Annotated in this window: 54 protein-coding genes (1 of these 54 running past the window's edge); 21 read left to right on the top strand and 33 right to left on the bottom strand. The window is 59.9% G+C overall.

Annotated features, from left to right (window positions below):
* Nucleotides 1–1,080, bottom strand: partial view of an ABC transporter ATP-binding protein gene (locus tag B5G40_RS07770; protein WP_242959322.1) — the 5' portion only. Its footprint begins 432 nt before the window's first position; 1,080 of the gene's 1,512 nt are visible here — the first part of the coding sequence; it begins with the start codon at nt 1,078–1,080; the stop codon falls past the left edge of the window.
* Entirely contained in the window at nt 1,077–1,544 is a 468-nt protein-coding gene (locus B5G40_RS07765) for a MarR family winged helix-turn-helix transcriptional regulator (RefSeq protein WP_087399257.1), read from the bottom strand. The genes B5G40_RS07770 and B5G40_RS07765 overlap by 4 nt, the downstream gene beginning before the upstream one ends.
* Before the next feature lie 153 nt (nt 1,545–1,697).
* On the opposite strand from B5G40_RS07765, the gene B5G40_RS07760 reads away from it, so the two are divergent.
* Nucleotides 1,698–2,603 carry a LysR family transcriptional regulator gene (locus B5G40_RS07760; protein WP_275533059.1) on the top strand — a complete coding sequence of 302 codons (906 nt, stop codon included), beginning with the start codon at nt 1,698–1,700 and terminating at the stop codon, nt 2,601–2,603.
* 193 nt (nt 2,604–2,796) lie between these two features.
* On the opposite strand, the gene B5G40_RS07755 is transcribed toward B5G40_RS07760, so the two are convergent.
* Both B5G40_RS07755 and B5G40_RS07750 read right to left on the bottom strand, forming a co-directional pair.
* On the bottom strand, nt 2,797–3,171 hold the full coding sequence (locus B5G40_RS07755) for a hypothetical protein (RefSeq protein WP_143383385.1): 375 nt from the start codon (nt 3,169–3,171) through the stop codon (nt 2,797–2,799).
* Nucleotides 3,172–3,179: 8 nt separating this feature from the next.
* Nucleotides 3,180–3,695, bottom strand: a complete 516-nt coding sequence (locus B5G40_RS07750; protein ID WP_087399255.1) for a YcxB family protein — start codon at nt 3,693–3,695, stop codon at nt 3,180–3,182.
* Nucleotides 3,696–3,876: 181 nt separating this feature from the next.
* Here B5G40_RS07750 and B5G40_RS07745 point away from each other — a divergent pair, with 181 nt between their 5' ends.
* Together B5G40_RS07745 and B5G40_RS07740 are read left to right on the top strand one after the other, a co-directional pair.
* On the top strand, nt 3,877–4,449 hold the full coding sequence (locus B5G40_RS07745; protein WP_087399254.1) for a TetR/AcrR family transcriptional regulator C-terminal domain-containing protein: 573 nt from the start codon (nt 3,877–3,879) through the stop codon (nt 4,447–4,449).
* A gap of 136 nt (nt 4,450–4,585) precedes the next feature.
* Entirely contained in the window at nt 4,586–4,822 is a 237-nt protein-coding gene (locus B5G40_RS07740) for a hypothetical protein (protein ID WP_087327324.1), read from the top strand.
* Between the two features lie 140 nt (nt 4,823–4,962).
* On the opposite strand, the gene B5G40_RS07735 is transcribed toward B5G40_RS07740, so the two are convergent.
* Together B5G40_RS07735 and B5G40_RS07730 are read right to left on the bottom strand one after the other, a co-directional pair.
* Nucleotides 4,963–5,631, bottom strand: a complete 669-nt coding sequence (locus tag B5G40_RS07735) for a response regulator (protein ID WP_087327321.1) — start codon at nt 5,629–5,631, stop codon at nt 4,963–4,965.
* 6 nt (nt 5,632–5,637) lie between these two features.
* A complete protein-coding gene (locus tag B5G40_RS07730; protein WP_087327318.1) occupies nt 5,638–7,254 on the bottom strand; it encodes an ATP-binding protein in 1,617 nt (538 codons plus the stop codon).
* Nucleotides 7,255–7,541: 287 nt separating this feature from the next.
* On the opposite strand from B5G40_RS07730, the gene B5G40_RS07725 reads away from it, so the two are divergent.
* The 8 genes from B5G40_RS07725 to atpC are packed head-to-tail and all read left to right on the top strand — an operon-like array spanning nt 7,542 to nt 13,745.
* Nucleotides 7,542–8,243: a F0F1 ATP synthase subunit A gene (locus B5G40_RS07725; protein WP_191434088.1), complete on the top strand. Its 702-nt coding sequence runs from the start codon at nt 7,542–7,544 to the stop codon at nt 8,241–8,243.
* Nucleotides 8,244–8,288: 45 nt separating this feature from the next.
* On the top strand, nt 8,289–8,507 hold the full coding sequence (atpE, locus tag B5G40_RS07720; protein ID WP_207752835.1) for an ATP synthase F0 subunit C: 219 nt from the start codon (nt 8,289–8,291) through the stop codon (nt 8,505–8,507).
* Between the two features lie 14 nt (nt 8,508–8,521).
* On the top strand, nt 8,522–9,010 hold the full coding sequence (gene atpF, locus B5G40_RS07715) for a F0F1 ATP synthase subunit B (RefSeq protein ID WP_087327315.1): 489 nt from the start codon (nt 8,522–8,524) through the stop codon (nt 9,008–9,010).
* A complete protein-coding gene (atpH, locus tag B5G40_RS07710; protein ID WP_087188618.1) occupies nt 9,007–9,531 on the top strand; it encodes an ATP synthase F1 subunit delta in 525 nt (174 codons plus the stop codon). Before atpF ends, atpH begins: the two co-directional genes overlap by 4 nt.
* Nucleotides 9,528–11,048: a F0F1 ATP synthase subunit alpha gene (atpA, locus tag B5G40_RS07705; RefSeq protein ID WP_087327312.1), complete on the top strand. Its 1,521-nt coding sequence runs from the start codon at nt 9,528–9,530 to the stop codon at nt 11,046–11,048. Before atpH ends, atpA begins: the two co-directional genes overlap by 4 nt.
* A complete protein-coding gene (gene atpG / locus B5G40_RS07700; protein ID WP_087327309.1) occupies nt 11,036–11,917 on the top strand; it encodes an ATP synthase F1 subunit gamma in 882 nt (293 codons plus the stop codon). The genes atpA and atpG overlap by 13 nt, the downstream gene beginning before the upstream one ends.
* A gap of 22 nt (nt 11,918–11,939) precedes the next feature.
* A complete protein-coding gene (gene atpD / locus B5G40_RS07695; RefSeq protein WP_087268044.1) occupies nt 11,940–13,340 on the top strand; it encodes a F0F1 ATP synthase subunit beta in 1,401 nt (466 codons plus the stop codon).
* The gene (gene atpC, locus B5G40_RS07690) at nt 13,341–13,745 is read left to right on the top strand and encodes an ATP synthase F1 subunit epsilon (protein ID WP_087188614.1); all 405 of its coding nucleotides are present in this window, start codon (nt 13,341–13,343) and stop codon (nt 13,743–13,745) included.
* A 56-nt stretch (nt 13,746–13,801) separates the two neighbouring features.
* Here the strand turns inward: atpC and B5G40_RS07685 are convergent, their stop codons facing one another.
* From B5G40_RS07685 to B5G40_RS07640, 10 genes are all read right to left on the bottom strand, one after another.
* Nucleotides 13,802–15,004: a YibE/F family protein gene (locus tag B5G40_RS07685; RefSeq protein WP_087399253.1), complete on the bottom strand. Its 1,203-nt coding sequence runs from the start codon at nt 15,002–15,004 to the stop codon at nt 13,802–13,804.
* 76 nt (nt 15,005–15,080) lie between these two features.
* Nucleotides 15,081–21,284 (bottom strand): S-layer homology domain-containing protein, encoded by a 6,204-nt coding sequence (locus B5G40_RS07680; protein WP_143383383.1) that lies wholly within the window; start codon nt 21,282–21,284, stop codon nt 15,081–15,083.
* Between the two features lie 462 nt (nt 21,285–21,746).
* A complete protein-coding gene (gene xylB / locus B5G40_RS07675) occupies nt 21,747–23,273 on the bottom strand; it encodes a xylulokinase (RefSeq protein WP_087399251.1) in 1,527 nt (508 codons plus the stop codon).
* Nucleotides 23,274–23,339: 66 nt separating this feature from the next.
* Nucleotides 23,340–24,650, bottom strand: a complete 1,311-nt coding sequence (xylA, locus tag B5G40_RS07670; protein ID WP_087399250.1) for a xylose isomerase — start codon at nt 24,648–24,650, stop codon at nt 23,340–23,342.
* 27 nt (nt 24,651–24,677) lie between these two features.
* Nucleotides 24,678–25,685 carry an ABC transporter permease gene (locus tag B5G40_RS07665; protein WP_087399249.1) on the bottom strand — a complete coding sequence of 336 codons (1,008 nt, stop codon included), beginning with the start codon at nt 25,683–25,685 and terminating at the stop codon, nt 24,678–24,680.
* 4 nt (nt 25,686–25,689) lie between these two features.
* Nucleotides 25,690–27,201, bottom strand: coding sequence for a sugar ABC transporter ATP-binding protein (locus tag B5G40_RS07660; protein WP_087399248.1), 1,512 nt, complete (start codon nt 27,199–27,201; stop codon nt 25,690–25,692).
* A 76-nt stretch (nt 27,202–27,277) separates the two neighbouring features.
* The gene (locus tag B5G40_RS07655; protein WP_158099494.1) at nt 27,278–28,369 is read right to left on the bottom strand and encodes a substrate-binding domain-containing protein; all 1,092 of its coding nucleotides are present in this window, start codon (nt 28,367–28,369) and stop codon (nt 27,278–27,280) included.
* Between the two features lie 64 nt (nt 28,370–28,433).
* Nucleotides 28,434–29,576: a Gfo/Idh/MocA family protein gene (locus B5G40_RS07650; RefSeq protein WP_087399246.1), complete on the bottom strand. Its 1,143-nt coding sequence runs from the start codon at nt 29,574–29,576 to the stop codon at nt 28,434–28,436.
* A 20-nt stretch (nt 29,577–29,596) separates the two neighbouring features.
* Nucleotides 29,597–30,592: a sugar phosphate isomerase/epimerase family protein gene (locus B5G40_RS07645; RefSeq protein WP_087268092.1), complete on the bottom strand. Its 996-nt coding sequence runs from the start codon at nt 30,590–30,592 to the stop codon at nt 29,597–29,599.
* Nucleotides 30,593–30,820: 228 nt separating this feature from the next.
* Nucleotides 30,821–31,948, bottom strand: coding sequence for an ROK family transcriptional regulator (locus B5G40_RS07640; protein ID WP_087268095.1), 1,128 nt, complete (start codon nt 31,946–31,948; stop codon nt 30,821–30,823).
* 227 nt (nt 31,949–32,175) lie between these two features.
* Here B5G40_RS07640 and B5G40_RS07635 point away from each other — a divergent pair, with 227 nt between their 5' ends.
* Both B5G40_RS07635 and B5G40_RS07630 read left to right on the top strand, forming a co-directional pair.
* Nucleotides 32,176–32,553: a BlaI/MecI/CopY family transcriptional regulator gene (locus B5G40_RS07635; RefSeq protein ID WP_087399245.1), complete on the top strand. Its 378-nt coding sequence runs from the start codon at nt 32,176–32,178 to the stop codon at nt 32,551–32,553.
* A complete protein-coding gene (locus B5G40_RS07630) occupies nt 32,550–33,014 on the top strand; it encodes a M56 family metallopeptidase (protein ID WP_087399244.1) in 465 nt (154 codons plus the stop codon). The genes B5G40_RS07635 and B5G40_RS07630 overlap by 4 nt, the downstream gene beginning before the upstream one ends.
* Before the next feature lie 74 nt (nt 33,015–33,088).
* Here the strand turns inward: B5G40_RS07630 and groL are convergent, their stop codons facing one another.
* The 6 genes from groL to B5G40_RS07600 all read right to left on the bottom strand — a co-directional run bounded on the left by groL (nt 33,089) and on the right by B5G40_RS07600 (nt 39,019).
* Nucleotides 33,089–34,714 carry a chaperonin GroEL gene (groL, locus tag B5G40_RS07625; protein WP_087327248.1) on the bottom strand — a complete coding sequence of 542 codons (1,626 nt, stop codon included), beginning with the start codon at nt 34,712–34,714 and terminating at the stop codon, nt 33,089–33,091.
* Between the two features lie 215 nt (nt 34,715–34,929).
* The gene (locus tag B5G40_RS07620; protein ID WP_087188593.1) at nt 34,930–35,214 is read right to left on the bottom strand and encodes a co-chaperone GroES; all 285 of its coding nucleotides are present in this window, start codon (nt 35,212–35,214) and stop codon (nt 34,930–34,932) included.
* Nucleotides 35,215–35,416: 202 nt separating this feature from the next.
* Complete coding sequence (locus tag B5G40_RS07615; protein WP_087327245.1) at nt 35,417–35,686, bottom strand: hypothetical protein; 270 nt, start codon at nt 35,684–35,686, stop codon at nt 35,417–35,419.
* A gap of 42 nt (nt 35,687–35,728) precedes the next feature.
* Nucleotides 35,729–36,676, bottom strand: a complete 948-nt coding sequence (locus tag B5G40_RS07610) for a diacylglycerol/lipid kinase family protein (protein ID WP_242958759.1) — start codon at nt 36,674–36,676, stop codon at nt 35,729–35,731.
* Nucleotides 36,677–36,712: 36 nt separating this feature from the next.
* Nucleotides 36,713–37,885: a WG repeat-containing protein gene (locus B5G40_RS07605; protein ID WP_087399243.1), complete on the bottom strand. Its 1,173-nt coding sequence runs from the start codon at nt 37,883–37,885 to the stop codon at nt 36,713–36,715.
* Nucleotides 37,886–37,888: 3 nt separating this feature from the next.
* Nucleotides 37,889–39,019 carry a THUMP domain-containing class I SAM-dependent RNA methyltransferase gene (locus B5G40_RS07600; protein ID WP_087399242.1) on the bottom strand — a complete coding sequence of 377 codons (1,131 nt, stop codon included), beginning with the start codon at nt 39,017–39,019 and terminating at the stop codon, nt 37,889–37,891.
* A gap of 133 nt (nt 39,020–39,152) precedes the next feature.
* Between B5G40_RS07600 and B5G40_RS07595 the strand changes: the two genes are divergently transcribed.
* The 4 genes from B5G40_RS07595 (at nt 39,153) to B5G40_RS07580 (ending at nt 41,690) form a co-directional block, all read left to right on the top strand.
* Nucleotides 39,153–39,605, top strand: a complete 453-nt coding sequence (locus B5G40_RS07595) for an NfeD family protein (protein WP_087399241.1) — start codon at nt 39,153–39,155, stop codon at nt 39,603–39,605.
* A gap of 19 nt (nt 39,606–39,624) precedes the next feature.
* Nucleotides 39,625–40,554, top strand: coding sequence for an SPFH domain-containing protein (locus B5G40_RS07590; protein ID WP_206407224.1), 930 nt, complete (start codon nt 39,625–39,627; stop codon nt 40,552–40,554).
* A 178-nt stretch (nt 40,555–40,732) separates the two neighbouring features.
* Nucleotides 40,733–40,948 (top strand): helix-turn-helix transcriptional regulator, encoded by a 216-nt coding sequence (locus tag B5G40_RS07585; protein WP_087330934.1) that lies wholly within the window; start codon nt 40,733–40,735, stop codon nt 40,946–40,948.
* The gene (locus B5G40_RS07580; protein WP_158099493.1) at nt 40,941–41,690 is read left to right on the top strand and encodes a DUF3169 family protein; all 750 of its coding nucleotides are present in this window, start codon (nt 40,941–40,943) and stop codon (nt 41,688–41,690) included. The genes B5G40_RS07585 and B5G40_RS07580 overlap by 8 nt, the downstream gene beginning before the upstream one ends.
* Nucleotides 41,691–41,728: 38 nt before the next feature.
* Here the strand turns inward: B5G40_RS07580 and B5G40_RS07575 are convergent, their stop codons facing one another.
* Nucleotides 41,729–42,277, bottom strand: a complete 549-nt coding sequence (locus tag B5G40_RS07575; protein ID WP_087399240.1) for a nitroreductase family protein — start codon at nt 42,275–42,277, stop codon at nt 41,729–41,731.
* A gap of 120 nt (nt 42,278–42,397) precedes the next feature.
* Here B5G40_RS07575 and B5G40_RS07570 point away from each other — a divergent pair, with 120 nt between their 5' ends.
* Nucleotides 42,398–42,715, top strand: coding sequence for a winged helix-turn-helix transcriptional regulator (locus tag B5G40_RS07570; protein WP_087268161.1), 318 nt, complete (start codon nt 42,398–42,400; stop codon nt 42,713–42,715).
* A 61-nt stretch (nt 42,716–42,776) separates the two neighbouring features.
* On the opposite strand, the gene B5G40_RS07565 is transcribed toward B5G40_RS07570, so the two are convergent.
* From B5G40_RS07565 to rimP, 10 genes are all read right to left on the bottom strand, one after another.
* A complete protein-coding gene (locus B5G40_RS07565) occupies nt 42,777–44,093 on the bottom strand; it encodes a DUF1576 domain-containing protein (protein WP_087399239.1) in 1,317 nt (438 codons plus the stop codon).
* A gap of 29 nt (nt 44,094–44,122) precedes the next feature.
* Nucleotides 44,123–45,034, bottom strand: coding sequence for a riboflavin biosynthesis protein RibF (gene ribF / locus B5G40_RS07560; RefSeq protein WP_087188582.1), 912 nt, complete (start codon nt 45,032–45,034; stop codon nt 44,123–44,125).
* Between the two features lie 4 nt (nt 45,035–45,038).
* The gene (gene truB, locus B5G40_RS07555; RefSeq protein WP_087399238.1) at nt 45,039–45,923 is read right to left on the bottom strand and encodes a tRNA pseudouridine(55) synthase TruB; all 885 of its coding nucleotides are present in this window, start codon (nt 45,921–45,923) and stop codon (nt 45,039–45,041) included.
* A complete protein-coding gene (locus B5G40_RS07550; protein ID WP_087399237.1) occupies nt 45,916–46,866 on the bottom strand; it encodes a DHH family phosphoesterase in 951 nt (316 codons plus the stop codon). The genes truB and B5G40_RS07550 overlap by 8 nt, the downstream gene beginning before the upstream one ends.
* A 5-nt stretch (nt 46,867–46,871) precedes the next feature.
* Nucleotides 46,872–47,261 carry a 30S ribosome-binding factor RbfA gene (gene rbfA, locus B5G40_RS07545; protein ID WP_087188579.1) on the bottom strand — a complete coding sequence of 130 codons (390 nt, stop codon included), beginning with the start codon at nt 47,259–47,261 and terminating at the stop codon, nt 46,872–46,874.
* 214 nt (nt 47,262–47,475) lie between these two features.
* The gene (infB, locus tag B5G40_RS07540) at nt 47,476–49,854 is read right to left on the bottom strand and encodes a translation initiation factor IF-2 (RefSeq protein WP_164496945.1); all 2,379 of its coding nucleotides are present in this window, start codon (nt 49,852–49,854) and stop codon (nt 47,476–47,478) included.
* A 117-nt stretch (nt 49,855–49,971) separates the two neighbouring features.
* Nucleotides 49,972–50,508 (bottom strand): L7Ae/L30e/S12e/Gadd45 family ribosomal protein, encoded by a 537-nt coding sequence (locus B5G40_RS07535; RefSeq protein WP_087399235.1) that lies wholly within the window; start codon nt 50,506–50,508, stop codon nt 49,972–49,974.
* Nucleotides 50,501–50,776, bottom strand: a complete 276-nt coding sequence (locus B5G40_RS07530) for an RNase P modulator RnpM (protein ID WP_087188576.1) — start codon at nt 50,774–50,776, stop codon at nt 50,501–50,503. The genes B5G40_RS07535 and B5G40_RS07530 overlap by 8 nt, the downstream gene beginning before the upstream one ends.
* Nucleotides 50,777–50,815: 39 nt before the next feature.
* Nucleotides 50,816–51,973, bottom strand: coding sequence for a transcription termination factor NusA (gene nusA, locus B5G40_RS07525; protein ID WP_087330955.1), 1,158 nt, complete (start codon nt 51,971–51,973; stop codon nt 50,816–50,818).
* Nucleotides 51,974–52,024: 51 nt separating this feature from the next.
* Complete coding sequence (gene rimP / locus B5G40_RS07520; protein ID WP_087188574.1) at nt 52,025–52,480, bottom strand: ribosome maturation factor RimP; 456 nt, start codon at nt 52,478–52,480, stop codon at nt 52,025–52,027.
* 248 nt (nt 52,481–52,728) lie between these two features.
* On the opposite strand from rimP, the gene B5G40_RS07515 reads away from it, so the two are divergent.
* The 3 genes from B5G40_RS07515 to B5G40_RS07505 all read left to right on the top strand — a co-directional run.
* Nucleotides 52,729–53,661, top strand: a complete 933-nt coding sequence (locus B5G40_RS07515) for an AAA family ATPase (RefSeq protein ID WP_087399234.1) — start codon at nt 52,729–52,731, stop codon at nt 53,659–53,661.
* A gap of 4 nt (nt 53,662–53,665) precedes the next feature.
* On the top strand, nt 53,666–54,664 hold the full coding sequence (locus B5G40_RS07510; RefSeq protein ID WP_087399233.1) for a DUF58 domain-containing protein: 999 nt from the start codon (nt 53,666–53,668) through the stop codon (nt 54,662–54,664).
* The coding region (locus B5G40_RS07505) for a transglutaminase-like domain-containing protein (RefSeq protein ID WP_143383382.1) at nt 54,661–56,621 on the top strand (1,961 nt) is incomplete at its 3' end. The genes B5G40_RS07510 and B5G40_RS07505, both read left to right, overlap by 4 nt.

The raw sequence follows: 56,621 nt of genomic DNA, 5'->3' as shown, positions 1-56,621 counted from the left end.
CTCGCCGGAGGCGATGTGCAGGTCGATGTCGGAGAGGGCGTTCTTTCCGCTGCCGTGCTTGTAGGAAAAGCTGACATGATCGAAGTCAATGGAGCCGTCGGCCACCTGAGTGACAGGGTTCTCCGGGTCCTTCAGATCGGGAGTCTCACTGAGGACCTCACTGATCCGGCGGATGCTGGCCATGGACATGGAGATCATGACCACCACCATAGAGAGCATCATCAGGCTCATCAGCAGAGACATGATGTAACTAAAGAGGCTGGTCAGATCGCCGGTGGACAGGGTGCCGTCCACGATAAACTGGGCGCCCAGCCAGGAGGCGGTGATGATGCAGAAGTAGACCGCCAGCATCATGGCTGGGCTGTTGAAGGCCAGCAGTCCCTCGGCCTTGACAAACAGCTTGTACAGATTGGCGGAGGCTTTGGAAAACTTCCGGTTCTCATAGTCCTCCCGCACGAAGGCCTTTACCACCCGGATGGCAGATACATTCTCCTGGACACTGGCGTTCAGATCGTCGTACTTGCGGAGCACCTGACCAAAGATCTTCAGGGTGACCACCATGATGGCCCCCAGCACCACAATGAGGAATGCCACCGCAATCAGGAACATCAGGCTCATTCTGGGACTGATGATCAGACACATGATGTAGCTGAATATCAGCATCAGGGGAGCCCGCACCGCGATACGGATCACCATCATAAAGGCGTTTTGTACGTTGGTGATATCGGTGGTCATCCGGGTCACCAGACCGGGGACACTGAACTTATCGATGTTGGAAAAGGAAAAGGTCTGAATGTTGTTGTAAATGGCCTGGCGCAGATTGGCCGACAGCCCGGCGGAAGCGCTGGCGGCGCATTTTCCCGCCAGGGAGCCAAACACCAGACTGAGCAGTGCCATGACCACCATCAGTATGCCGTAGCGGTACACCAGGTTCAGATTGGCGGCCTCCAGTCCCTGATCGATGATCAGAGCTGTGATAAAGGGCATCAGGATCTCCATCAGGATCTCCAGCGCCGCCATGATAATGCACAGGATGGTATCTTTGCGGTACCTCCCCAGCTGCTGCAATACTTTTTTCACGTTGCCGATGCCTCCTTGTGGCTTTGTGTCTGGAACATTATTAAATTCTGCAGCATACGTTTCTGCAGCTGATCCAGGGTGGACAGTTCTTCCGCAGACAATCCCCGGTAGAGGGAATTCTCCACCTCCCGGATGGATGCAGCCAAAAGCGCTTGTATGCGCCGTCCTTTCTCCGTGCTGAACAGCAGCCTGCGCCGGTCATCCTCCTCACAGGCTTCCACCCTTATATATCCTTTCTCCCGCAGCCGCTTGACCAGATTGGATATGGTGGCCTTGGAATAACCGCTGATCTGATGCAGATCTGTCACCGACACTCCAGTCTCCGAATGCCGCAAAATATACAGCAGCATCTGGGCCTGTACGCCGGTCACATCAGACGCAGCCAAATAATAATTTGCCATTCGCTCCATCTGAATGCAGATTTGTCTGTTGTCCCGGGCCAAACGGCTCCGATCCACTGCCATAGCTGTATCCCTCCTTTTATATCCAAGTTAATTGTTAGATATCTTACTATTTATAGCACGATAACCCTTGTATGTGAAATACAAATCTGCTATTATCAATAAAAGAGTTTTATTGTTTTTACGCGTTGTACAAAAGCAGAATTACGGTACGGGGTGATTTGGTTGAATACAACACAATTAGAATGTTTCATGGCTGTAGCGGACTTTTTGAACTTCTCCCGGGCGGCGGAACATCTTCGAATCACCCAGCCCGCAGTCAGTCACCAGGTCAAAACACTGGAGGACGAACTTGGGGTCCAGCTCTTCAGCCGCACCAGCAAATCCGTTCGGCTGACCCAGGCAGGACATATGTTTTTGCAGTATGCAGGCCAAATGCTCAAGCTGGCCCGGATCTCTCAGGTCCAGGTCAAACGCTGCCAGGCTGCCCAGCCCACACGGCTGGAGATTGGCTGCCGCAGCGCCGCCGATCTCCAGCTGATACGTCCCGCTCTGGATCGCCTGCGGCAGGAGGCCCCGGACATCCTTCCCCTGCTTCGCCTCTACCCCTTCAGCGCGCTGGATAACCTGATGGCGGATGGCGAAATTCAGCTGCTGTTTGCCTTTCAGGAAAACGCCCCCAAAAACAGCGTCTACCGGGAACTGGTGCGCTGTCCGGTGGTATGTGTATGTCGGGAAGATCACCCGCTGGCCCAGCAGGAGGAGCTCACCCTGGAGCATCTGAAACAGGCCGGACGGATCGCTGCCATTCACCCTCCCGCCTGCCCCTCCTCCCTGTTCGCCATCCAGGGACAGATTGTCACCGCCAACGATCCGGACCAGGTCATCTTCTGCGATACCCAGGAGACCCTTCTTACCATGGTGGAAACCGGCTATGCTTTTGCGGTTATGGCTGTCTTTCCCCAACTGCGGCGCCCCGGGTTGCGTTACCTCCCCCTGCGGGAGTTTTCTCCTCTTTCCTATGGTGCCGCCTGGCCCAGCGGTGGGCGGAATCAGGCCCTTCGCACCTTCCTTCATCTGCTGGAGGATACCCTGCACCTGCCAGAACCTGAAAACGCATAGCATATCAGTTTTCAAAGCGACCTGACACAACTGCAGGCGACCACTTCGACCACTATCCGTCCCGGAGGCGGGCAAGCCCAACCGGGAGAAATACTGGGAATCCGGGCCAAAAGAGAAACGAGGCCCTGCCCGGCGAAATGCCGGGCAGGGCCTCGTTCTCACTTATACGTTTTTGGAGCTCCGCCCAAAGGACTCAGTCCGCCCCCTGAAAAGAGACCGTCAGTTCCTCTTTGGGCTGCTCTAAGTACTGTCTGGATTCCTCCAGCCGCTCCTCCATCCTGGCAACTTCCGCCTGGATGTCCTCCCGGCTTTTTCTGCGGTTCCAGCGCAGGAACATATGGTAGCGCTGCTGAAGCGACTCCATCTTGGGCGGAAACCGGATCTCTTCACCATTGATCCAGTTGCCCTCCAACTCATTGCGGCAGATCTCGTCGTCCATCACCGCCATATAGAGCGCGTATCGGGTATATTCTTCCAGCGGAAAACGTCTCCTCCGCCGACGGCAAACCGCGCCTGCCACGCAGGCGCCCAAAATGCCAAGTCCTGCCGCTGTTTTCAGCTTATTCATCGTCGTATTTATCCCCCAACGAATTTGATCTGCTTTCCGGTCCGTTCCTCCAAAAACCGGCGGAACTCCGCCACACTTCCACCCTCCAGCCCCTCTTTTTCAAAGGCACTGGCATGGTTTTTCCCCATAATAAAAAAGATGTATGCTCCGCTCTCTGCCAGCACAGTGACCTTGTCATACTTCCACTGTGTCACCGCTCCGGCGATTTTGGTCTCAAAGCAATCCTGATGAAACGTGGTACTGCTGAACTCCGTGCCGGGCAGCGCCCGCCGCCGGGCAATATAGCCGTTCAGCCAATCCTGCTTCCACTGTACTGCCAGCAGAAAAACGATCACCACTCCGTTGGTACCCACATACCAGGGATCCTCCCAGGACGCATAGATGGACAGCAGGCAAATACCAATCAGGACGGCACAGACCACCTTGAGCCACAGATTGGTCCTGGCCCGGACGGTTTTTCGCAGGGCTCTGGCCATGGCGGTCAGGGTCTTTTGAGAATATCGGGTGCTGCATACAAACTCCATAACAGCCCTCCTCCATCCTGCAATTCTGATGTAAGCAGTATATCAGATGGCAGGCAGGGATACAGAAAGGTTTTCTGAAGGCCGTCTTAACAATCCTAAAGGTTGCCCCTCCTGTGCCGTTCCCCATTCTTGCACCGCTGTAGAAACTATGGTATCATACCATTTCACAGGAGGGATCGCCATGCCAGACTCCACCATCACCAAAAAAGCGCTGGCTCAGGCGCTGAAGGAGCTCACGCGGGAAATGCCCATTGAAAAAATCAATGTGGCCTTTATCTGCCAGCGGTGCGGCATGAAACGGCAGAGCTTCTATTACCATTTCCGGGATAAATACCACCTTATTAACTGGATCTTTGATTCTGAGATAGGCGCGGTACTACAGGACAGTCCTGACGCCGCTCAGGAAGATCCCTGGGATAAGTTCCAACAGCTATGCGACTATTTCTATGAAAACCGGGTCTTTTATCGCTCCGCGCTGCAAGTGAAGGGGCAGGCCTCCTTTCTCGTTCATTTTCAACGAAGCGTCTTTTCCATCTTCAAACACTACTTCTCCTTCCTGCCGGCAGACGGAAAATGTGACGAATTTACCGCCAACTTTTTTGCTGACGCTATTGTCTGCTGCATTGCACGGTGGATCCTGTCAAGAAACGGGATGCTACCCGAAGAATTCACCCGAAACGTAAAGCAGCTGGGCGCCGTGATTCGCTTCGCGGAACAGCGTTCCTCATTTCCAGCCGAATCTTTTGACTTGTAATGTTTATAGAGAAACTGCAACAAAATCGGGATATGTCAAAATTTTTGACATATCCCGATTTTGTCTCATGACAGTCTCTGCCGGTTCCCGTTATAATGGCAGAAAACTGTGATGCAGTACGGAAAGGATGAATTATATGAGCAATCCCGTAAAAGACGCCATGCAGCGGTTTGCCATCAATCAGGTCCTTCGTTATCTGGACGGCAATCCGGAGGAAAACATCCCCAAGCTCATGGAGCTGTTTGACAAATATACCCCGTCCGACTGGTACCGGCCTCAGCGGGATGCCTTCCGCAAGGCTACCAAAGTCCGGAAAGCCCGGAGCATCTGTGCGAAAAGACGATTCCTTATGCCCAACGGTGGAAACCGGTAGCCGATGCGCTCTGGCAGGAATCTCATTCCCAACAGCCTTCATAATCCATATCCAGCCCTTCTCTCCAAAACGATCCCCCCAGCGCGTCTGCAAACAGCCGCGCTGGGGGGGATCTCCGCGTTACGTGGTAACCGTGCCCCTCACTCTTTTGCCCAATACAGGCGGCAGGGGCGGCCGCCTGTATCGTAATTGATGGTGCTAAAGGCCTCTCCACGCTCCACCAGGTAGTTGGCATAACGGCGCACCGTCACCACCGACAAATTGGTCTGTTTGGAGAGGGCCTCGCTGGGCAGGCCCTGGGGTGGCGCGGCCCGGAGACAGGATCGGATGAGCTGCAGGGTGCTCTCCTGGAGGCCCTTGGGGGCGCTGTGCTCCCCGGACTCCGGCGGGGCAAACAGTTTATCCAGCTCTCCCTGGGTCACTTCCTCCCCCATGACCGCCTCCCGGTGGCGGCAAAAGGTATCCAGCGCCTGCTGGAATCTCTCGTATGTAAAGGGCTTGACCAGATAGTCCACCACTCCCATTTTAAGCAGCTGGTCCACGGTGGCGGCATCGTTGGCGGCAGTGACCATGATAGCGTCTACAGGGATGGCCCTCTCCCGGAGGGCGTGAAGGAGCTCCACCCCGGTAAACAGCGGCATATAGACATCCAGCACCACCAGATCCGCCGGATTCTGAGCCAACCACTCCAGGGCGGCCCGTCCGTCCTGAAAGGTCTGGATCACCCGAAACCGTGGGTCTTTCTCTGTAAAGGTCCGGTCCAGCAGCGAAACCATGGGATCATCTTCCACAATCACAACGCGATACATCCAAACTCACTCTCCGTCCTCCGGGACCTCCTCCCGGCAAAAGCTCACAAAAAACGATGTGCCCACTCCCGGCTCCGATTCCACCCGGATCTGCCCGTGATAGGCCTCCACCACCTCCTGGACCAATGCCAGGCCGGTGCCCCGGCTGCGGCCCTTGGTGGATACCCCCCGCTGAAACATGGTCTGACGCAGGGCCGGGGAGATGCCGGGCCCGGTATCCTCCACGCACAGCAGCAGGCTGTCCTCGCTCTCCCGGATGCTCACCGACACCTCTTTGATGGCGCGGCGGGACTGGTTGAGCACCTCGATGGCGTTTTCGATCAGATTGCCCAGAATGGTCACATAGGCCTCCGGCGGCAGCCAGAGGCTCTCCTCACTGAGGGTGCTCTCCCGGTCCAACCGCAGATGGATACCCAGTTCGTTGGCCCGGCTGGTCTTACCTACCAGCAGCGCCCCCACCGAGGGCTGGCGGATCTGGTTCATAATGCGGCTCACCGCCACCCGCTGGGTCCGGGTGGTATCCATAATGTACTCCTGGGCCTTTTCCGGCTCTCCGATCTGGAGCAGGCCTAGGATCACATGGAGCTTATTCATAAATTCATGGGTATAGGCCCGCATAGCCTCCACCATATGCTGCACGCCCGTCAGATCATCCGCCATACGGGTCAGCTCGGTGCGGTTGCGGAAGATGCTCACCGCACCGGCTAGCGTTCCATTCTCATACAGCGGCATCCGGTCAGCCAGCACCCGGATCTCCTTCAGGGAGCTCATACTCACGTTGTACTCCGACTGGCCGGTGCGGAGGATGCGGTCCAGCGTGGAACGGGGATAGACCTCATGGAGGGACCGGCCTACGGCAGTCTGCCGGTCAATGGAGAGCATCTCCGCCGCCGCCTTGTTGAGAAAAATCACCTTCTGCTCTGCATCGATGGCCAGGATGCCCTCCTCAAGCGCGTCCAGAATATCCTCCCGCTGGTGGAACCGGCGGGCAAAGGCGTCCGGCTCATAACCCATCAGGGACTGCTTGATGCTGCGGGACAGGCGCATGGCCAGCAGAGAACCCAGCACTGCGGCCACCACACCCACCGCCAGCAGGCGAAGCACCGTGTGCAGACCCACCAGAGCCATGCTGCGGAAGTAGACTCCTACAATGACGAAGCCGATCACTTCCCCCGCCTCGTCCCGCACAGGGGCATAGGCGGAGTGGTCCGAGCCCATGGGCCCGGTCTCATTGGAGGTGTAGGGGGCCTCACCGGCCAGCGCCGCCTGCTGGGCCGTCCCCACATAGGAGGTGCCGATCAGGGTGCTGTCCGGCACATAGAGCAATTTGGACTGGGTGTCCCCCACCAGGATCAAGTCAATATCGGAAGTACGGCTGGTGGTTTCGTCCAGATAATCGGACAGCTCCTCTATAGTACGCTCCCCCTGCAGGGCCTCCTGGATCATAGGTACCCGGGACAGAATGGACGCGGAATTGAGCAGATTGTTGTCAAGAGCCGTCTGTTCACTGCGCAGGGTAAAATAGAGGGTACCGCCTATGGAAAGAGCAATGGATACGATGACAATCACCAGGTTCATCCGCATCAACCGGGCACGGATGGAGGATCTGGCCTGTGTGGACATAGACACCCGCCTCCTTTGTTACCAGTATAGGAAAAACCGCGAAGCCTGTCAAACAAAAGCCGGCAGCCGTCCCAGGCATACTTTTGCGCCAAAGCGCAAATGATGCGGATAAGCCCTGACAGCGCCTTCTGTGGAACCATAGCATCTTTTTCCATTCTTTCGCACTTTCCTTTTGGTAACTCTCGTTAAAAGCTTATTTTCCGTGTATTTTCATTACTTTTTTTACTTTCAAAAGGGTTACGGAAATTTGGACCAGGTAGTAAGATAAGGCCTGCGAAAACGAGGTGATGTGTTTGGATGCATTCAAGGAATCCCTGGTGGAGGAGTTGGGAAACCACACCGCTTTCACCATCCCGCTGTTCGGAGGCATTCCGGTGGCGGAGTCGGTGGTGGTGACCTGGATCGTCATGGCTGTGCTGGTGATCGCGGCGCTGCTGCTGACCCGGAACCTGAGCGTACGCAATCCCGGCAAGGTCCAGATCGCCCTGGAGAGCGCGGTGCAGTTCCTCAACGGCTTCGTCAAGACCAACATCGGCAGTCACTGGCGGCCTTTTGCCCCCTATCTGGGCACGGTGGCGCTGTATATCGGTTTTGCCAATATCATTGGCATCTTTGGTCTGACGCCGCCTACGAAGGACATCAGCGTGACCACCGCCCTGGCCCTGATGAGTATGCTGCTCATCTATGGCTCCCAGTTCCGGTACAACGGTCTGCTGGGCGGACTGAAGAAGTTCGCCGCGCCCATGCCGCTGCTGCTCCCCATCAATCTGATGGAGGTCATCATCCGGCCCCTGGCGCTGTGTATGCGTCTGTTCGGCAACGTATTGGGCGCATTCATCATCATGGAGATGCTCAAATTTGTGGTCCCGGTATTTCTGCCGGCGGTATTCAGCATCTACTTCGACCTGTTTGACGGGTTGATCCAAATGGTCGTCTTTGTGTTCCTGACCACACTGTTCACCGGCGAGGGCATCAAAGAGGAAGAGTAAGGCACATTCATCCAAGAAACATTTGATTTACAGGAGGAAATTATCATGTCTATGGCTATCATTGCTGCCGCAATCGCAGTCTTCACCGGCATCGGCGCCGGTATCGGCATCGGCTTCGCCACCGGCAAGGCCAGCGAGGCCATTGCCCGTCAGCCCGAGGCCTCCGGCAAGATCAACAGCGCTCTGCTGCTGGGCTGCGCCCTGGCAGAAGGTACCGCCATCTTCGGCTTCATCACCGCTCTGCTCATCATCTTCGTCGGTTAAAGGGGGCGCCCCCAATGCTGGAGTTCCATCTTTCCACCATTCTCTTCACCATTATCAACCTGCTGGTGCTCTTCTTCCTGCTGAAGAAGTTCCTCTTCGGCCGGGTCAACGCCGTGCTGGAACAGCGGGCCGCTCTGGTGAAGGGCGAGATCTCCTCCGCGGAGGAAAATAACCGTCAGGCCGAAGCGCTGAAGGCCCAGTACGAGGGCAAGCTGACCGATGCCCGGCATGAGGCCGCCAAGATCGTGGCCGACGCCCAGAACCGGGCCCAGCGGGTCTATGAGGGCAAGATGGCCGAAGCGGAGACCGACGCCAAGCGTCTGCGCAGCGAGGCTGAGGCCCAGATCGCCGAGCAGCGGGACGCCATGCTGCGGGGCGCCCGGAACGAGGTGGCCTCCCTGGCCCTGCTGGCCGCTGCCAAAGTGGCCCAGCGGTCTATGGACGGCGACGACGACAAGGCCTTTGTGGATACATTCCTGTCGGAAGTGGGTGAGCAGGCATGAATGAGTTGGCCCGCCGCTATGCAGAGGCACTCTATGCCGTCTCCCCCGATGAGGAGACCCTGCAAGCCACCGCTCAGGCCATGATGGCGGACGCCCCTCTGTGGGAGGCCCTGTGCTCCCCCGCCGTCCAGGCCTGGGAAAAGGAGCGTGTTCTGGACCGGCTGCCCATTCTGGACGGCCACGGTCTGCTGATGCGTTTTTACCGCCTGCTGGCGGAAAAGGGCCGTATGACTCTGCTGCCCGACATTCTGGAAGCCTTCCATGACAAGGCCCTAGCTCAGCGGGGGGCGGTCCGCTGCCGCCTGACCTGCGTCCGTGTCCCCGATGAAGCGGAGCAGGAAAAGCTGAAACAGGCCCTGTGCCGGCTCCACCACAAGGCTGATGTGGTCTTTGAGATCCGCATGGATCCGTCTCTGCTGGGCGGATTCACGCTGGAGCTGGAGGGCGTAACCTATGACAAGAGCGTCCGGGGCGCGCTGGCCGGTCTGAGCCGGCAACTGGAAGAGAGGCGAATGGCATGAAAACCAATCCCGAAGAAATCGTCTCCATCCTGCGGGAGGAGATTCAAGGGTATGATACCCGCGTACGGCGGGATGAGACCGGCACCGTGCTGGAAGTAGGCGACGGCATTGCCACCGTCTACGGCCTGGACAAGGCGGTATACGGCGAACTGGTAGAGCTGGACACCGGCGTAAAGGGCATGGTCATGAACCTGGCCCGGGACAGCGTGGGCGTGGTGCTGCTGGGCAGCGACGCCGGTGTCCGGGAGGGCACCGTGGTACGCCGCACCGGCCACCCTGCCGACGTGCCCGTGGGCGACGGCCTGATCGGCCGCGTCGTGGACGTGCTGGGCCAGCCCATCGACGGTCTGGGCCCCATTGAGGCCACCGAAACCCGCCCCATTGAGCATGAGGCCAGCGGCGTGGTCAGCCGTGAGCCGGTGAACGTTCCCCTTCAGACCGGTATCCTGGCCATCGACGCCATGGTACCCATCGGCCGGGGCCAGCGTGAGCTCATCATCGGCGACCGGCAGACCGGCAAGACCGCCATCGCCGTAGACACCATTCTGAACCAGAAGGGTCAGGATGTGATCTGCATCTATGTGGCCATCGGCCAGAAGGCCTCCACCGTGGCCCGTATTCAGGATACCCTGAAGAAGCACGGCGCCATGGACTACTCCATCATCGTCTCCTCCACCGCCAGTGAGTCCGCCCCCCTCCAGTACATCGCCCCCTATTCCGGCGCGGCCATGGGCGAGTACTTCATGAGCAAAGGCAAGGACGTGCTCATCGTCTACGACGATCTGAGCAAGCACGCGGTGGCCTACCGTACCCTCTCCCTGCTGCTCAAGCGGTCCCCCGGCCGTGAGGCCTATCCCGGCGACGTGTTCTACCTCCACTCCCGTCTGCTGGAGCGGGCCTGCCGCCTTACCAAGGAATACGGCGGCGGCTCTATGACTGCCCTGCCTATCATCGAGACCCAGGCCGGTGATGTGTCGGCCTATATCCCCACCAATGTCATTTCCATCACCGACGGCCAGATCTATCTGGAGAGCGACCTGTTCTTTGCCGGCCAGCGGCCCGCCGTCAACGTAGGCCTGTCGGTATCCCGTGTAGGCGGCTCCGCCCAGACCCGGGCCATCAAAAAGACCGCCGGTACCCTGCGTATCGACCTGGCCCGGTTCCGTGAGCTGGAGGTCTTTACTCAGTTTGCCTCCGATCTGGACCCCGCCACCCAGCAGGCTCTGGACCACGGCCGCCGCCTGCTGGAGCTGCTGAAGCAGCCTCTGTACAACCCCATGTCGGTAAGCCGTCAGGCCATTATCCTCTATACCGCCACCAACGGACTGCTGGACGACGTGCCTCTGGACAAGGTACGCTCCTTCGTGCTGGACTTTGCCCAGGAGATGGAGCAGGAACACGCCGGCGTGGTGGACGAGATCCAGTCCACCGGCAACCTGAGCGGCCCGGCCATTGAGACCATCCGCTCGGTGCTGGACAACGCCAAGAAACGGGTGAGCGCCACATGGCAAGCATAAAAGAGATCCGCACCCACATCAAAAGCGTGGAGCAGACCCTGAAGATCACCAACGCCATGTATCTCATCTCCTCCTCCAATCTTCAGAAGGCCCGGAAACAGCTCACCGATGTGGAGCCCTACTTTCAGAAGATCGAGACCACCATCTCCGACATTCTCCACCACTCTCCGGAGATCAGTCACATTTTCTTTGACAAGCGTCCCAGCGTTCAGCCGGAGGACCGCAAGATCGGCTATATCGTCATCACCGGCGACAAGGGCCTGGCAGGCGCCTACAACCACAACATTCTGAAGCTGGTCGAGCAGAAGATGAGCCAGCATCCCCATACCAGTCTCTTCGTGGTGGGTCAGGTGGGCCGCTCCTATTTCCAGGAACACGGCATCCCCATCGATGTGGAGTTTCTCTATACCGCCCAGGACCCCAACATGGGCCGGGCCCGGGATATGGCCGAGCTGATGATCGACCTCTATCTGGAGGAACAGCTGGACGAGGTCTATATCCTCTTCACCCGCATGGTGAATACCTTCCGCATGGAGCCCACCGTCCACAAGCTGCTGCCTCTGGACCCGGACGTCTTTCCCGACTATGAGAAAAACCGGGACACCTACAATCGGGACGTGGTATACGTCCCCTCTGTCAAGGCGGTTATGGACCGCCTTGTGCCCGGCTATGTGAAGGGCGACATCTTCGGCGCTCTGGTGGAATCCTACTGCTCGGAGCAGAACGCCCGCATGACCGCCATGAAATCCTCCAGCGACAACGCCCGGGCTATGCTGCAAAATTTGAATCTGTCTTATAACCGGGCCCGTCAGGCCGCCATCACTCAGGAGATCACCGAGGTGGTGGGCGGCGCCCAGGCCGCACTGTAAAAAGTCCAAGGGAGATTACGATATGAAGGAAAACAAGGGAACCATTGTACAGGTCATGGGACCTGTTGTGGACGTTGCCTTTGACCAGGGCAGCCTGCCCGAGATCAAGGAGGCCCTGGAGGTCCAACTGAACGGTCAGCGCCAGGTCATGGAAGTGGCGCAGCATATGGGGGGCGACACCGTCCGCTGCATCATGCTCTCCCCCAGCGAGGGCCTGGGCCGCGGCATGGAGGTCATCGCTACCGGCGCTCCCATCTCCATCCCCGTGGGCGAAGGCGTGCTGGGCCGGATGTTCAACGTCCTGGGTGACGCCATCGATGAGAAGGGGCCGGTGAAGGCCAAGGAAAAATGGTCCATCCATCGCCAGCCCCCCGCCTTTGAAAACCAGCGCCCGGTGGTGGACATTTTTGAGACGGGCATCAAAGTCATCGATCTGCTGGCCCCCTACGCCAAGGGCGGCAAGATCGGCCTGTTCGGCGGCGCCGGCGTGGGTAAGACCGTGCTCATTCAGGAGCTGATCCACAACATCGCCACCGAGCACGGCGGCTACTCCATCTTTACCGGCGTGGGCGAGCGTACCCGTGAGGGCAACGACCTGTGGCGGGAGATGACTGAGTCCGGCGTCATTGAAAAGACTGCCCTGGTCTTCGGCCAGATGAACGAGCCCCCCGGAGCCCGTATGCGGGTGGCCCTTACCGGCCTGACCATGGCCGAGTACTTCCGGGATCAGGAGAAGCAGAATGTGCTGCTCTTCATCGACAACATTTTCCGTTACGTTCAGGCCGGCTCCGAGGTGTCCGCCCTGATGGGCCGGATGCCCTCCGCCGTGGGCTACCAGCCCACCCTGGCCAACGAGATGGGCGCTCTCCAGGAGCGCATCACCTCCACCAAGGACGGTTCCATCACCTCGGTGCAGGCCGTCTACGTCCCCGCCGACGACCTGACCGACCCCGCCCCTGCCACCACCTTTGCCCACCTGGACGCCACCACCGTTCTCTCCCGTAAGATCGTGGAGCAGGGCATCTACCCCGCGGTGGACCCCCTGGAGTCCACCTCCCGTATTCTGGAGCCCGACGTGGTGGGTCAGCGGCACTATAAGATCGCCCGCGGCACCCAGGAGCTGCTCCAGCGCTACCGGGAGCTTCAGGACATCATCGCCATCCTGGGCATGGAGGAGCTGAGCGAGGACGACCGGCGCACCGTGGAGCGGGCCCGCCGCATCCAGCAGTTCTTCTCCCAGCCCTTCTCTGTGGCCGAGCAGTTCACCGGCCTGGAGGGCCGTTATGTAAAGCTGGAGGACACCCTCCGCTCCTTTGAGACCATCCTGGGCGGCGAGCTGGACAAATACCCCGAAGCCGCCTTCAGCAACGTGGGCAACGTGGACGAGGTCATTGCCAAGGCCAAGAAGATGGGGGCGGTATAAATGGCCCAAACCGGTACCTTTACCCTGGAGATCATTACCCCCGAGCGCCAGTTCTACATCGGCCCCGCCGAAGCCCTGGTTCTTCCCGCTGTGGACGGCCAGATGGGCATCTACCCCGGCCACGAACCGGTGGTCACCGCCGTGGAGCCGGGGGAGCTGCGCTACAAGGTGGAGAACAAGTGGGAGCCTGCCGCGGTGGGAGCCGGCTTTGCCGAGATCAAGCCGGACTATGTGATCCTGCTGGTGGGTTTCGCCGAACATCCCGAGGAGATCGACCGGAAGCGGGCCGAGGCCGCCAAGCTGCGTGCCGAGGAGCGCCTGCGCCAGAAGCAGAGCGTCCATGAGTATTACCACTCCAAGGCCGCCCTGGCCCGGGCCATGGCCCGCCTGAAAACCAGACGTTGAGAGAAATAAAAAGGCAGGACGGAATTCAGAGGAATTCCGTCCTGCCTTTTTATCATTTACCCAATCTGTTTCTTTTTCTTCCCCAACAGCAGGGAGGCAAACAGGGAAACCAGCGGCACGGTCAAGATAATGCCCACCGAGCCGGCCACACTCTGGATCAGCTCAATGGCCATGGTATCGCTGTTGATGATCTGAATCAGAGGGTAATGATAGACCTGGAAGAGCAGCAGCATATTGAAGGAGGCGCCCGCAAAGGCCAGGATCAGCGTATTGGCCATGGTGCCCATGGCGTCCCGGCCAATGTTCATCCCCGACCGGAACAGGCGGCCGGAGGTAATCTCCGGGTCCACCGTCCGCAGTTCGTGGCAGGCAGAGGAGATGGACATGGCCACATCCATCACCGCCCCCAGGGCGGCGATGAGGATGCCGCTGACCAGCAGGCCCCGGATCTCCAGCGGGCTGTCGTAGGCCCGCAGTACCAGTTCTTCCGCCTCCGACATATTGAACCCGCCAATCGGGGTGATGATCCCCACAATCCAGGCAAACAGGCCTGCCGCCGCAACGCCGCATACGCAGCCCAGTCCGGCGCACAGGGTTTTGCGGGAAAAACCGGTCAGCATCAGCAGGGACGCCGCCGCCGTCAGCGCCGCAATAAAGATAGCCGACGGAATGGATGGCGCTCCCTTCAGTACCATGGGAATGAGCAAAAACCAGATACCGGCCAGGGTGTAGGCCAATCCCAGCAGAGCCATGACTCCCTTTTTACCGCCAATGAAGATCAGCAGCAGAGCAAAAACCACCAGCATCCCCACCAGAACAATACCCCGGTCGTAGTTGGGAATGGAGACCACATATGGGTCCCCATTGTCATCCACATCCAGCCGCACAATGACCCGGGTACCCAGGGAGCAGTCTACATTGGCATAGGCGGTGAGGTAATTGATGGCCTCCAGAACGGCCCCCTTGTAGGGACCGCTGAGAATCTCAAGCTCCAAATACTGGCTGCCCACCCGCAGGCCCTCGGTCCATTCATCCGGCTGGGCATCATCGGCCAGAATATCGGTAACGCGGGCAGAAGCAAAGTTTCTCTTCTGGGCCGCAGTCAGCTCCCCATTCTCCGGTTGGAGCAGCACACCCCCCACCACCAGAATGAGCAGCAGGCACAGCCCCACAATCAGCCCTGCAATCCGGCCCTTGCTGGGAGGCCATAGGGGCTGCTTTTCCAGCAGAACAGGCTGCTTTTGTTTCTTTTGTCCCATGGCGCTCTCCTCTCAAGATATAAGGCGGGGCGCCGCCCACCGAGGCAGGCGGCGCCCCGCATACGCAAGTATGGAATCAGTCGTTTTCTGCAAAGCGGGCCAGCACGGCAGCCACTTCCGCACGGGTCGCGTTCCCCTGAGGATTAAGGGTGCCGGCGCCAGTACCGATAATGATACCGGTATCCACAGCCCAAGCCATAGCCTGGGCGGCCCAGTCGCTGACAGAACCGCTGTCAGGATAGGCGGTCAGGTCGCACTCAATGACGGGGCTGCCCACAAGACGCCACAGCATGGTGACCAGCTGCTCACGGGACACGGCAGCCTCCAGATTGGTGCCGTCGGACACGCCGTTCTCCACCGCCCAGGCCACACCGGCCTCATACCAGGTAGCGCCGGTGGAGGTATCCACGCCATTGTAGCGGGCCAGGATGGTAAGGATCATGGCCCGGCTGGTGGTCATGAAGGGGGAGAACTGGGTGGCAGCGGTGCCGTTCATGAGGTCGTTGTCATAGACATATTTTACGGCACTGTAGAACCAGTCGTCCACATCCACATCCGTGAAGGGCAGTTCGTTCTCCACACTCTTGGCGGCAAAGGAGGCTTCCACAGTGACAGCGGAGGCGGGCATGGCAAAGGTGTACTTGCCGTCCCCCTTATCGGTGAGCTTGATCTCGTTGCCGTTCTTGTCGGTAACGGTCAGTACATTCAGCTCGTAGCCTTCGTCAGCCTTCACAGTCAGGGTGATGGTCAGGCCCTTGGAGGCGCGGGTGCGGCTGGCAGTCACGGTACCGTTGTCGCTGCCCTCCACAGTGATGGCGTAGGTGGTGGAGCCGCTGGTGGAGGCTACAGTACATACGATATCCGCTCTGTCACGAACTCGGATGCGGGGGAAGGGGCCGTCGGGGGCGTTGAAGGTATTGTCGTAGGAGGCAAGACCGGTGGCGGTGATGTCGCAGCCCACCTCCAGACCGTCGATCTTCTTGTCGCTGGTGATATAACCGTCGATAAACACGCGGCCGATATTACCTTCGCTGTCACGGACCATAATGGTCTGAATGGAGCCATTCTCTTCCTGGAAGGAGACAACGGTGCCCTTCAGGGTGACCAGGCTGCCCAGGACGGAACCGTTGTTCAGCTGGTCAGCGGTGATCTCCATGGGGGCAGGAGCCTCCGTCTCGCCGATCTTTTCAATGGAGGTCACGGCGATCTGACGCTCGCCCTGATAGGAAGAGGTAGTGCCGGTGATACGCACCTTGTCGCCGGTCTTGTAATTGCCGGCCACGGGGAAGGCGTTGATACCGGCGGTGTCGTCCTGGACATAGATGCAGTCGAAGAAGGCGGTATCCTTGTCGTAGCCGGAGGCATTGGAGGTAACCACACCTTCGATGGTGTACTTCACACCTTCCAGTTCCTGAGCCTGCACCTGTTCGATGGGAGTAACAGTCACGGGGTTCAAATAGTTAACCAGATTCTCGCAGATGTTGTAGTTGGAATAGTTCTTCTCAGCACCGGAGTCGCCTACCTCGGCCTGCACCTCAAAGTTGGACATGAAGGCTGCGCCGGAGACAATGATGAGGCCCTTGTTGTCGCCCAGGTCCTCGGTGGCCAGCACCATCAGGCGTTTATCGCCCTCGGCCACAGCGTACTTGGGCATGGAATCGCCGCCCAGGCCGTCGTTATCGCTGTCCGCAGAGTAGGTGGTGGCGTGGCCGTAGACCACGGGAGAGACGGTGGCAGGTATCTCGGTGGTGGGGTTGCCCGCATCGTCCACCACATAGATGGAAGCGCCGCCGTACTGACTGAAGAGCTGAGAGTACAGGTTGTTGTTGGGATTCTCGGGATCAAACTCCACGCCGTTCATCAGGAAATGGTCCCAATTATAGGTGGAGAGATAGAGACGCTGGGTCTGTCCGCCGTTGAGCTTGTCATCGTTGGTGGCGTCGTCACCAATACGCAGGGAAGAGCCCAGAGCCTCCAGAACCTTGTTCTGCTGGGCAGCCATATGGTCGGCAGCATCAAAGGCGGCATAGCTTTCGTAGTAGTCCGACCAGCCAGCCACGACCAGGGTGCCGCCGTCGGCGTTGAAGGCCTTCAGGGCCTCGATCTCCGCATCGGAGTAGCAGGCGTAGGGATCTCTCAGTGCGGTACCATCCCGGCGGGAGGGCGCGGTGAGGATGATGGCCTTATACTTGTTGTCCTTGTTCTCACAGGCGGCGATCAGGTCGTCGCTGGTGTTCAGCTGAACCGTGCGCACCGAGTAGCCGGCAGCCAGATTGCCGAAGTTGCCCATGGAGTCCTTGTAGTTGCCGTTCACATACTCATTGTAGTGGGAGGCGTCGATACCGATGTAAACCAGCTGGCTGGCGTCCAGGATATCCAGGGTCACGTCCTTGGAGTAGGTGTACTCGATGTCGCCCTGCTCCAGAACCGCGGTGACGGTGACAGTCATCACCCGGGCCATATCGGGGATATAGCTCCAGTCCACGGTCATCGTGCCGGAGGCGGGGAGCTCATAGCCCTTGGTGTCGGCGCCCAGGACCTCGCCGCCGCTGGAGTAGGTGATGGACTTGACGGTGGCGGGCTCAGACTCGCTGTTGAAGAGGGTGGTGGTGAGGGTGAGGGCCTCGCCGGTAACGGGGGTGGCGGTGCCGCACTCCACGGAGGAGACGCCCAGCTTCACCACTTCGCCCACCCAAACGGGAGCGGTGACGGCCAGGTCGCCGTCGCCCTGGGTGACGCGGATAAAGTAGTAGCTGTAGTCGGCGGGGATGGCGCACTCCAGCTCGCCGGCGGCCAGCTCAGTGGGGTCATCCCAGGTGTAGGCCACGGCGCCGGAGTTGACCACCACTTCCACCTTGGAGATGGAGTCGGAGGCGTCGGGGTCATACACGCTGACGTTGATGCTGACATTCTCGGGGACCTCGGAGATAATGGAGCCCAGCAGCTGGCCGTTGAGGGTGTAGTTGATCTCCAGGTTCTTGTCCTCGGTGGCGTAGACCCGCCGGTCGCGGATGGCCTGGTAGATGCCCTCCTGGGAGAAGTCATCGGTCAGGATAACGTCGCGGGCGTCGTTGGCGTTGCCCCACTTGCCCTTGTGGTTGTCCTGGTTGTTGGTGGGGGCCACGTGCCAGCCCTTGTCCAGGGCCATGATGTACTGCTCATAGCTGGGGTAGTAACCGCCGGCGCCGATGGCGCCTTCGCCGTTGCCCACCTCCACCAGGTGCATCCGGGTGTCAATGATGGGGTCATAGTAGCCGAAGTCACTGAAGTTGCCGAAGGTAGTGCCGGGGTGGTTGAACTGGCTGATGGAGTCCGCCAGGTTCTCATTGCTCAGCAGGGCATAGTAGGCCTTCATACCCGCATCGGCAGTCTTGTTGTTCAGCGTGGTGTTGTTGCGGGAGACGATGCCGGGGGTGTTAAAAGTGTTGATGTGGCCGGGGCCGCCGGACCAGGTCATCTCGAAGCCGGCCAGGGCCACCACTTCGCCGGCGTGCTCCTGGTTGAAGGCGTTGATGGCGCCGGTGTAGGCGTTCCACTTCGCCGCGCTCTCCTCGGACATCTGCTCGGGGTCGTAGAGGGCGGCCTCGGGGTTGGCGTCGGAGGAGGTGTCAAAGTAGTTGGAGTGGTCGGTGAAGGCCACAAAGTCCACGTTGGCGCTCTCGGGCAGGCTGGCCACGTAGTTCAGGCCCTCCTGGAGGGTGCCCGCGCCGTCGGAGTACTCGGCGGTGTGGGAGTGGAGCTGTCCGAAGTAGAGCTGATACTTGGCAGTGCCAATGGTAAAGGTCCAGGTGCGGGAGGCGGTCTTTCCACCGTCCCGGGTGACGGTGGCGGTGACGGTAACCTTGCCGTCCGCCATGGCCTGGGCGGGGGTGTAAGAGGCCCTGCCGTTCTTCACGGTGGGAGTAACATCCTGGTCGTTTACCTTCAGGGAGACGGCGGGATTCTCCCCGGCGTTGCCAAAGGTGAAGCCGATCTCAGGCTTCTTCTCGTCGCCGGTCTGGGCATTGGCGGCGGGGAACACCTCGAGGATATAGGGCTCATCCTTGACAGCAAGGGTGGTGGTGCCGGTAAAGGCCACATCCTTGTTGTCCCTTCCCTCAATGGTGATCACCACATCACCGGCGACCATGGCAGAGTCGGGAATGGTGAAGGAGTAGGCGCCGTCCTTCTCTGTCAGCTCGGCAACGGTGTTGCCGTACTTGGCGGAGATGTCCTTCACGCCAAAGACGGAATCCACGGTGAAGCTGACGGAGTACTCCTGACCCACATAAGCGTCGGGCAGGAGCCCAAAGGTGACAGCGGGCATATTGACCACGCCATCAGTGATGGTAACGTCCTCAGCCACAGGGTAGAAGTTGAAGGTGTAGATATCCTTATCGCTGTCACTGTACAGGCTGTAGGTCTTGTAGGAGCCGGCATAGTATTCCAGGTACTGGGAGTACTTGCCGTTAAATTTGGCGGTACGGCTCTCCAGGTTAAAGCCGCCGTTGAAGGCGGTCAGCTTCCAGTCGGCGTCCTCGGTAGCCTCGGCAGAATAGAAAGCGTTGTTGCCGGTGCCGTTGGAGCAGAGGTAGCCGTCAGAAGTCTTGAAGCGGAACCACTCGCCGTTGACCTCCACGGTAAAGACCCGGGCGCCGTTGGCGGGGGTGGCCACGCCGTCGGCCACGGTGGCCTCGGCGTTGTTGATGGAGGGGCTGGTCTCGTTGCCGTCGGAACCGGCCAGAACGCCCTTGGCGCCCTCGTTGTAGAGCACCACCTGAGCGCCATCCTCAGGCACCTCGCCGCTGGGGGGCTCCGGAATATCAGTGACCTTGTAGAATGCCAGGGCAAAGAGAGACTCCGTACCCTCATTGATGTATTCGAATCCGCTCCAGTTGCCCTTGCTGTCGTACCACTCCATGTAAGCGCCGCGAACGGTGTTCTTGATGTAATAGAGGCCGTCGCCCGCGTCCTCCAGCACCCACTGGTCGTTCTTTTCACCCAGCGGCATACTGGAGAAAGAATCGCCCATACCGATGTTCTGGCCGTCGTAGGAGAAGGACCAGGTGCCGTCGCCGTTGTCGGCCACGGTCCACACATCGGCGGTGGTGAAGCCGGACAGGGTGCCGTTCTCCATGGTCACGGTGGTGCCGTTGTTGTAGTAGCCGGTATAGGTTCCGGACAGGGCCTTGTCGTAGGCGGGGTTATAGATGACCACCTGTTCCCCGTCGTAGATGGGGCCGTCGCCGGGCTCGGGTTCCGGCGTGCTGCCCGGCTCCTGCACCTTGTCCGCCTGGAAGAACTGGAAGGTGTAGATGTCAGGTGTGCTGGCTTTGTAACCATAGGTAGTAAAGCCATTGAAATACTCGATGTACTGCGCGCCGCCGTTGTACTGGGCGCTGACATTCTTCACCAGCCAGCCCTCGTCCTGCTCCTCCAGGGTCCAATAGCTGAATTCGCTGGCGGTCTCAGCCATGGTGAGGCTGTTTCCGGTCGCGCCGGAGGTCAGATACTTGCCGTCGGCAGAGAAGGTGAACTGGCCTTCTTCATTGGTGGCAACGGTAAATATGGCTGCCTCCTTGGTAGTGGTCAGGGTACCGTTTTCCAGCGTTCCCTCCTGCCCGGCCAGCTTGGAGCCGCTGGCAGTGGTGGTCATAACTTTATTTTCAGCGGGCATATAGAATACCACGCTGTCGCCAGCTTTGATAGGGATCTCGCCGGGCTGGGGATCAGTGTCGCCACCGGGGTCGGGAGAAGGTTCAGAATCTGCTTTGTACAGTGACAGATCAAAGACATATCCGTCAGTATTTGTGGTGGAGTAGGCGCCAAAGCGCGCACCATTATCCTGCCACGCAATGGCTCTAGTATCCGCTGTAGAAGCAGTAAATCGGAATGTTGCATCTCCATTATCTTTAATATTCCAGGTATAGGGTTCATCTGGTTTTGTAAAGTTGGTGCCGCTACTACCATATCCCAGATAATTTGCTCCGTTGGAAAGGATGATGGTTCCTTCCGATACAATAGCATTCCAGAGAGGAATGGCACTTTCAGAAGATACGGTCGTTCCATCAATGGTAATATCGATTCCATCAATTTTACTACCGATATTTGTACCCAAGGCCTTTGAGCCGGCAGAAGTATTTGCAACCAGAATATAACTGCCGTCCGTCAATTCTTCCTGCGTCGTAATCTTCGTAAAAGTTCCTGTCTCACCGGCCGCAAAAACCGCGGTGGGCAGCAGTGACAGGATCATAGCGATGGTTAATAACGTGGATAGCAGGGGTTTCAGCTTATGTCTCATACTACGATCATCCATCCTTCCTCGCATAGGCCGCCTGCGCGGCCATTTCTTTCTTCCAATATACCGGATGCTCTCACCCCCACACCTCAGATTTGGCCAAAAAAGCCGGACGGCTCGTCCGCCTTTCCCTTCTGTTTCCTGGCCCTTTCCTTCCTTTCTTCCGGGCAGCACCATCTCTCCCCAGTCCGCAGCGGATGAACCGCTCCGTTTGATACAGTGTTATTTTAACAAAACATTCCTTCGGGTACAAGCCTTTTTTAGTAATATCCGCCTTTACATCGTATTATTTCTGAAAAATTTTTGTGTAATATATGTAACACAACCCTTCGCACTAGTATATTTTCCTTTATCTGGCTGTATTTCCCATAACAAAATCCATTCTCTCGGCCGGTATTCTTCTGGCTGTGTTTCTAAAGCTGCACCTCAAAAACGCGGCGCTGCCGTTGGGCAGCGCCGCGTTTGTTACAGGTCGTACAGCTGTGAGAAGCTGTCTCTGAGGGCGGGATAGAGTTCCGTATACAGCCGGTAGAAGGGCTCATACCGAGCGCTATCCCCGCTGTTGGGGGCGCAGGACTGATCGGGATGAACGATGGCGTCACAGGCGGTAGGCACATCGGGATATACCCCCGCGCACACACCAGCCAGAATAGCCACACCCAGGGCCGGTCCCTCCTGGGCCGCTTTAGCGGTCTGGACGGTGCAGCCCAGCACGTCGGCCAGCATCTGCCGCCAGAAGGGGGACCGTCCGCCGCCGCCGCAGGCCATGATGTGGTCGGGTGCCACCCCCATCTCCCTTAAAATGTCCAGGCACTGGCGCTGGGAGTAGGACACGCCCTCCATCACCGCCCGGATCAAATCTCCCCGGCCATGCATGGCGGACAGGCCGATAAAAGCGCCTCTGACCTTCTCGTCCAGCAGAGGAGACCGCTCCCCCATCAGGTAGGGCAGGTAGAGCAGCCGGTTGGCCCCAATGGGGGACTGGGAGGCCTCCCGGGTCATGATGTCGTAGGGGTCCACCCCCTCTGCCTCCGCCTGCCGCCGCTCTTCGGCGCAGAACTGGTTGCGGAACCACTGGAGGGACAGACCGGCGGCCAGGGTACAGCTCATGACCGTCCACGCTCCGGGCACGGCGGCGCAGAAGGTATGGACCCGTCCGCCGGGGTCGATGCTCACCTGATCGGCGTGGGCAAATACCACGCCGGAGGTGCCCAGCGTGACAAAGGCGCGCCCCGACCGCACCACGCCGGTGCCCACCGCGGCCGCGGCGTTGTCTCCCGCGCCGCCCGCCACCGGTGTGCCGGGCGCCAGGCCGGTAGCAGCAGAGGCAGCCGCCGTCACCGTGCCGGTCAGATCAACAGATTCATACAGCTTACCCAGCAGGGCCGGGTCGATATCCAGCTTGTCCAGCACCTCCCGGCTCCAGCAGCGGTGTGCCACGTCCAGCAGGTTCATGCCGGAGGCGTCGGATACCTCGGTAGCAAACTCTCCCGTCAGCTTATAGCGCAGGTAGTCCTTGGGCAGCAAGATGTGACGGCACTTGGCGTACAGCTCCGGCTCATGGCGGCGCACCCACAGGATCTTACCGGCGGTAAACCCGGTAAGTGCCGGGTTGGCAGTGAGCTGGATGAGTCGCTCCTTCCCTATCAGTTCCGTGATCTCTTGGCACTCCCGGCCGGTGCGGCCGTCACACCACAGGATGGAGGGACGGAGCACCCGCCCCTCCCCGTCCAGCATCACCAGGCCGTGCATCTGGCCGGACAGGCCCACGCCTTTTACTTCGCTGGGTGAGACACCGCTCTGGTCCAGTACACCCCGGATGGTCTCGCAGGCAGCCTGCCACCAGGCCTCCGGGTCCTGCTCCGCCCAGCCGTTCTGGGGCTGGTCCAGCGGATAGGTGGCGGTGCAGGAGGCCACGGTGCGGCCTGTCTCGTCAAACAGGGCGGTCTTGGTACCGGAGGTGCCCAGATCCACACCCATCAGATATGCCATAGCCCTTCTCCTTTCCAATGTAAAAGGGGCGCGCCATACTGGGTGCGCCCCTCCGCGCACAAGCGCTCAGCGGAACATGACGTTGTTGACGATGGTTTCCAGATACTCCTGCCGCCCGCTGGGTACGTCGATCTTCTCCAGACCCATGGCGTAATCGGACAGGGACTCCAGGGTAGCGGTGCCGTCCACGATGGTCTTGCCCACGCCGCTGCGGTAGCTGGCGTACCGGTCCTCCACGAACTGGTCCAGTCGGCCGTCGGCCTGGAGGGCCAGGGCCTTCCGCAGGCCCAGGGCGAAGGAGTCCATACCGGCGATGTAGGCCAGCAGGATGTCCTCCAGAGTGTTGGAGGGACGACGGGTCTTGGCGTCGAAGTTCAGGCCGCCGTTGGTAAAGCCGCCTGCCTTCAGCACCTCCATCATGCAGTAGGTGGTGTTGTACACGTCGGTGGGGAACTGGTCGGTGTCCCAGCCCAGGAACAGGTCCCCCTGGTTGGCGTCGATGGAACCAAAGGAGTCGTTGACAATGGCGGTGCGCAGCTCATGCTGGAAGGTGTGGCCCGCCAGGGTGGCGTGGTTGGCCTCAATGTTCATCTTGAAGTCGCCGGTGAGGCCGTACTTCCGCAGGAAGTTCATGCAGGTAGCCACATCGAAGTCGTACTGATGCTTGGTGGGCTCCTTGGGCTTGGGCTCGATGTAGAAGTCGCCCGTAAAACCGTGGGCACGGCCATAGTCCCGGGCCATGGTCAGGAAGCGGGCCAGATTATCCAGCTCCATCCCCATGTCGGTGTTCAGCAGGGTCTCATATCCCTCCCGGCCGCCCCAGAACACATAGCCGGTGGCTCCCAGCTCGATAGCGGCGTCGATACAGGCTTTCACCTTGGCAGCGGCCACGGCATACACGTCGGCGCTGCAGGAGGTGGCGGCGCCCGCCATGAACTTCTTGTCGCCGAAGTTGTTGGCAGTGACCCACAGACACTTTTTGTTGTGCTTCTCCTGGAGCTCTTTCAGGTAGCCCACCATGACCTTGAAGTTCTCGATGCTCTCCTTCACAGTGGCGCCCTCGGGGGCAATGTCTACATCGTGGAAGCAGTAGTAATCCAGGTCCAGCTTATCCATCAGGCCGAAGGCAAAGTCTGCTTTGGCCCGGAACTTGGCCATAGGGTCGCTCTGGCCGAAGCTCTTGTCCATGGTGCCGCTGCCGAACATATCCACGCCCTCGGCGCAGATGGTATGCCAGTAGCTCATGGCGAACTTCAGGTGCTCCCGCATGGGCTTGCCCGCCAGCACCTCGTCCGGGTTGTAGTATTTGAAAGCAAAGGGCTCGTTGCTCTCCGGCCCCTCATAGGCAATTTTGTCGATCTCCTCATAGGTTTTCATGGCGATACCCTCCCTTTTCCGTTTTCATTATGCTGTGCGCGCCTTGCGCAGCTTCTGAGTGATGGCGGGCAGCATCTGCACGGCGATGGCCAGCAGCAGGATGGCGCCCTTGATGGTGTCATTGATCAGCGGGTTGAGGCCCAGGGCGGTGATGATCTTGTCGATGATGGTGAAGGACATGGAGCCAAACACCACGCCCAGGATGCGTCCCTTGCCGCCGCTCATGCTGATGCCGCCGATGACCACGCCGGCGATGGAGTACAGCTCATAGTTCTTGCCGCTGGTGGCCGGGTCCACGGAGCCCACGTTAGCCACATAGAGGAAGGATGCGATGCCCATCAGCACACCGGCAATGACAAAGACCAGCACCCGGGTCATGCTTACATTGATACCGGAGAGCTGAGCGGCCCGCTCGTTACTGCCCAGAGCGTATACCCGCTTGCCAAACTTGGTGCTGGTGGACAGGTAGGTCATAATGGCCACCACCACCACCAGGATGAGCACCAGAATGGGGATCTGGAACACCGACTGATTGCCGATGACCCACAGAGGCTGCCACTGGGACAGACCGGCGTCCAGCTGATAGATGGTCCAGTTGTTGCTGTTCATCACCGTCTGAGCGATGGAGCGGTACATCAGCATGGTGGCCAGAGTGACGATAAAGGCGGGCATTTTCACCAGACCGATGAGCACGCCGTTGATGAGGCCCAGAATCACGCCCATAAAGACGGCAAACAGGAAGGAAAGGGCGATGTTGTTGGTGTTATTGAACACCATGACGGTGAGGCCGCCCACCAGCGCCAGCTGGGAGCCCACCGACAGATCGATGTCGCCGGTCAGGATGATCAGGCCCATACCCAGGGCAATGATGCCGATGACCGTGGAGTGACGGGGAATATTCATCAGGGTGGTCATGGTGGTGGCGCCGTGGTTGATGATGAGGAATACCACCAGGATGGCCAGGAAGATCAGGATGAAGTTATATTTGTGCCAGATACTTTTGACCAGAGCGGCCGCTTTGTTCTTCTCTTTCATGGTCTCACACCTCTTGTCCCTGCTCCGCACGGATGGCGGATGCGTTGGTAGCCAGGAGCATGACCCGCTCCTCAGTGATCTCGCTGCGCTCCAGCACGGCTTGCACGCCGCCGTGGTAGAACACCACGCAGCGGTCGGCCACCTTTTGGATCTCCGGGATCTCCAGGGTATTGACGATGACGGTTTTGCCCGCCTTGGCCAGTTCCTGGATCAGCTTGTAGATCTCGGTCTTGGCGCCCACGTCGATGCCCTGGGTGGGATTGTCCAGCAGCAGGATCTCCGCCTCGGTGTTGAGCCACCGGGCCAGGATCACCTTCTGTTGGTTACCGCCGGAGAGGCTGACGATCAGGTCCTCATGGCTCTCCGCCTTGATGTTGAGCATCTGCTTGAGCTTGTTGTACCTGGCCACCTCCCGCTTCACATGGATATGGGGATGACGGCCGCTGAGGGTGTGCTCAGCGCAGTATGTATTCTCTAGAAGCGTCATATCAGGAATGACGGAGTTTTCCTTCCGATTGGCGGCCAGCATAGCCACCTTGTCCTTCATGGCCTTATGGATGGTACCGGAGGCTACCGGCTTGCCCCATACCTTCAGCTTGCCGGCAGTAAAGGGAATGGCTCCAAAGACAGCCTGCATCAGCTCGCTGCTGCCGGCGCCCTTCAGGCCGGTAAAGCCCAGCACCTCGCCTTTGCGGACGGACAGGGTCACGTCGTGGAAGCCCTTGCCGGTCAGTCCTTCCAGCTCCAGGATGGGTTCACCCAGCTTGCGGGCCTCATAGACCTCCTGGTTCACATAGCCCTCGCCCACCATCTGCCGGGTCACTTCCTCCGGCGTGATGTCGGCGATGCGGCCTGATGAGATGAAAGAGCCATTGCGCAGGATGGTATAGCGGTCGGCGATCTCAAAAATTTCCGGCATTTTGTGGGAGATGAAGATAAAGGACTTCCCCTCCCCTTTCAGCCGGCGCACGATGCCGAAGAGATGTTCGATCTCCTCGGTGTTCAGAGCCGTGGTAGGCTCATCCAGGATAAACAGCTTGGCCTCGGCGTGGAGGGCCTTGGCGATCTCCAGCAGCTGCTTGCGGCTGGTGTCCAGGCTGCCCACCATCTCGGTGGGGTTGATGTCCACGCCCAGCCGGTTGAACAGTTCCTGGGACTGGCGGATCATCTCTCTTTTATTCAGGTGACGGAACTTGCCCAGGATCTCCTTGTTCAAAAACAGATTCTCGTAGACGGTCAGGTCGTTGATGACGTTCAGTTCCTGGTGGACGAAGGCGATCCCGGCCTCGTCCGCCGATTTGACTGTGATGGAATCCATCTGCTTCCCGCAGAACTCCACGGTGCCTCCGTCCCGCTGGTGGACGCCGCCCAGGATGTTCATCAGGGTGGACTTGCCGGCGCCGTTTTCGCCCAGCAGTGCGTGTACCTCCCCCTCCTCCACGTCGAAGCTGACCTTGTCCAGCACGGTGACGCCAAAGAAGCGTTTGGTGATATCGGTCATCTGTAATAGTTTCATGGTCAGGCACCCTCTTTAAGGAACGGCGGTCCCCACAGGCGGCACAGCGCCCGCGGGGACCGCCGCTCGGTCTGGTTTAGAAGCCCTCGTAATCGGCCACGTTGGTGGAGTCGACTACATCGACGGTGATGGTATGATCCTTTTCCACGGTCTCGCCGTTGAGATGGCTGATCATGTCATCCACGGCATTCTGGATCATCTTGGGAGGATAGGTGACGGAGAACAGGTCGAAGTTGGACACGATGTCGGGATAGGCGGTGTTGGCGTGAGTGCCGGACAGAACCTCATACATCTCGCCCAGGCCGGAGGAGGAGCCGATGGAGTTGATGGACTCCAGGAAAGCGTCCTTCTTGGCCTGCTCGATCTCGGTGCCGCTCAGAGCTTCCAGGATGCCCATGCCGATCTCGTCGTCGTGGGTGAAGATGTAGTGATACTCGCCCAGCTCCTCAACGGTCTTGCTGTTGATCCAGTCGATGAACAGCTGCTTGCCGGTGGAACGGCTCCAGCCGGTGGCGGCGGAGTACTCGATGGTGGCCAGCTGTTCCTCGGTCCAGCCGTTGGCGGCCAGGGTCTCAGTGAAGCCCTTGTTGCGCATCTCGGGCACGGAGGAGGTGTCGCCGATCATGACGTACAGCTTGTCGCCGGGCTGCAGGCCGTCAGCGATGAAGCGCTCGGCAGTAGCCTTACCAATACCCTCGTTGTCGCCCTTCACGTTGGCAACTACCTTCTCCTGCACCACGGGGTTGTCAATGATGCGGTCCACCATGATGAAGGGGATGTCGGTGGCGGCGATGTTGTTCATGGAGGATTCCATGGTGTTGTCATAGGGCAGGATCACGATGCCGGCGGGAGGAGTCGCAGCGGCCAGAAGGTCGTCGATCTGCTCCTGCTGGTTCTTGGCGTCGGTAGCGGCCTGCACGATCACATTGTAGTTGCCCTCGGCGTTGACTTCCTCAGCCTTCTGCTGCGCGTAGGTCAGCACAGCGCCGGTCCAGCCGTGGTCGGCGTTGGGAACCAGGACGTAGATGTCGCCGCCGGAAGCAGTCTGGCCGCCGGTCTGGGTCTCACCGCCGCCGCTGGGGCTCTCGGTGCCGCCGCCTCCGCCGCCGCAGGCGACCAGGCTCAGGGACATGACGATGGCAAGAATGAGCGCAAGATACTTTTTCATGTTCATTGTCCTCCTTGTCAATTTATTTTCCGCAGCTTCTACTGCAAAAAATGCCATATGTTGGTTACAGCTCCACCCAAGCGGAGTCCTTCTCGGCGCTCTCCACCACCGCGTGGACAAACTTCACGCCGTCCACACCGGCGTCCACCATGGTAATGGAGTCGGTGGAGTAAGGCCGGCCCGCCTTCTTTTCGATGAGGGCGGTGACATAGTCCCGGTAGATGTTGGCGAAGGCCACATACAGGCCCTCGGGATGGCCCACAGGCAGACGGCTGTAGCCTCCGGCGGGCTGGTCGATGCCGTTGCCGCCCCGGGTAAGTACCTGCATGGCCTGACCCTTGGGGGTGTAATACAGATAGTCGGGCTGCTCCTGACGCCACTCCAGAGCACCCTGGTCGCCGAAGACCCGGACCACCAGGCCGTTGTAGTGGCCGGCAGCGATCTGGGAGCACCAGTAGGCGCCGTTGACGCCATTGTCGTACTCCACCAGGATGTTGGCGTTCAGGTCCAGAGCGTGGCCGTACTTATTGGTGGTGGCGGCCAGGCGCTTGATCTTCAGACCGGTGACGTAGTTCACATAGGCCTCGATGTGGGTGCCGATGTCGCCCACGCAGTTGGAAATGCCGGAGAATTTGGGGTCCTTCCGCCAGACGGACAGGTTCTCCTTGGCCCCCTCCTGGGGCTCCAGCTCGTTGATGAGCCAGTCCTGCACATACTCGGCGTTGACGGCGGCGATCTTGCCGATCTTGCCGGCGGCGATCATGTCCTTCATAACCCGGCTCATGGTGTAGCCGGGATAGGTATAGGTCACGGCAAAGAGCAGATCCTTCTCCTTGGCCAGGGCCTCCAGCTCCTCCGCCTGAGCCACCTCGAAGCACAGGGGCTTCTCACACACCACGTTGATGCCCGCCAGCAGGAACTCCTTGGCGATCTCATAGTGGAGGAAGTTGGGGGTGCAGATGGAGACGAAGTCGATGCCGTCCTCCCGGGCGGCCTCCGCCTTTGCCATCTCCTTGTAGTCGGCATACATCCGGCTGGGATCGATGCCGTAGGCCTTGGCAGTATCCTCGTTCTCCGACGGGATGTTGGAGAAGCAGCCGCACACCAACTCCGCCCGGGGATCAAAGGCGATGGCCTTGCGATGCACCTCGCCGATGAAGGCGTACACGCTGCCGCCCACCATACCGTATCTCAGTTCTTTTGCCATGCTTTCAGACCTGCCTTTCCTCAGCCATTGGAGATGGCGTCGTCAAACTTGATATCGGACTTCTTGAAGTCCACCTTGCGGACAAAGGCGGCAGCCTCGGTAGCGCCGTCGATGCGGTCCATACCGCTGTCCTCCCACTCCACCGACAGGGGGCCGTCGTAGCCCATGTCGTTGAGCACCCGGATGATCTCCTCGAAGTTCACGTCGCCGTGGCCCAGGGAGCGGAAGTTCCAGCCCCGGCGCAGATCACCGAAGTCGATATGGGAGCCCAGCAGACCGCTGCGGCCGTCCAGAGTGACGGCGGCGTCCTTCATGTGGACGTGGTAGATGCGGTCCCGGAAGTCGGACAGGAACAGGTGGGGCTTGATGCCCTGCCAGATCAGGTGGCTGGGATCGAAGTTGATGCCGAACTCCAGCCGGTCGGAGAACTTCTCCAGCAGGCGCTTGGTGGAGTAGTAGTCAAAAGCGATCTCGCCGGGATGGACCTCCAGCGCAAACTTCACATCGTTCTTCTTGAACTCGTTGAGGATGGGGGTCCACAGCTCCACGATCTTGTTGTAGCCGTCCTCGATCATCTCCTCGGTGGTCTGGGGGAAGGAGTAGAGGTAGCGCCAGATGGGGGAGCCGGTAAAGCCGGTGATGATCTTGACGCCCATCTTGTTGGCCACCACGGCGGCCTTCTTCATGGTATCGATGCCCCACTGGCGGATGGCGTCGGGCTGATCGGCCAGAGCGGCGGGCGCAAAGTTATTCAGCCGGGGATCGGGCGCATCGCCCACGCACTGGCCGATGATGTGGGTAGCCAGGGCCTTGCAGATCAGGTTGTGCTTCTTCAGGGTCTCCTGCACCCAGGGGATGTAGCTCTCGTCTTCCAGGGCCCGGTCCAGATCCAGATTGCTGCCCCAGCAGGCGATCTCCAGGCCATCATAGCCCATCTTCTCCGCCAGCGCACACAATTCGTCCAGAGGCAGGTCCGCCCACTGACAGGTACACAGAGTAACAGGTCGCTTGCCCATAGCTGGTTCCTCCTTTTCCTTATCACCGTTGCGCTATCATAAATCCATTTTATAAAATAGATTTACTAAAGTTCTTGCCATTAGATTACACTCTCAAATATGAAAAGTCAATCCCCTTTTTGACATTTCTCCCAATTGCCGAAAAGATTGTATAAAGTGCTATGTGCCATTTGCCAAAAAGGGACGCCCGGCAGCACTGCTGCCGGGCGTCCCCTTTTTCTTATTTCATTAAAAGGAATCCAAGAAGCGGTTCACATCGTGCAGGGCCGTGCCCACACAGGCGCTGTGAGATTTGAACCGGTCCAAAGTCAGAAATGCGCCATCCTCGTCAAAGAGGGTCTTTTGGCATACCTCCTGCCGGATCAGATCCAGCTGGTCCTCCAGATAGGCCGCCAGCATTCCGCCCAACACAATATCACAGTCCATGCCCATCCGAATGATGGCCAGACCGTCAGTCAGGTGATGGCGATATTGCTCCCAGGTCAGGGCAATCTGGTAGTTGCCGCACTTCAGCATGGAGAAAAACTCCTCCAGGGTAATGCCCAGATCATCGCTGAGCCGGGATGTGGAGCAGTAGGCTTCCAGGCAGCCCCGCTTGCCGCACCGGCAGGGTCTGCCGTCAGGCACAATGCAGATATGGCCGAATTCGCCGCTGCGGCCGTTGTCCCCGACATAGGGCTTGTTCCCCATCAGGATGGCGCCGCCCACGCCGCGCTCCAGAGAGAGATAAATCAAATTTCTGCTCTCGCTTCTTGCCCAGCTCTCCGCATATCCGCTGGCATTGGCGTCGTTTTCTACGCGAACTGCGTAGGAAAAGGCCCCTGTGATTTCAGCCAGAGGGATATCCCGCAGTTCCAGCGTGGGGGCAAACACCAGCCGCTCCCGCTCCGCATCCACAATGCCCGGAACGGTGATCCCCACGCCCAGCAGCCTTTTTCGATCCAGCCCCAGCGCGTCCAGGAAGTGCTCCAACAACTGGGCCACTTCCTGATAATAATGGGGGCTGTGGCTGAACTTCTTACACACTTTTTGGTATCCCAATTCCTGAGCCCGGATGTTGATGGCCACCAGCCGCACCGCGTCATCCATAATGGAGATGCCCACAGAAAACCGCGCGTCCGCCACCAGGGAGATGGTCCTGGGCTTCCGCCCGCCTGTGGAGGCCTGGGTACCGGAATAGGACAACAGGCCCTCCTCCAGAAAATCGTTCAGATTACCGGATACCGTAGGCAAACTTAGCCCCAGGGCCCCGGCAATCTCCTGCTTGGTCACCGGCTCCCCGTTTTGATAAATATATTGATAGATTCTTCGCCGATTGGTTTGTTTCAGGGCCGCAGACGTTAACGCTTTTTGCATACGCCACCCCTTCTTTTATAAAAGTATTTTCCATTACTATCAACCTATCATATTCTGGTCCAAAATGCAAGGGGCACCTGAAAGAATTTTCAGCTCGTGAAGGAAAGGGCACCTCCCCCTGCTTTCCCCAGCCGCTGGCTCCATTAACTATTTAGTTAATATCTTCTTGACTTCCCGTTCGAGATGCGCTATAGTCTTATTAGACAAATAGTTAATAGAGGTGTGGTATGGAACGCAGTGTATCTCTTTCTCACAGCGAGTGGCTCATCATGCAGGAAATCTGGAAACGAGGGACTGCTACCTTTCGGGAGATCTGTGACGGTGTTGCGGCCCAGAACTGGAGCAAGCCGGCGGTAGCCGCCTTCCTGAAGCGTATGGAGAAGAAGGGGGCCATCTCCTGTGAAGAGGCCAAGCCGGTAAAGCTCTACCGGCCACTGATTCAGAAGGAATCAGCGGTACAGGAAGAGACCCGGCAGATTTTGGACCGGGTATACGGTGGGGACGTGGCCCTGCTGGCCCAGTCCCTGGTGAGCTCGGAGGCGCTGGACAGCGCAGAGGTAGAAGAGCTGATCACGCTTTTGCGGAAAGGCAGGGAAGGCTCATGACACAGCTGCTGCAAATGACCGTACAGGGGACTTTACTTATCGCCGTGCTACTGCTCCTGCGCGCACTCTTCCGCAGTCGCATCTCCCCTGTGATCCTCTACGCCCTGTGGCTGCTGCCTGCCGCCCGGCTGCTGATTCCAGGCAGCGTGGAGAGCGCCTTTTCCCTGCAAAACTTCGTTCCTGCCCCGGCGGAGCAAGGGATGGCAACCGTACTTGGGCAGGGATCAACCCAAGTGCCCCAGCTGTCTCAGGCACAGACCACTGCCCCACCTGCTGCGGCAGACCTTGCACAACAGGCTGCCATACCCAGTGGTGCTGCTCTGGACGTAGGGACTCTACTTACAGTCAGTATGTATTATGATGGCGGTCAGGAGGACACGCTGTCCTGTGTCTTTGTCACCGGCGACGGCGGCAGAACCTGGGCGGCCATCACCAGTGGAGGGCCGGATCAGTCCGACTGATGCTGTTCCCTGCAAATCCGACAAGAAAAGGCCCCCGGAACAATGTTCCGGGGGCCCCAATGTTTGGCGTTGGATTAGTACATACCGCCCATGTCGGGGGCAGCGGGAGCAGCGGGAGCGGGCTCCTTCTTGTCGGCCACCAGAGACTCAGTGGTCAGCAGAGTGGCAGCGATAGAAGCGGCGTTCTCCAGAGCGGAACGGGTCACCTTGGTGGGATCCACAATACCGGCGGAGATCATGTCCACATAGGTCTCGTTGTAGGCATCGAAGCCATAGCCGGTCTTGTCGGCCTTCTTCACGTTCTCCAGCACCACGGAGCCGTCGATGCCGGCGTTGGTGGCAATCTGGCGCATGGGCTCGGTCAGAGCCTTGGCGATGATGCGGACACCGGTCTTCTCGTCGCCCTCGGTCTCGTCCAGCAGCTTTTCCACAGCGGAGACAGCGTTCACATAGGCGGTGCCGCCGCCGGCCACAATGCCTTCCTCAACAGCGGCGCGGGTGGCGTTCAGAGCGTCCTCGATGCGGAGCTTCTTCTCCTTCATCTCCACCTCGGTGGCAGCGCCCACGCGGATGATGGCCACGCCGCCGGCCATCTTGGCCAGACGCTCCTGGAGCTTCTCGCGGTCATAGTCGGAAGTGGTGGTCTCGATCTGGCTGCGGATCTGGTTGGTGCGGTTCTTGATGGCCTCGGAGCTGCCAGCGCCGTCCACGATGATGGTGTTCTCCTTGGAGACCTTCACCTGGCGGGCCTTGCCCAGCATATCCATGGTGGCTTCCTTCAGCTCATAGCCCATGTCGGCAGTGATGACGGTACCGCCAGTCAGAACGGCGATATCCTCCAGCATCTCCTTGCGGCGGTCGCCGAAGCCGGGGGCCTTGACGCACACCACGTTCAGGGTGCCGCGCAGCTTGTTGACGATGAGGGTGGACAGAGCCTCGCCCTCCACGTCCTCGGCGATGACCAGCAGCTTCTTGCCGGACTGCACCACCTGCTCCAGGATGGGCAGCAGCTCCTGGATGTTGGAGATCTTCTTATCGGTGATGAGGATGAGGGCATCGTCCAGAACGGCCTCCATCTTCTCGGTGTCGGTGACCATATAGGGGGTGATATAGCCGCGGTCGAACTGCATACCTTCCACGACCTCGCTGTAGGTCTCAGCGGTCTTGGACTCCTCAACGGTGATAACGCCGTCGTTGGAAACCTTCTCCATGGCCTCAGCAATCAGCTTGCCCACGGTCTCGTCGCCGGAGGACACGGTGCCCACGCGGGCGATATCGTCGGAGCCGTTGACCTTCTTGGAGTTGGCCTTGATGGCCTCCACGGCGGTGGCGGTAGCCTTGGCAATGCCCTTCTTCATGACCATGGGATTGGCACCGGCAGCCAGGTTCTTCAGGCCCTCACGGATGATGGCCTGGGCCAGCAGGGTGGCGGTGGTGGTACCGTCGCCAGCCACGTCGTTGGTCTTGGTGGAAACTTCCTTCACCAGCTGAGCGCCCATGTTCTCAAAAGGATCGTCCAGCTCGATCTCCTTAGCGATGGTCACGCCGTCGTTGGTGATCAGGGGAGCACCGAACTTCTTGTCCAGCACCACGTTGCGGCCCTTGGGGCCCATGGTGATCTTAACGGTATCGGCCAGCTGATTGACGCCGCGCTCCAGAGCGTGACGGGCTTCCTCACCGTAGCAAATGATCTTAGCCATAATGAATTACCTCCATGCAAATTCCGCCTGAGCGGAATTAAAATCAAAATTTGTCCGGAGCAGGACACGCGCCTGCGCAGGACACCTATGCTTGCTCCGCCACCGGCGGGCAACCGCCTTTGTGTACAAAGGCGAGGGGGGTATCGAAACCGCTGTGCCGCCTGCGGCGCGGCGGTTTCGTATCTAGGGGGGATGCAATCCCCCCTGGACGTTCTTTACTCCACGATAGCCAGGATATCGGACTGACGAACGATGGTGTACTCCTCGCCGTCGATCTTCACCTCAGTACCGGCATATTTGCTGGTGATGACCTTGTCGCCCACCTTCACGGTCATGGTGACTTCCTTGCCGTCCACCAGGCCGCCGGGGCCCACCTCGATGACCTGAGCCACTTCGGGCTTCTCCTTGGCAGAACCAGTCAGGATGATGCCGCTCTTGGTCTTTTCTTCGGCCTCGACCAGCTTGATGACCACACGGTCGGCGAGAGGCTTGAGTTTCATAATGGGTTCCTCCTTATATGATTCATTTTCTTATTAACCAATCCAATATGTTAGCACTCATTTTGCGCGAGTGCTAACCACGTGTATGATAATACCTCTCTCCGCACAAAAAATCAACCCCCTTTTTTGAAAAAAGGGGGTCGGTTTTGGAAAAATTCAAGTTTTGTTCACAAACTCACAGCAGGAGTGCTAATCCACACTCTCACATCTGACTCCAGTAATGCTTGGAACGCTCCAATTCCTGGGTAATCCTGATCTCCTTATTCTTTTCGTCCAGGTCCATGCCCTGACCCACCGTGCGGCAGGCTTTGCTGTTGATGGCGCACACAAAGACAGTGACCGCCACAAAAACCGCATAGAGCAGCCACGCCAGCAGACTCGTACGCAGGGCAGTCAAAAATGGGACCAGAAGGACGCAGGGAAGATAGAGGGCGCTCAAAATAATCATGGTCCACTTGACGATTCTGTACATAATATCCTCCTTTTGAACGGATAGGCCTATATTTGTACATCTCTATTTTACCATACACGCTTTCTCTTTACAAGCTCGCGCCCCCTGCCATGTGGCCCCGGCGGGATAGAAAAACTGCACCTTCTGATCGGACAGGCGGATGGACAGGTCGGTCCCCTCCACCAGTTCGCCGTCCACATTGACCGCGGTGAGCCGGTCGCACCGCACATTCATAGTCCGGCCCCGGCGCAGAATGGCCTGCGGGATGTCCCCGATCTCCCCCCGGGCAAATTTTTTGATCAGTGCCAGGACCGTAAAACGGGACACTGCCGGGATTACAATGAAGTCCAGCATCCCGTCGTCGGGCATAGCCGTGGGACTTGGATTGAAACCGCCGCCGTAGTACCGGCCATTGCAGGCGCACAACAGGGTGAACCGGTCGCCGGGCATAGGTTCGCCATCGATTGACACCTGATAGGGCAGGTGAATCCCCCGGATGATGGTGCGCAGGGCGGACATCTGATAGGCCGCCGTGCCGCTGACCAGGGGCAGCTTTTTAAAATCGGCGGCCCCAAACCCAATGCGGGCGTCAAAGCCCACCGAACACACATTCAGGGAGTATCGCCCGTTGCATTCGATTAAGTCCATGGCGGTCTGCGGCCCATCCAGCAGCTGCTCCAGCTGCCAGAACCGGGCTGCATCCTGGCCGAATATGCGCAGAAAGTCATTGCCCGAACCCATGGGGCAGTGGGTCACCGCCACATGGGCCTGTCCCGCGGCTCCGTTGACCACCTCATTGAGGGTACCATCTCCGCCGCAGGCATATACCCGCAGCGGGTCTCCCTGTTGGGCGGCCTCCTGCACCAAACGGGTGGCGTGGCCGCTTCCCTCCGTCCGCACCGCCGACCACTCCGACCGGCGGCCAGCCATAATGTGGCGTATCTTCTCCAGCATCTCCTGGCTGCGGTCAAACTTCCCCGCATGGGGGTTCATCACGAACAGGTGCCGCACAGGCACCCTCCTCTCTCTCTTTCAATCTGCTCCAACTCATGCGGCAAGGACATTGGGATTAAATGTCCCCCAGAGGGTCAGCCGCTGCTCCGCCCTTGCCATACGGGCCACAATGGCCGCCGCCTCCGCCCGGGTCACCGTTCCTTTGGGGTTGAAGGTCAGCTTGCTGTCCACACCGGTGAGCACGCCCTTGGCATACAGGCTGTAAATGGCGTCCGCGCCAGGATCGCCCGGCTTGACGTCGGGCACGGAGACCTTGATCCTGGACAGATCGTTGATGTTCTTCATGTGCTTGGCCTGGCTGGTAGCCGCAAAGATCTGGGCGATCTCCCGCCGGGTAGCCGGGCGCAGGTAGTCCTTTTGGCTGAAGGTGCCGCTCTGAATGATGCCGCTGGCCAGACAGTAGTTCACCGCGCCGGAGTACCAGTAGGGTCCGGTGGAACTGCTGGTATGGAAGCTGTCATCTTTATAGCGGCTTTCCATGGTGGCGGCCAGCTTGAGCACCTCAGCCACCGTCAGGGTCTGCTCCGGCGCATACCGGTTGCCGCCCACACCGGAGGTCAGCCCCACATTGTAGGCGATATCCACCCATACCGCAAACCAGTCCCTGGGAGACACATCGCTGAAATCGGTCAGCTTGCCCCGGGTCAGAGAAAACCGGGCGGAGGGCACTCCCTTCTCCACCAGGATGCGGGGCAGCTCAAAGACCGGGATCTTGGTGACCTCTCCATCGCGGGTCAGGGTAAGGACCCGTGTCCCACCCTGCTCTGTGATGGTGGCACTGTCATAGATCAAATCGTAAAGCAGATTGGTGGTTCCCCCCTGTCCGTCGGAGAAAGGCAGAATACTGGCCACACCCCAGCGGGTGCCCTTCTGCACCACATAGAGGCCGCAGTCCAGGGGCAGCAGCGTGCCGTACTCCGGCTGGATCAGGTAGGTGCCGTCCGGCCGGATCACACCCAGCTTTCCATCCAGATTGACGGCGGCCAGGCCCATGGAGAAGGATACCACACTGTTGTATTTCAGGGGGATGACTACCCGCTTCTGAGCGTCCACAAAGCCCCACTTGCCGTTATACTCACACTGGGCCAGTCCCTCGCTGTAGCCCCACACTGTAGCTCCCTCGGGTGCGGCCAAAGCCTGCCCCCCCAGCAGGAGGCAGAGCGCCAGCAGCAAACAGGGCAATCGCAGCGTCCTCTTCTTTTTCATATCCTACCTCCGTCTGTCAAGGCCGTACTGGAACAGGTCGCATTTCAGCATACCGTTATACAGCTTCCGCTTCTTGTCCGCCGTCCGGCCAAAAGTCCGCTCAAACTCGGTATGGGAGGAGAGTACGCTCACCTTCCACCCCTCCGGCAGGGTGCGTACCGCCTTGCCGAAGGCCCGGTACAGGTCCTCCGCCTCCCGCTTCTCCAGAATGCGTTCACCGTAGGGGGGATTGGTGACCACCCGGCCCACGGGGGCGTCCCGGTGGAATTTGGTGGCGTCGGCCACCTCAAAGCGGACCACATCCTCCACGTCGGCCTTTACCGCATTGTCCCGGGCAATGGCTACCGCCTTGGGATCGATGTCCCCGCCCCAGATGTCGTAGTCACCATGGAACTCCTTGTCCATGGCCTCGTCGGCGGCCTGGAGCCACAGCCCGCTGTCCAGCCACTTCCAACGCTGGGCGGAGAAGGCCCGGTTCAGTCCGGGGGCCCGGTTCTTGGCGATGAGAGCGGCCTCAATGGCGATGGTGCCCGAGCCGCAGAAGGGATCGCAGAAGGGATCTTTCCCCCGGTAGCGGGAGAGGAGCACCATGGCGGCGGCCAGGGTCTCCCGCAGAGGCGCCACCACGCCCACCGCACGGTAGCCCCGCTTGTGGAGCCCAGCCCCGGTGGTATCCAGCATCAGGGTAACCTCATCGTGCATCAGAGAGAACTGGACCTGATAGAGGGCGCCGGTCTCCGGCAGGGTATCCATGCCGTACTTCTGCCCCAGCCGGGCGGCCAGAGCCTTTTTCAGCACAGACTGGATGGCAGGCAGGGCATGGAGCTGGGAGTTGAGGGAATATCCCTTTACAGGGAAGGCCCCCTCCCGAGGGATAAACTCCTCCCAGGGCAGGGCTTTTGCCCCTTCAAACAGGGCCTCAAAGTCGGCAGCATGGTACCGCCCCACCACCAGCAGCACCCGCTCGCCGGTACGCAGGTTCAAATTCACCCGGGGGATGTCCGCCGGCCGGGCCTTGCAGCCCACCCGGCCATTCTCTGCCTTCACCTCCGGCAGGCCCAGCCGGCGCAGCTCCTCGGCACACAGGCCCTCCAGGCCAAACAACGTGGGGATCAGCAATTCCAGTTCTTTCATGTCAGGCTCCTTGTCACAGCAATCGTTTGGTCCAGTATACCCTATTTCGCCCCGCTTGGCAAACTGTAACGGAATGTCACTTCCCTTTTTTATGGAACTATGCTAGGATAAGCGTAAGAAAGGAGGTCCGTCTATGCCAATACCCAGTATTTGCTGGCTGGTGGCGCTGGTGGTTCTGGCCGTTCTGGAGGGAGTGACTGTGACCCTGGTCTCCCTGTGGTTCGCGCTGGGCGCACTGGCCGCACTGATCACGTCCTTTTTTGTGGATAACATCTGGATTCAATTTGCGGTATTCCTGGTGGTCTCTCTGGTCACCCTATTGGTGATCCGTCCCCTGGCCCAGCGCTATGTGACCCCCAAGCAGGTGGCCACCAACGCCGACCGGGCGGTGGGCGCCGAGGGTGTGGTCACCCAGGCCATCGACAACCGGGCCGCTCAGGGTCAGGTCACCGTAAGCGGCGCCGTCTGGACCGCACGCTCCGATTCGGAAGAGCCCATCCCCGAAGGTACCCCTGTGCGGGTCCTGCGGATCGAAGGGGTCAAGCTCATTGTAACCCCCTCGAAAGAACGCTGTGTTTCTCATTAGTAATAAGGAGGAATGGAGTATGTTTGACAATATCCCCATCATCCCTATCATTGTTATCATTTTGGTGGTATTGATTATCCTGCTGCTGGCCGCCAACCTGAAGATCGTCCAGCAATCCAAGGCCTATGTCATTGAGCGTATGGGCGCCTTCCACTCCGTGTGGGGCGTGGGCGTCCACTTCAAGCTGCCCTTCGTGGAACGGGTGGCCAAGGTGGTCTCCCTCAAGGAGCAGGTGGTGGATTTTGCCCCTCAGCCCGTCATCACCAAGGACAACGTGACCATGCAGATTGACACGGTGCTCTACTTCCAGATCACCGACGCCAAGCTGTATACCTACGGCGTGGAGCACCCCATGAGTGCCATTGAAAACTTGACCGCCACCACCCTGCGCAACATCATCGGCGAGCTGGAGCTGGACCAGTCCCTCACCAGCCGGGACATCATCAACTCCAAGATGCGCTCCATCCTGGACGAGGCCACCGACCCCTGGGGCATCAAGGTCAACCGGGTGGAGCTGAAGAACATTATCCCGCCCAGAGAGATCCAGGACGCCATGGAGAAGCAGATGAAGGCCGAGCGGGAGCGCCGGGAATCCATCCTCCAGGCCGAGGGCCAGAAGCAGTCTCAGATCCTGGTGGCTGAGGGCGAGAAGCAGTCCCTCATCCTCCGGGCCGACGCCGCCAAGCAGGCCGCCATCATGAAGGCCGAGGGTGAGGCCGAGGCCATCCTGAAAGTGCAGCAGGCCACCGCTGAGGCCCTGAAGCTCCTCAACGAGGCCAGCCCCACCGACCAGGTGCTGAAGATCAAGGCCCTGGAGGCCTTCCAGGCCGCGGCCAACGGCCAGGCCACCAAGCTCATCATCCCCTCGGAGATCCAGGGACTGGCAGGCCTGTGCGCCTCCGCCAAGGCGGTGTTTGAGTCCTCCGCCGATGCACCTAAGAAATCCTAATATCCCCTGCCATTCTAACGGCGCGCCGCAGTTTCGCAGCGCGCCGTTTTTTGTTCTTTTAAATTTTATGACATTCCATCACATTTACCTTGACAACTATCCTTGTCAGTGCTATGCTTATTTTGACAAGGATAGTTGTCATTTTGACGCAGATATTTGTCAAACCGGAGGTGTGACCATGCCGCTTTACAACCGGCTCAAGGAATACCGGGCCAAACTGGGGGTCAATCAGCAGGAGATGGGCCGCCTGGCGGGGGTATCCCGCCAGACCATCAGCCAGATTGAGCGGGGAGATTATTCCCCCTCCGTAACCCTGGCTCTCAAGCTGGCTAAACTCTGCGGGGTAACCGTGGAGGACATTTTTACCTATCAGGAGGATGAGCACGATGAATGACACAGTAAAGCGGGACAATCGCAGGTCCTTCCCTCTCTTTTTGCTGGTAATTCTGTTATCCGCCGCCCTGGGCGCTGTTGCGGGCTTTTTCAGCGCCATGGCGGCGGACCGGGGAACACTGGACCTAATCTGGGCCGGGCTTGACCGGCTGATGGAGGTCATCACCCCCTGGGCCATCCCGGTGTGCAGCGCTGTGCTGCTGATCCCCGGCTTTATCCTGTATCGCGCCGCCAAAAAGGGATATGCCGCCTGGGACCAGGAGTCGGATGATGCCTACCAGAAGATGGAGGACCAGCTGAGTTATGCCCTGCTGCTGAGCAGTCTGGTGGTACTGGCCAATCTGTTTTTTCTGGCGGCGGGCTTTCTCTACGCCGACATTCTGACCAACGCCCTGTGCTTCCTGGTATCCATGGGTCTCATGATGGTCCTTCAGCAGAAGGTGGTTGATCAGACCCGTCGGATGAATCCCGAAAAAAAGGGCAGCGTCTACGACGTGAACTTCCAAAAAAAGTGGCTGGAAAGCTGCGACGAACTGGAGCGGGCCCAGATCGGGCAGGCCTCCTTCCGCGCCTTCAAAGCTGCCAACGGAGCCTGTGCCGCCCTCTGGCTGGTGCTGATGCTTCTGAGTCTGGTGGCCGACATCGGCCTTCTGCCCATTCTGGTGGCAGTGCTGGTGTGGGGGGTACTCCAGGTGTCCTACACCCTTGAATGTATCCGCCTTAGCCACCGCGGTTCCAGATAAGCAACAGAACGGGACGCCCGCGGGCGTCCCGTTCTGCTTTAGTTGCACCAGGTAATGTTGTCGTTCTTCCGGTCCGGAGCGGTTGGATGCTCCCCGGCGGCATAGCCCAGGGCTACACCGATCAGGGGCTCGTAGCCCTCCGGCAGGCCCAGTCTGGCACGCAGAGCCGGGTCGCTGAAGGCAATCATGGGACCCATGAGGAAGCAGGAGCCCAGCCCCAGCTCGGTGGCGGCCAGCATCATATTCTCCGCCGCGCAGGACACATTGGCCATGTTGAAGCCCTTCTCGTCATTTCCGCCCGGGGCGGAGAGCACCACCAGGGCCGCCGCGCCATAGAGGGGATGGAAGCCCTCCTGGGCGGCCAGATCCTCCAGGAAGGGCACACCGGAGTGGGCCATCCCCTCCACCGCCGCGGTGTCCACGGCACTGATCTGCTCCGGCCCCACAAACACACTCATATGGAACTGCCCGAAGATGGGCGCCTGATTGCCCGTGCGGAGCACCGCCTCCAGCTTCTCCCGCTCTACGGGCCGGGCCTCATAGGCGCGGATACTCCGGCGGGTCTCGATCGCCTGCTGTACATTCATTGAGAAATACCCCTTTCTTTTTTCGTGCTTGTGGCTATAATTATAAATATCGTCTAAAAATGCGCAAGTACGCAATTTTTCTTTACTCAGTAAGAAAAAACTTAGTGAGGAGGGGTATTGATGGAGGGCTGTCCCGTCAAATTCGCCCTGGGACTGGTCAGCGGAAAGTGGAAGCTACGCATCCTCTGGGAGCTGAACCAACAGGAGATCATCCGTTTTAACGAGCTTCAGCGCAGGCTTTCCGGCATTTCCAGCGTCATGCTCTCCAAATCCCTGGAGGAGCTGGAGCAGTGCAAGCTGGTCCACCGGGAGCAGTACCCGGAAATTCCGCCTAAGGTGGAATATTCTTTAACCGAGCTGGGCCGTTCCATTGACCCCGCCCTCCGGGCGCTGGGAGAATGGGGAACGCACGCCTACGAGGAGATCCATGCCAACTGAATGCAAAAGAACCCCCGGAACCAGTGGTTCCGGGGGTTCTTTTGTAAAGGAATATAATGGGTTATTTCTTTCTGGTAGGCGGGGGAACCACCGGCGAGTCGTGCTCGAAGGCGTCGAAGTAGTCCTCGTTCTGCAGCTCCGGTTTGCGGTGCCGCACCGCCTCGGTGATGATGGGATAGAGCACGATGGCCAGCAGGCCGCCGGAAAAGCCGTTGTTGTAGAGGTTGAAGCCTTCCACCGGAGTGCCTGCCCGCAACACCACCGAGGAGTGGAGAAATCCGGCCACGATGCCGAAGGGCCAGCCAAAATACCCCGAGATGGGGGCCAGGGTGGTACCAAAGAGCAGAGCCAGCTGCACCGCGCTGTCATTGATGTGCCAGTGCATACAAAAGCCGCCCAGCACCACGCCCAGCATAATGGGGATGATATTGCGGGCGTGCTTACCAAAGGCAGAGAAGCCCATGATGGTAAAGATGCCGCCCATAGTGGGACCGTTTAAATCGCCACCGGTGGCCAGGATGAAGGTCATACCGATCAGTCCGTTAACACCTACGTTGATCAAAGTAGGGGCAGCGCCAAACATACGCAGGTAGTCACTGGGGGCCCGGCCAGTGGTGAGCAGCAGCCGGCGGTAGCCGGCCCAGGCTGCCCAGATAGGACGTCCGCTGAAAAACAAGCCCATAATGATGAGGAGCAGGCACAGGCTGCCCAGGCAGATTCCCAGCTGCAGATTGTAGCCGGTGGCCCAATGGTGCGCCACGTTGGGATCAGCCCCCAGGGAGGTCATTACCGGCACCAGAATGGTAGCCAGCAGGCCGCAGGCGAAGCCCATGTTGTACAGGTTCATACCGTTCTGGATCTTGTATGTATAGGCGGACAGAGGGGGCAGCACAAAGCCGATGATGGCGCCGATGAGAATAGCCCACCAGATGTTGCCCCAGCCGTTGTCCAAGGCCACATAGCTGACCACCGGCGACAGGGAGGTGGCCAGCAGGGACACCGAGGCATATTTGCCGAAGTCCTCCCGGCGGACCTTGGCGTACAGGAAGGTGCCGAAGATAATGGGCCAAATGTTGGCGATATTCTTGCCGAACAGGGCAAAGCCCGCCATCAGGCCGATCTCCACCAGGGTATAGCCGTTAAGGGGGTCCTTACTCAAATGGAGGATGCCCAGGCTGATGAGGGTGACCAGGGCGGCGTTGACAAAGGCTGCCCCAATGCCTGCGATCTTCACATAGTCGGTGATGAGGGCATCTTCCGTCTGTATGATCTTCCACAGGCCGGGCAGAATCTGGGTGGGATCACCCAGGATCAGCCCGATGGCAATCAGATAGGCAGCAAAGCAGATGGCAGCAGGGTAAATCTTGTGGTAGCGCATATGGTGTCCCCTTTCGGATGGCAGCCGTCTTACCGACCGTCAAAATAGGCTCGGGTCTGTTCCGCGTTACGCATGACTTCTTGCTTGAGCTCCTCCAGGCTGTCGAACTTCCGCTCGCCCCGCAGGCGCTTATAAAACTCCATCCGGACACTCTGTCCGTACAGGTTGCCGTTGAAATCCAGGATAAATCCTTCCACAGTCACCCGGTCGCCGTCGTCCACCGTGGGGCGCACCCCCACATTGGTCACCGCCAGGCGGCTGTCGCCGTTTTCAAACCACACTTTGGTAGCATATACCCCATAGGCGGGCACCAGCACACCGGGCTGGAACCGCAGATTCACCGTGGGAAAGCCCAGAGTGGACCCCAGCTTCTTGCCGTGGGCCACGGTATCGGTGAGGGTATGGGGATGGCCCAAAAATTCGTTGGCCCGCTCCATCTCGCCCTGGGCTACCAGGGTACGGATATAGGTGGATGACACCGTGATGTCGTCCCGGCACACCTTGGGAATGATATCGCAGCCGATGCCCAGCTCCTGACACAGTGTCTGGAGCCGCTCCGGATTACCCTCTCCCTTATAGCCGAAGTGGAAATCGTGGCCGGCCACCAGATGGACCGCCCCATGCTCCTTCACCAGATAGTCGGTGACAAACTCCCGCCAGGGCTGGTGCATCATCCGCTCGTCAAAGTGGGCCACGATCACATCCCGGATACCGTAGTACCGCCGCATCAGCTCCGCCCGGTCCAGGGGGGAGCTGAGCAGGGGGACCGCCGGGGTCTTGAGGATCAGGTTCTCCGGATGGGTATCAAAGGTGACCGCCGCCGGGACGGCTCCCAGTTCGGCCGCCTTCTCCCCCACCCGGCGCAGCAGGGCGCCGTGGCCCAAGTGAACGCCGTCAAAAAAGCCCAGGGCGATCACACGTCTTGTCTCTGTCCCGTTCACTGTCTCACACCTCGAAAAAACTTTTGATGGTAACCATTACACCGCCGGCGCACCGGCCCAACAGCAAAAATTCCCCATCGGGGCCGTACACCCTCCATGTACCGTCAGCCACGGCACAGGAAAAGGGACTGCCGTTTTTGGCCTTCTTCAGTACCTCCGCTCCGATGGTCACCGCCGGGTATTCCCCAAAGCAGCCGTCCACCGGGATCAGCAGGGACGCCGGGTCGGTGGCAGCCTGGAGTTCCTCCAAAGTTACCGCCTGATCCAGAGTATATCCCGCCGCCTCGGTGCGCCGCAGGGCGGACATACAGCCGCCGCAGCCCAGCGCCTGCCCAATGTCATGGCACAGGGTACGGACATAAGTGCCCTTGGAGCAGCGCACCCGCAGATACCAGGCATCCTCCTCCTGAGGGAACCCAGCCGGGGCCTCCTCCAGCACCTCCAGCTCATAGATGGTCACCGGCCTGGGGGGCCGCTCCACCTCTTTGCCTGCACGGGCCAGCTCGTAGAGCTTTTTGCCATCCCGCTTGATGGCAGAATACATGGGTGGGATCTGAAGAATATCCCCACGGAAGGGTTCCAGGGCCGCTTTCAGGGTCTCCCGATCCACCTGGACCGGCCGCTGTTCCAGCACCTGGCCGGTGGTATCCTGGGTATTTGTCATAACACCCAGTTTTAATCCGGCGATATATTCCTTTTTCCCCTCGGTGGCAAACTCCACCGCCCGGGTCGCCCGCCCCACAAAGACAGGCAGCACACCGGTAGCCATGGGGTCCAGGGTGCCGCCGTGGCCAATCCGCTTTTCGTGGAAGATCCCCCGCAGCTTGGCGCAGATATCCATGCTGGTCCACTCCTGGGGCTTGTCGATGATGATGACTCCGTTAGGCATTGCTTTCCACCTGCCGGATGGCGTCCAGGATGGTGGACTCCGCCTGCTCCAGCGTACCGTCCACGGTACAGCCCGCGGCGGCGGCGTGCCCGCCGCCCCCCAGCAGGGCGCACACACGGGTAGCGTTCAGTCCGCCGCTGGTGCGGACGGACAGCTTGCAGGCCCCGTCCTCCAGCTCCCGGATGGTGACTGAGGTCTCCACCCCCTCGATCTGGCCCAGGAAAGCCGCGATATCCTCCATGTCCTCCTCAGTGGCGCCCGCCTCGTCCATCAGAGACAGGGACACGGGAGCCACGGCCACCTTGCCGTCCTCATAGCGGTGCATCCGCTCCACAATGAGCCGTTCCACCTGGAGCCGAGCCCAGGTCTTGGTACGGAAGTGGCGCTTGTTCAGGGGGAATACATCAATTCCAGTGTCCATCAGGGCGGCGGCCACCCGGTGGGTATCCGCCGTGGTGTTGCCGTACTGGAAGCAGCCGGTGTCGGTGGATACCGCCACATACAGGGGAACCGCCGTCTCCTGGTTGATCTGCCCCAGTTCTTTCAGGATGTCGTAGATGATCTCGCCACAGGCGGCCCGCCCGGCGTCCAGGCAGGTCTCCTTGGCAAAAAACTCCTGAGAGGGATGGTGGTCAATGGCCAGATCGATTCCCCGCTCCAGCCAGGGCTGACCGGATGTGGTAAACAGGCCCCGGGCGGCGATGTCCACGCTGACCACTGTCTCCGGCTCATAGCCCTCGGAGGCCAGCAGCCCCTCTAGGTAAGGGGTGAAGAGATGAGTCTCCCCGGTGCCGGGGCAGATATGGGCGGTCTTGCCCAGACCACGCAGTCCCAGGCACAGGGCAGCGGCACAGCCGATGGTGTCCCCGTCGGGGCGCTTGTGGGTCAGGACCAGGTAGCGGTCGTGGTCCTTCAGCCAGGCCGCAGCTTCGGTATAGGTCATGGAGCTCACTCCTCGCTGTCCAGATCGATGTGGGCGTTGGCCGGATTGGCAGGCTTCACTACCTCCGGATTCCGCAGCATACTCAGGATATGGGCACCCTGGCCGATGGAGTCATCCTCCACAAATTGCAGCTCGGGGGTATAGCGCAGCTTCAGGGCCGCACCCAGTTCCCGCCGCAGGTAGCCTCCGGCGGATTTCAGGCCCTTGACCACCTCGCTCACGTCGCTCTTGTCCAGCACGCTGACATAGATCTTGGAATAGCGCAGGTCAGAGGTGGTATCCACGCCGGTGATGGACACCAGTCCGTGGACCCGGGGGTCCTTGACCGTGCGGATGAGGGTGGCCAACTCCCGCTGGATCTCCTCGTTGATACGTCCAATGCGATTACTTGCCATATTTTTCTCCTATTACGCAATACAGACCCGCCCCCTCCTCAAATGAATTGGGGACGGAACGGGTCTGTTTGAATTTTCATGATTGTAGCACCAGGGGTGACTTATTACACCTCGATCTGCTCCACCGCAGCGTTAAGAAGATTTGCCGGTGGCAAATCTTTAGCGTAGGCCGGCACGGCTATGCCGGGCCGGTGGCACCCCGCAAGAAGCAGAATTACACCTCAATCTGCTCCATCAAGAAGGCCTCAATCACGTCGCCCTCCTTGATGTCCTGGAACTTCTCGAAGGTGATGCCGCACTCGTAGCCGGCGGCCACTTCCTTCACGCTGTCCTTAAAGCGCTGGAGGGAAGCGATGGAACCGTCGTAGATCACCACGTTGTCGCGCAGCAGGCGCATCTGGGCGCCGCGCTGCATCTTGCCGCCCGTGACGTAGCAGCCGGCCACCATGCCCACGCCGGTGATACGGAACACGTTGCGCACCTCGGCCTGGCCCAGCTCCACTTCCTTGAACTTGGGAGCCAGCATACCCTTCATGGCGGTCTCGATCTCGTTGATGCAGTCGTAGATCACGCGGTACATCCGCATATCCACCTTGTTGCGGGCGGCGGTGTCCTTGGCGTTGGAGTCGGGACGGACGTTGAAGCCCACGATGATGGCGTTGGAGGTGGTAGCCAGCATGACGTCGCTCTCGTTGATGGCGCCCACCGCGCAGTGGATGACCCGTACCCGGACCTCGTCGTTGGAGATCTTCTCCAGGGAGGCCTTGACGGCCTCGGCGGAGCCCTGCACGTCGGCCTTGACGATGATGTTCAGGTCCTTCATCTCGCCCTGCTTGATCTGGCTGAACAGATCCTCCAGGCTCACCTTGCCCACCGGGCTGGAAGCAGCCATCTTCTGATCGTGCTTGCGCTGCTCCACCAGCTCACGGGCCATACGCTCGTCGGCCACGGCGTGGAAGTCATCACCGGCGCCGGGCACTTCGCTCATACCGATGATCTCCACAGGCACGGAGGGACCGGCCTCGGTGAGCTTCTCGCCCCGGGCGTTGGTCATGGCGCGGACACGTCCCACGGCGGTGCCGGCAATGATGATATCGCCCTGATGGAGGGTACCGTTCTGCACCAGCAGAGTGGCCACAGGACCACGGCCCTTGTCCAGACGGGCCTCGATGACGGCACCATGGGCGGAGCGGTTGGGGTTGGCCTTCAGCTCCTGCATCTCGGCGGTCAGGTTGACCATCTCCAGCAAATTGTCGATGCCCTCGCCGGTCTTGGCGGAAATGGGGCAGATGATGGTGTCGCCGCCCCACTCCTCGGGCACCAGCTCGTACTTGGTGAGCTGCTCCTTAATGCGCTCGGGGTTGGCCTCCGGCTTATCCATCTTATTGATGGCCACGATCACGGGGATCTTGGCGGCCTTGGCATGGTTGATGGACTCCACGGTCTGGGGCATGATGCCGTCGTCGGCGGCCACCACCAGAATGGCCACGTCGGTGATCATAGCGCCGCGGGCACGCATGGCGGTAAAGGCCTCGTGGCCGGGGGTGTCCAGGAAGGTAATGGGCTTGCCCTGGACCTCCACCTGATAGGCGCCGATGTGCTGGGTGATGCCGCCGGCCTCGCCCGCCGCCACATGGGCGTTGCGGATATAGTCCAGCAGAGAGGTCTTGCCGTGGTCGACGTGGCCCATAACCACCACCACGGGAGCGCGGGGCAGCAGATCCTCTTCCTTATCCTCAGCGGTATCGATGAGCTTCTCCTCGATGGTGACGATGATCTCCTTCTCCACCTTGCAGCCCAGCTCCTCGGCAATGATAGCGGCGGTGTCGAAGTCGATGACGTCGGACAGGGAGGCCATGACGCCGTTCTTCATCAGGGTCTTGACCACCTCGGCGCCGGTCTTCTTCATGCGGGAGGCCAGCTCGCCCACACCGATCTCGTCGGGGATCTTGACGGTGAGGGGGGTCTTTTTGGCGATCTCCATCTGGAGCCGGCGCATCTTCTCCTGCTCCTCCTGGCGGCGCTTGTTGCCGCCCTGGAAGCCGCCCTTGCGCTGGTTGCGGCCCTGGAACTTCTGCTTGCCAGCCTGCATCTGCTTGGTCTTGCCGGCAGCCAGGTCCTCCAGACGCTGGTCGTACTTCTCCAGGTTCACGTTGCCGCTCTTGCGGGTGTCCACAACCTTCTTCTCAGGCACACGGGTCGTGGGCCGGCTGGGCTGCTGGACGGGCTGAGTCTTGGGCTGCTCCGCCTGAGCGGCGGGCTTATTGACAGGCGCGGTATGTTCCTTCACAGGCTTTCCACCCTTCTGGTTCTGCTGCTGAGCGGGAGCAGTGCGCTGCTCCTCCTTCCCGGCGGCAGGTGTTTCCTTGGCCGCGGCCTTGGGTTCCCGATACACATCGGCGTAGATGCTCTCAATGCTCTCCACCTGATTGTGCTGGGTGAGATACTCGAAAATCAGAGACAGCTCCCGGTCGCCCAGAGGCTGCATATGGTTCTTCGGAGTCGTCGCGTATTTGGTCAGAATGTCGGTGATATCCTTGGAGTTCTTGTTGAAATCCTTGGCCACCTCATGCACACGATATTTGTTGTTCAGCAAATAAAGCCACCTCCAACTGGTCGGCTTGCGCCAATAGGAAAACGCGGCGGGACCGCTGCGCTTTCTTATTGGAACAAGCCTGCTTGTTCCAATCTGTCCTCAGCCACTTCTTGTTCATGGCTGCTGCTTCTTGATGGTCAGTTTGCCCTTGGGGGCAAACGGTCTTGCCTGCTTTTTGGCCGCGGGCGGATTCTGGGGCGCTTTGGCCGCCTTGGGGGGCGGAGCCCACGGCTTCTTGTTCTTCTTCTGCAGGTTCTTCTCATGGGCCCGCTGTTCCTTCTGCCGCTGAAGGGCCTTCCCTGCCTTGATTTTCAGCTCCTCCGCCGCGGCGGAGCAGTGCTCCGGATCGGCTTGAGCCAGCTTGGCAGCAATAGCGGCCGCCAGCCCCACGTCGGTGAGGGCCAGCATGGTGCAGGCAGAGCGGCCCACCGCACCGCCCAGGCCGCCCTTGGTGTAGGGCGTGGGCAGGTGGGGCACCTTGCCGATCTCGGCAAAGTGAGCGGCCCGGCGCAGGCTGTTGTCCGCGCCGTCACAGGCAGTGAGGATCAGCTTGGCCTGGTGGGCCCGGGCGGCGGCGCCCACCGGCTCCTCGCCCACCTCCACACGGCCTGCCTTACGGGCGATGCCCAGCAGATGCAGTACGCTATCCATCCTGATCGCCCTCCCGCATCTGCTGTTCCAGCGCCTCATATACCTCGTCGGGCATGGGGGCGGAGAAAGCCCGCTCCAGCGCCTTGGCCTTCCGGGCCCGCTTCAGGCAGGCCTCGTCGGGACATACATAGGCCCCCCGGCCCGGCTTCTTTCCCTTGAAATCCAGGGAGACTTCCCCCTCGGGACTCTTCACCACCCGGATCAGCTCCTTCTTGGGCTTCATCTCCCGGCAGCCCACGCACTGACGCATGGGAATCTTCTTGGGCATCCTTCTGCCCCCCTTCCATCTTATTTGATCACTGAGGGATTACTCCTCGGTCTCGGCCTCGTCCTCGAGGATCACGTCCTCCTCGTCCTCCACTTCCTCGTCGGCGGGGGCGGAGGCGGGCTTGATGTCGATCTTCCAGCCGGTCAGCTTGGCGGCCAGGCGGGCGTTCTGGCCCTCCTTGCCGATGGCCAGGGACAGCTGATCGTCGGGCACCACCACGCGGCAGGTCTTGCCCTCCTCGTGGATGTCCACGCTGATGACATCGGCGGGGGACAGAGCGGCGGCGATGTACACGGCGGGGTCCTCAGACCACTTGACAATGTCCACCTTCTCGCCGCGGAGCTCCTCCACGATGTTGTTGACACGCTGGCCCCGGGGACCCACGCAGGCGCCGATGGGGTCCACGTTGGGATCGGCGGACCAGACAGCCAGCTTGGTGCGGGAACCGGCCTCACGGGCAATGGACTTGACCTCCACAGTGCCGTCGTAGATCTCGGGCACTTCCATCTCGAACAGCCGCTTCACCAGGCCGGGATGGGTGCGGGAGATCAGGACCTGGGGACCCTTGGTGGAACGGCGGACCTCCACCACATACACCCGCAGGCGCATACCCTCCACATACTCCTCGCCCTTGACCTGCTCGCCGGCAGCCAGGAAGGCCTCGGTGGCCTCGCTGCCGGAGCCGATCCGCAGGCTGGCGGCACCGGAGCGGGGATCGATACGGGTGACCACGCCGGTGAGGATCTCGTGCTCCTTGGAGGAGAACTCGTCGTACACCATGCCCCGCTCGGCCTCGCGCATACCCTGGATGATGACCTGACGGGCGGTCTGAGCGGCAATGCGGCCAAAGTCCCGGGTCTTGATCTCGATCCGGATCACATCACCCAGCTGGGCCTGGGGCAGCTTGCTGCGGGCAACCTCCAGGCTCATCTCGGTGCAGGGGTTATCTACCTCCTCCACCACGTCCTTCTTGACGAACATCCGGACAGTGCCGGCCTCCTCGTCGGCCTCCACCACGATATTGTCACCGGCAGTCTCGTGGTCCCGCTTATAGGCGGACACCAGGGCCTGGGTGATCTTATCCAGCATATAGGACTTGGGGATGCCCTTTTCCTTCTCAATCAGGTTGATGGCGGCAAAAAATTCCTTGCCGTCCAGCTCATTGGTCTTCTGCGCTTTGGCATTCTTCTTCGGCATAGTTCTGTCTCCTTATCCTCAACACGGGCGGTTTCTGTCCGCCCCTACATCTTAAAACCGCACGTACAGCCGGGTCTGGGCCACGTCCTTCTTGACGAAGGTTCTGGGACCGTCGGCTGTCTCAATGGTCACGTCGCCGTTTTCATAGCCGGACAGGGTGCCCACATGGTCCTTCCGGCCGTCCACCGCCCGGTAGAGGCGGACCTCCACCTCAGCCCCCATAAAGGCGGCAAAGTGCTCCGGCTTCTTCAGGGGCCGGTCTGCGCCGGCGGAGGAGACCTCCAGCACATAGCTGCCCTCAATGGGATCGGCCTCGTCCAGGGCGTCGGACAGGGGGCGGCTCACCGCCTCACAGTCGTTAATGGAGACGCCGCCTTCCTTATCAATATAAATCCGCAGGAACCACTGTCCCGCTTCCCGCACATATTCCACGTCCCACAGGGAGCAGCCGGCAGCCTCCACCAGGGGGGCCGCCAGAGCGGATACCAGTTCCGTTACCTTGGCCATAATCCACCTCCGGCAAGGGGCTGTAAAAAATTTACATACCCCGTTTTTTCAATAAGAAAGAGCGGAGCCGTGACCCCACTCTCACCATACTTCTACTACTAACGTATGTACTATACCACAAACCGGTGTTTTGTGCAAGGGTCTGCCGTGATTTTTTCCAATCCGGTCTTTTTTATGCATTTGAGTTGACATAAGGAAACCCTCTGGTACAATAGGAATCAGATTCATTTTTTTAAGGAGGTCGGAACATGGAAGGCAACAAGCAGGCCCTGGAAATTTTGGGCGAGGTAAAGAAAGCGGTGGTGGGCAAGGACAATGTGCTTGCCAAGGTACTGCTTGCCATCCTGGCCCGGGGCCACATTCTGCTGGAGGACATCCCCGGCGTAGGTAAGACCACCATGGCTCTGGCCTTTTCCAAGGCTCTGAGCCTGCGATATAACCGGGTGCAGTTCACCCCCGACGTGATGCCCTCTGACATCACCGGTTTTTCCATTTACAACAAGGCCACCGGCGCCATGGAGTATCAGCCCGGCGCGGTGCTGTGCAACCTGTTTCTGGCAGACGAGCTGAACCGGGCTACCAGCCGCACTCAGTCCGCCCTGCTGGAGGCTATGGAGGAGGGCCAGGTCACCGTGGACGGTGTGTCCCATCCGGTGCCTCAGCCCTTCCTGGTCATCGCCACCCAGAACCCGGCGGGAGCCTCGGGCACTCAGCCTCTCCCCGACTCCCAGATGGACCGGTTCATGATCCGGCTTTCCATGGGCTACCCCGCCCCGGCGGACGAGTTTGCCATGGTGCGCCGCAAGCAGGGAAACAACCCGCTGGATCAGGTGCGCCAGGTGCTGGATCTGAACAGTCTGGCCGCTCTGCGTGCCCAGGCCGACCAGGTATTTGTATCAGACCCGGTGCTGGACTATATCATTCGGCTGGTCAATGCCACCCGCAGCCACCCCATGATCGTCCAGGGCGCCAGTCCCCGTGCCTCTCTGGCCCTCACCGCCATGGCCAAGGCGGCCGCCCTGGTCTTTGGCCGGGACTTTGTCAATCCGGAGGACGTATCCATGGTCTTTGCCGATGTGGTGACACACCGGCTCATTCTCTCCCCCCGGGCGGAGGCCAACGGCAACTTCCAGCCGGCGGCGGAGATTCTCCGGCTGGTCCCGCCGCCCAAGATCGGGTAAGGCCATGGCAGGCCGTCGGATTTTATACGCCGTTTTGGTGGGCGCGGCGGTGCTCTTTCAGATCTTTTTCCGCTTTTACCTGTCCACCTTTGTATTGGTACTCATTCTGGTGCTTCCCATTCTCTCCCTGCTGCTGGCTCTGCCCGGATGGATGGGGAGTATGGCATCGGTAGTGCCCCAAGCCCCCTTAATCACAGTGGGCGGCAGCGCCCGGTTCGGCGTGCTCCTGTACCATTCCTCCTTCCTGCCCCTCATCCGCCCCCGGATCAGGCTGCGCTGGACCAATCAGCTCACCGGAGAGTCGGGGGAAAGCAAGATCACGGTAACCGCCCGGAAGCCGGCGGAGCTGACAGTGGCCGCCACCCACTGCGGCCGTCTGGTCTGCCAGGTGGAGAAAGCGGTCTGCTGCGACCTGCTGGGGCTCTTTCCTCTGCCGGTGCGGAAGGGCCCGGAGCGAGCTGTGCTCATCCTTCCCGCCCAGCTGGAGCTGGAAGGAAAGGAGGAGCTGGCTGCCGGTGAGAACGCCGGTACGGTACTCCGCCCCCGGCCCGGCGGCGGTCCCGGCGAGGACTACGACCTGCGGGAGTATCGGGTGGGGGACCCCCTGCGGTCCGTCCACTGGAAGCTGTCCTCTAAAAAGGACGAACTGGTGGTGCGGGAGACCCTGGAACCCCAGCAGGCCGCCATTGTGGTGACCTATGACCACTTCGGTCCGTCCGAGGAACTGGACCGCACCTTTGCCCAGCTGTGGGCTCTCTCCCGTTGGCTGCTGCAGCAGGACCGGCCCCACCACATCCAGTGGGCTTCTCCCGTCACCGGCGTGGCGGAGGACCGGGCTGTGGACAGTCCCAACGCTCTGCTGGCCTGTCTGGAGCTGGCCTTCTCCACCCCCGCACCTCTGGAGGGCCGCTCCATTCTGGACGGCGCCCTCCGGCTGCCCGGCGGCGGTAAGGTACGCCATCTCCATGTAACGCCGGACGGCGTGGAAGGAGGGGGACGATGAAACGGCATTCCAAACGGCAGCCCCGGCCCCGGCCGGGCTGGCTGGAGCTGCTGACCGGCGGCTTCCTGCTCTTCCTGCTGTTGTCCAGCACCCTCTGGTCCTTCTCCTCTGCGGTGGGACAGTCTCTTGAGCTCACCCTTTTCCTTACAGGCTGTGTGCTTCTGTCAGTCCTGCTCACCGTTCTGTGTGCACTCCCTACCCGCTGGATGCTGGTGAGTATGGCCGCGGTACTCTGCATTGACGGTCTGGTGGTATGGCAGATGTTCACCGCCATGCGGCTGGGAGAGATCACCTTCCGCTGTTCTGTGGTGAATACGGTGTGCACCAGTCTGGAGCTGGACGGCTTTATTGAGCCCATCCTCCAGCTGGCCCCCTCCGTCTGGATCAGAGCCGCAACCATTCTGGCCCTGGCCGTGGCCGCTGTTCTGGTGGTTCTGCTGGCCCTGGCGGTGATACGGTTCCCTTCTTTTTCCGCCACCTTCCTGCTCACCGCTCCCTTTGTGCTGGCTCCTCTGTGCATTTCTGTCACACCGGCCTGGCTGCCTCTGATGGTGCTCATTCTGGCCTGGTGCGTGATGGGCCTGGGGTCCCTGGCCCGGCGGTGGGACCGGGCAGGAGCCGCACGGCTCACCCTGGTCTCCTTTCCGGCGGTGGCCCTGCTGCTGCTCCTGCTCAACGCCGCCATGCCCCAATCCGCCTATCAGCGGCCTCAGTGGGCAGACGACGCTCTGGACTCCATCAACAACTGGGCAACTCATCTGAACATCACCCTCTTTAACGGCAAAGGACCCTTCGGCTTTGGCAGCGGCGGCTCCTTTACCAATGCCGACGGCAAGGTGTCTCTGGACGACGCCGGACCTCTGGACTTCTCCGGCCGGACGGTGCTGTCAGTGGACACTGATCTGCGGGGGCGCATCTACCTGCGGGGCTTTTCCAGCGCGGTATACGACAGCGACGGCTGGGGGCCGCTGGCGGAATCGGACTATCACGACCTGGGCGTCTTCTATTATCCCATTAACGAGTACTCCGGCGAGTTTTCCCTCTCCGACCTATCCAATGCTTTGGGCGGCTACCAGCCTATGAACTTCCCCGCCCTGGCTGATCGAAACGCCTTCCCCAGCCATCAATATGCCAAGGTCACGGTCCGCAATGTAGGGGCTGACCCTGGTTATGTGTACGTTCCCTATCACATCCTGTCCCAGCCCAACGAGCTCAGCGGCACCAAGTTCATGTACGACTCCTATCTGGCCCGAGGGGAGGATGTGTGGACCCATACGCTGTACGTCCAGCCCGGCTGCTCCCCCGATTCCGGGGCGGCGCTGCCGGTGGAGGCCCGGCAGGCGGAGGAGCGTTATCAGGCCTTTGTCTACGACAATTATCTGACCATTCCCGACTCTCCCGAGCTGTGGGATGCCATGGTAGAGGCCACCGACCAGTTCTGGCCCCAGGTCATGGAGGCCTGCGACAGCAGGGAAATAACCAGTACCCCCGATTTCTCCTACGGCATTACCTCGGAGAACGGTATTCCTGACCTCACAAAATCGGATATCAACCTGATCCATCTTTGGACCATGGAGAGCGCCCAGGCCATCGCCGATTATCTGGCCTCCATCACTCAGTATGATCCCAACACCCCCGCCACCCCGGAGGGAGAGGATTTCGTCACCTATTTCCTCACCGAGAGTCACCGGGGCTACTGTATGCACTATGCCAGCGCCGCCACCCTCATGCTGCGGGCTATGGGTATCCCCGCCCGGTATGTCACCGGCTATGTGGCCGACGTACCCTCCTCCGGCCATGTGAATGTCCCGGACTCCGCCGCCCACGCCTGGGTGGAGGTCTATATTCCCGGCTACGGCTGGGAGCCGGTGGAGGTCACCCCCGCCTATGCCGGCAGCAATCCCGGCCAGAGCGGTACGACCACCCCCACGCCTACCCCCACCGCAACACCTACTCC

Source organism: Flavonifractor sp. An9, from assembly GCF_002161245.1.
In the GTDB taxonomy this organism is placed as follows: domain Bacteria; phylum Bacillota; class Clostridia; order Oscillospirales; family Oscillospiraceae; genus Flavonifractor; species Flavonifractor avicola.
Note: the sequence above shows the minus strand (reverse complement) of the source record. Positions and strands in the feature narration are given on the sequence as shown.

Bases quoted from the DNA above. Each gene is read 5' to 3' on its own strand.
- B5G40_RS07650 (WP_087399246.1), bottom strand. From the start codon at position 29,576: ATGGCAAAAGAACTGAGATACGGTATGGTGGGCGGCAGCGTGTACGCC.
- B5G40_RS07565 (WP_087399239.1), bottom strand. From the start codon at position 44,093: ATGCGCTACCACAAGATTTACCCTGCTGCCATCTGCTTTGCTGCCTAT.
- B5G40_RS07635 (WP_087399245.1), top strand. From the start codon at position 32,176: ATGGAACGCAGTGTATCTCTTTCTCACAGCGAGTGGCTCATCATGCAG.
- B5G40_RS07665 (WP_087399249.1), bottom strand. From the start codon at position 25,685: ATGAAAGAGAAGAACAAAGCGGCCGCTCTGGTCAAAAGTATCTGGCAC.
- B5G40_RS07660 (WP_087399248.1), bottom strand. From the start codon at position 27,201: ATGAAACTATTACAGATGACCGATATCACCAAACGCTTCTTTGGCGTC.
- B5G40_RS07510 (WP_087399233.1), top strand. From the start codon at position 53,666: ATGGCAGGCCGTCGGATTTTATACGCCGTTTTGGTGGGCGCGGCGGTG.
- B5G40_RS07595 (WP_087399241.1), top strand. From the start codon at position 39,153: ATGCCAATACCCAGTATTTGCTGGCTGGTGGCGCTGGTGGTTCTGGCC.
- B5G40_RS07740 (WP_087327324.1), top strand. From the start codon at position 4,586: ATGAGCAATCCCGTAAAAGACGCCATGCAGCGGTTTGCCATCAATCAG.
- B5G40_RS07585 (WP_087330934.1), top strand. From the start codon at position 40,733: ATGCCGCTTTACAACCGGCTCAAGGAATACCGGGCCAAACTGGGGGTC.
- B5G40_RS07685 (WP_087399253.1), bottom strand. From the start codon at position 15,004: ATGGGACAAAAGAAACAAAAGCAGCCTGTTCTGCTGGAAAAGCAGCCC.
- B5G40_RS07580 (WP_158099493.1), top strand. From the start codon at position 40,941: ATGAATGACACAGTAAAGCGGGACAATCGCAGGTCCTTCCCTCTCTTT.
- B5G40_RS07575 (WP_087399240.1), bottom strand. From the start codon at position 42,277: ATGAATGTACAGCAGGCGATCGAGACCCGCCGGAGTATCCGCGCCTAT.
- B5G40_RS07680 (WP_143383383.1), bottom strand. From the start codon at position 21,284: ATGAGACATAAGCTGAAACCCCTGCTATCCACGTTATTAACCATCGCT.
- atpH (WP_087188618.1), top strand. From the start codon at position 9,007: ATGAATGAGTTGGCCCGCCGCTATGCAGAGGCACTCTATGCCGTCTCC.
- B5G40_RS07615 (WP_087327245.1), bottom strand. From the start codon at position 35,686: ATGTACAGAATCGTCAAGTGGACCATGATTATTTTGAGCGCCCTCTAT.
- atpG (WP_087327309.1), top strand. From the start codon at position 11,036: ATGGCAAGCATAAAAGAGATCCGCACCCACATCAAAAGCGTGGAGCAG.
- xylA (WP_087399250.1), bottom strand. From the start codon at position 24,650: ATGAAAACCTATGAGGAGATCGACAAAATTGCCTATGAGGGGCCGGAG.
- B5G40_RS07515 (WP_087399234.1), top strand. From the start codon at position 52,729: ATGGAAGGCAACAAGCAGGCCCTGGAAATTTTGGGCGAGGTAAAGAAA.
- B5G40_RS07755 (WP_143383385.1), bottom strand. From the start codon at position 3,171: ATGAATAAGCTGAAAACAGCGGCAGGACTTGGCATTTTGGGCGCCTGC.
- nusA (WP_087330955.1), bottom strand. From the start codon at position 51,973: ATGCCGAAGAAGAATGCCAAAGCGCAGAAGACCAATGAGCTGGACGGC.
- xylB (WP_087399251.1), bottom strand. From the start codon at position 23,273: ATGGCATATCTGATGGGTGTGGATCTGGGCACCTCCGGTACCAAGACC.
- B5G40_RS07620 (WP_087188593.1), bottom strand. From the start codon at position 35,214: ATGAAACTCAAGCCTCTCGCCGACCGTGTGGTCATCAAGCTGGTCGAG.
- rimP (WP_087188574.1), bottom strand. From the start codon at position 52,480: ATGGCCAAGGTAACGGAACTGGTATCCGCTCTGGCGGCCCCCCTGGTG.
- atpF (WP_087327315.1), top strand. From the start codon at position 8,522: ATGCTGGAGTTCCATCTTTCCACCATTCTCTTCACCATTATCAACCTG.
- B5G40_RS07655 (WP_158099494.1), bottom strand. From the start codon at position 28,369: ATGAAAAAGTATCTTGCGCTCATTCTTGCCATCGTCATGTCCCTGAGC.
- B5G40_RS07640 (WP_087268095.1), bottom strand. From the start codon at position 31,948: ATGCAAAAAGCGTTAACGTCTGCGGCCCTGAAACAAACCAATCGGCGA.
- groL (WP_087327248.1), bottom strand. From the start codon at position 34,714: ATGGCTAAGATCATTTGCTACGGTGAGGAAGCCCGTCACGCTCTGGAG.
- B5G40_RS07535 (WP_087399235.1), bottom strand. From the start codon at position 50,508: ATGGATAGCGTACTGCATCTGCTGGGCATCGCCCGTAAGGCAGGCCGT.
- B5G40_RS07725 (WP_191434088.1), top strand. From the start codon at position 7,542: ATGTGTTTGGATGCATTCAAGGAATCCCTGGTGGAGGAGTTGGGAAAC.
- B5G40_RS07745 (WP_087399254.1), top strand. From the start codon at position 3,877: ATGCCAGACTCCACCATCACCAAAAAAGCGCTGGCTCAGGCGCTGAAG.
- atpA (WP_087327312.1), top strand. From the start codon at position 9,528: ATGAAAACCAATCCCGAAGAAATCGTCTCCATCCTGCGGGAGGAGATT.
- atpD (WP_087268044.1), top strand. From the start codon at position 11,940: ATGAAGGAAAACAAGGGAACCATTGTACAGGTCATGGGACCTGTTGTG.
- B5G40_RS07570 (WP_087268161.1), top strand. From the start codon at position 42,398: ATGGAGGGCTGTCCCGTCAAATTCGCCCTGGGACTGGTCAGCGGAAAG.
- atpC (WP_087188614.1), top strand. From the start codon at position 13,341: ATGGCCCAAACCGGTACCTTTACCCTGGAGATCATTACCCCCGAGCGC.
- B5G40_RS07630 (WP_087399244.1), top strand. From the start codon at position 32,550: ATGACACAGCTGCTGCAAATGACCGTACAGGGGACTTTACTTATCGCC.
- B5G40_RS07530 (WP_087188576.1), bottom strand. From the start codon at position 50,776: ATGCCCAAGAAGATTCCCATGCGTCAGTGCGTGGGCTGCCGGGAGATG.
- B5G40_RS07735 (WP_087327321.1), bottom strand. From the start codon at position 5,631: ATGTATCGCGTTGTGATTGTGGAAGATGATCCCATGGTTTCGCTGCTG.
- atpE (WP_207752835.1), top strand. From the start codon at position 8,289: ATGTCTATGGCTATCATTGCTGCCGCAATCGCAGTCTTCACCGGCATC.
- truB (WP_087399238.1), bottom strand. From the start codon at position 45,923: ATGCCTAACGGAGTCATCATCATCGACAAGCCCCAGGAGTGGACCAGC.
- B5G40_RS07600 (WP_087399242.1), bottom strand. From the start codon at position 39,019: ATGAAAGAACTGGAATTGCTGATCCCCACGTTGTTTGGCCTGGAGGGC.
- B5G40_RS07590 (WP_206407224.1), top strand. From the start codon at position 39,625: ATGTTTGACAATATCCCCATCATCCCTATCATTGTTATCATTTTGGTG.
- B5G40_RS07605 (WP_087399243.1), bottom strand. From the start codon at position 37,885: ATGAAAAAGAAGAGGACGCTGCGATTGCCCTGTTTGCTGCTGGCGCTC.
- B5G40_RS07750 (WP_087399255.1), bottom strand. From the start codon at position 3,695: ATGGAGTTTGTATGCAGCACCCGATATTCTCAAAAGACCCTGACCGCC.
- B5G40_RS07730 (WP_087327318.1), bottom strand. From the start codon at position 7,254: ATGTCCACACAGGCCAGATCCTCCATCCGTGCCCGGTTGATGCGGATG.
- B5G40_RS07765 (WP_087399257.1), bottom strand. From the start codon at position 1,544: ATGGCAGTGGATCGGAGCCGTTTGGCCCGGGACAACAGACAAATCTGC.
- rbfA (WP_087188579.1), bottom strand. From the start codon at position 47,261: ATGGCAAGTAATCGCATTGGACGTATCAACGAGGAGATCCAGCGGGAG.
- B5G40_RS07550 (WP_087399237.1), bottom strand. From the start codon at position 46,866: ATGACCTATACCGAAGCTGCGGCCTGGCTGAAGGACCACGACCGCTAC.
- B5G40_RS07645 (WP_087268092.1), bottom strand. From the start codon at position 30,592: ATGGGCAAGCGACCTGTTACTCTGTGTACCTGTCAGTGGGCGGACCTG.